This window comes from Pseudomonas sp. AG1028, assembly GCF_007993955.1.
Classification (GTDB): Bacteria; Pseudomonadota; Gammaproteobacteria; order Pseudomonadales; family Pseudomonadaceae; genus Aquipseudomonas; species Aquipseudomonas straminea.
This window is the reverse complement of record NZ_VIVP01000011.1, coordinates 1-57671: the sequence shown is the minus strand read 5'-3', so window position 1 is coordinate 57671 and position 57671 is coordinate 1. Positions and strand designations below refer to the sequence as shown.

The 57671-nt window shown below is 64.1% G+C and carries 46 protein-coding genes, 2 tRNA genes and 4 pseudogenes (1 of these 52 running past the window's edge); 24 read left to right on the top strand and 28 right to left on the bottom strand.

All coding sequences use genetic code 11. The annotated features are described in order from the left end of the window. The 9 genes and pseudogenes from miaA to FB481_RS23720 form a co-directional block, all read left to right on the top strand. Positions 1-765, top strand: the 3' portion of a protein-coding gene (gene miaA, locus FB481_RS18550) for a tRNA (adenosine(37)-N6)-dimethylallyltransferase MiaA (protein ID WP_147177304.1). 192 nt of this gene lie to the left of the window's left edge; the window shows 765 of its 957 coding nt (coding positions 193-957); the start codon falls outside the window, past its left edge; it ends in the stop codon at positions 763-765. A gap of 112 nt (positions 766-877) precedes the next feature. Continuing rightward, a complete protein-coding gene (hfq, locus tag FB481_RS18545) occupies positions 878-1138 on the top strand; it encodes an RNA chaperone Hfq (protein ID WP_013793183.1) in 261 nt (86 codons plus the stop codon). Between the two features lie 14 nt (positions 1139-1152). Then, on the top strand, positions 1153-2454 hold the full coding sequence (gene hflX / locus FB481_RS18540; RefSeq protein WP_147177303.1) for a ribosome rescue GTPase HflX: 1302 nt from the start codon (positions 1153-1155) through the stop codon (positions 2452-2454). A gap of 98 nt (positions 2455-2552) precedes the next feature. Continuing rightward, on the top strand, positions 2553-3743 hold the full coding sequence (gene hflK / locus FB481_RS18535) for an FtsH protease activity modulator HflK (RefSeq protein ID WP_013793181.1): 1191 nt from the start codon (positions 2553-2555) through the stop codon (positions 3741-3743). Then, positions 3743-4612: a protease modulator HflC gene (gene hflC / locus FB481_RS18530; RefSeq protein WP_013793180.1), complete on the top strand. Its 870-nt coding sequence runs from the start codon at positions 3743-3745 to the stop codon at positions 4610-4612. Before hflK ends, hflC begins: the two co-directional genes overlap by 1 nt. 346 nt (positions 4613-4958) lie before the next feature. After that, positions 4959-6143 carry an ATP phosphoribosyltransferase regulatory subunit gene (locus FB481_RS18525; RefSeq protein WP_147177302.1) on the top strand — a complete coding sequence of 395 codons (1185 nt, stop codon included), beginning with the start codon at positions 4959-4961 and terminating at the stop codon, positions 6141-6143. Between the two features lie 79 nt (positions 6144-6222). After that, positions 6223-7515 carry an adenylosuccinate synthase gene (locus tag FB481_RS18520; RefSeq protein WP_093506448.1) on the top strand — a complete coding sequence of 431 codons (1293 nt, stop codon included), beginning with the start codon at positions 6223-6225 and terminating at the stop codon, positions 7513-7515. A 561-nt stretch (positions 7516-8076) separates the two neighbouring features. Next, positions 8077-8781, top strand: a pseudogene (locus tag FB481_RS23725) (HAMP domain-containing protein); the annotation flags it as partial. Then, complete coding sequence (locus FB481_RS23720; protein ID WP_372239579.1) at positions 8755-9639, top strand: methyl-accepting chemotaxis protein; 885 nt, start codon at positions 8755-8757, stop codon at positions 9637-9639. The pseudogene FB481_RS23725 and the gene FB481_RS23720, both read left to right, overlap by 27 nt. 94 nt (positions 9640-9733) lie before the next feature. On the opposite strand, the gene FB481_RS18510 is transcribed toward FB481_RS23720, so the two are convergent. After that, positions 9734-9820 (bottom strand) — tRNA-Leu (locus FB481_RS18510). Between the two features lie 83 nt (positions 9821-9903). Further along, a tRNA-Leu gene (locus FB481_RS18505) sits at positions 9904-9990 on the bottom strand. Between the two features lie 202 nt (positions 9991-10192). On the opposite strand from FB481_RS18505, the gene rnr reads away from it, so the two are divergent. The 7 genes from rnr (at position 10193) to dnaB (ending at position 17233) form a co-directional block, all read left to right on the top strand. After that, on the top strand, positions 10193-12688 hold the full coding sequence (gene rnr / locus FB481_RS18500; protein WP_093506452.1) for a ribonuclease R: 2496 nt from the start codon (positions 10193-10195) through the stop codon (positions 12686-12688). Further along, a complete protein-coding gene (gene rlmB, locus FB481_RS18495; RefSeq protein ID WP_093506454.1) occupies positions 12685-13434 on the top strand; it encodes a 23S rRNA (guanosine(2251)-2'-O)-methyltransferase RlmB in 750 nt (249 codons plus the stop codon). Before rnr ends, rlmB begins: the two co-directional genes overlap by 4 nt. 203 nt (positions 13435-13637) lie before the next feature. Continuing rightward, positions 13638-14060 (top strand): 30S ribosomal protein S6, encoded by a 423-nt coding sequence (rpsF, locus tag FB481_RS18490; RefSeq protein ID WP_013793174.1) that lies wholly within the window; start codon positions 13638-13640, stop codon positions 14058-14060. 28 nt (positions 14061-14088) lie between these two features. After that, complete coding sequence (gene rpsR / locus FB481_RS18485; RefSeq protein WP_013793173.1) at positions 14089-14319, top strand: 30S ribosomal protein S18; 231 nt, start codon at positions 14089-14091, stop codon at positions 14317-14319. A gap of 36 nt (positions 14320-14355) precedes the next feature. Continuing rightward, a complete protein-coding gene (locus FB481_RS18480) occupies positions 14356-15249 on the top strand; it encodes a hypothetical protein (protein ID WP_093506456.1) in 894 nt (297 codons plus the stop codon). Positions 15250-15270: 21 nt separating this feature from the next. Beyond that, entirely contained in the window at positions 15271-15717 is a 447-nt protein-coding gene (gene rplI, locus FB481_RS18475; RefSeq protein ID WP_013793171.1) for a 50S ribosomal protein L9, read from the top strand. Between the two features lie 121 nt (positions 15718-15838). Beyond that, a complete protein-coding gene (gene dnaB, locus FB481_RS18470; protein WP_075932396.1) occupies positions 15839-17233 on the top strand; it encodes a replicative DNA helicase in 1395 nt (464 codons plus the stop codon). 4 nt (positions 17234-17237) lie between these two features. Here dnaB and FB481_RS18465 read toward each other — a convergent pair whose 3' ends face one another. Next, complete coding sequence (locus FB481_RS18465) at positions 17238-19088, bottom strand: diguanylate cyclase domain-containing protein (protein ID WP_147177300.1); 1851 nt, start codon at positions 19086-19088, stop codon at positions 17238-17240. A gap of 199 nt (positions 19089-19287) precedes the next feature. Between FB481_RS18465 and FB481_RS18460 the strand changes: the two genes are divergently transcribed. Beyond that, positions 19288-21609: a YgiQ family radical SAM protein gene (locus FB481_RS18460; protein WP_147177299.1), complete on the top strand. Its 2322-nt coding sequence runs from the start codon at positions 19288-19290 to the stop codon at positions 21607-21609. A 108-nt stretch (positions 21610-21717) separates the two neighbouring features. Here FB481_RS18460 and FB481_RS18455 read toward each other — a convergent pair whose 3' ends face one another. The 4 genes from FB481_RS18455 to FB481_RS18440 form a co-directional block, all read right to left on the bottom strand. Then, positions 21718-22983, bottom strand: a complete 1266-nt coding sequence (locus FB481_RS18455; RefSeq protein WP_093506464.1) for an Hsp70 family protein — start codon at positions 22981-22983, stop codon at positions 21718-21720. 67 nt (positions 22984-23050) lie between these two features. Beyond that, the gene (locus tag FB481_RS18450; RefSeq protein WP_027903231.1) at positions 23051-24004 is read right to left on the bottom strand and encodes a YbhN family protein; all 954 of its coding nucleotides are present in this window, start codon (positions 24002-24004) and stop codon (positions 23051-23053) included. A 210-nt stretch (positions 24005-24214) separates the two neighbouring features. Further along, positions 24215-24655, bottom strand: a complete 441-nt coding sequence (locus FB481_RS18445) for a YqaA family protein (RefSeq protein WP_147177298.1) — start codon at positions 24653-24655, stop codon at positions 24215-24217. A gap of 12 nt (positions 24656-24667) precedes the next feature. Continuing rightward, positions 24668-25396: a VC0807 family protein gene (locus FB481_RS18440; RefSeq protein WP_147177417.1), complete on the bottom strand. Its 729-nt coding sequence runs from the start codon at positions 25394-25396 to the stop codon at positions 24668-24670. Positions 25397-25669: 273 nt separating this feature from the next. Between FB481_RS18440 and FB481_RS18435 the strand changes: the two genes are divergently transcribed. From FB481_RS18435 to FB481_RS18425, 3 genes are all read left to right on the top strand, one after another. Further along, positions 25670-26425 (top strand): ABC transporter substrate-binding protein, encoded by a 756-nt coding sequence (locus FB481_RS18435; protein ID WP_147177297.1) that lies wholly within the window; start codon positions 25670-25672, stop codon positions 26423-26425. Between the two features lie 149 nt (positions 26426-26574). Then, positions 26575-27438 (top strand): oxaloacetate decarboxylase, encoded by an 864-nt coding sequence (locus FB481_RS18430; RefSeq protein WP_093506505.1) that lies wholly within the window; start codon positions 26575-26577, stop codon positions 27436-27438. A 256-nt stretch (positions 27439-27694) separates the two neighbouring features. Continuing rightward, entirely contained in the window at positions 27695-27961 is a 267-nt protein-coding gene (locus FB481_RS18425; protein ID WP_093506470.1) for a DksA/TraR family C4-type zinc finger protein, read from the top strand. Here FB481_RS18425 and FB481_RS18420 read toward each other — a convergent pair. Together FB481_RS18420 and FB481_RS18415 are read right to left on the bottom strand one after the other, a co-directional pair. Further along, positions 27962-28499: pseudogene (locus tag FB481_RS18420) on the bottom strand (GNAT family N-acetyltransferase). Further along, positions 28496-29014: a GNAT family N-acetyltransferase gene (locus FB481_RS18415; RefSeq protein ID WP_093506472.1), complete on the bottom strand. Its 519-nt coding sequence runs from the start codon at positions 29012-29014 to the stop codon at positions 28496-28498. The pseudogene FB481_RS18420 and the gene FB481_RS18415 overlap by 4 nt, the downstream one beginning before the upstream one ends. Positions 29015-29208: 194 nt before the next feature. On the opposite strand from FB481_RS18415, the pseudogene FB481_RS23715 reads away from it, so the two are divergent. Continuing rightward, positions 29209-30090, top strand: a pseudogene (locus FB481_RS23715) (cache domain-containing protein); the annotation flags it as partial. A gap of 273 nt (positions 30091-30363) precedes the next feature. Further along, positions 30364-31203, top strand: coding sequence for a methyl-accepting chemotaxis protein (locus FB481_RS23710; RefSeq protein WP_372239578.1), 840 nt, complete (start codon positions 30364-30366; stop codon positions 31201-31203). 24 nt (positions 31204-31227) lie between these two features. Here FB481_RS23710 and FB481_RS18405 read toward each other — a convergent pair whose 3' ends face one another. From FB481_RS18405 to yrfG, 10 genes are all read right to left on the bottom strand, one after another. Next, complete coding sequence (locus FB481_RS18405) at positions 31228-31989, bottom strand: SDR family NAD(P)-dependent oxidoreductase (RefSeq protein WP_147177295.1); 762 nt, start codon at positions 31987-31989, stop codon at positions 31228-31230. A gap of 430 nt (positions 31990-32419) precedes the next feature. Next, the gene (urtE, locus tag FB481_RS18400) at positions 32420-33118 is read right to left on the bottom strand and encodes an urea ABC transporter ATP-binding subunit UrtE (protein WP_027910162.1); all 699 of its coding nucleotides are present in this window, start codon (positions 33116-33118) and stop codon (positions 32420-32422) included. Positions 33119-33200: 82 nt separating this feature from the next. After that, positions 33201-34052 carry an urea ABC transporter ATP-binding protein UrtD gene (urtD, locus tag FB481_RS18395; protein WP_013793155.1) on the bottom strand — a complete coding sequence of 284 codons (852 nt, stop codon included), beginning with the start codon at positions 34050-34052 and terminating at the stop codon, positions 33201-33203. Next, positions 34049-35137, bottom strand: a complete 1089-nt coding sequence (gene urtC, locus FB481_RS18390; protein WP_147177294.1) for an urea ABC transporter permease subunit UrtC — start codon at positions 35135-35137, stop codon at positions 34049-34051. Before urtC ends, urtD begins: the two co-directional genes overlap by 4 nt. Positions 35138-35249: 112 nt before the next feature. Continuing rightward, entirely contained in the window at positions 35250-36821 is a 1572-nt protein-coding gene (gene urtB, locus FB481_RS18385) for an urea ABC transporter permease subunit UrtB (RefSeq protein WP_147177293.1), read from the bottom strand. Between the two features lie 68 nt (positions 36822-36889). Then, entirely contained in the window at positions 36890-38155 is a 1266-nt protein-coding gene (gene urtA / locus FB481_RS18380; RefSeq protein WP_147177292.1) for an urea ABC transporter substrate-binding protein, read from the bottom strand. A gap of 61 nt (positions 38156-38216) precedes the next feature. After that, positions 38217-38939 carry a GntR family transcriptional regulator gene (locus FB481_RS18375; RefSeq protein ID WP_147177291.1) on the bottom strand — a complete coding sequence of 241 codons (723 nt, stop codon included), beginning with the start codon at positions 38937-38939 and terminating at the stop codon, positions 38217-38219. 1 nt (position 38940) lies between these two features. After that, positions 38941-42570, bottom strand: coding sequence for an urea carboxylase (uca, locus tag FB481_RS18370; protein ID WP_147177290.1), 3630 nt, complete (start codon positions 42568-42570; stop codon positions 38941-38943). Between the two features lie 208 nt (positions 42571-42778). Next, the gene (atzF, locus tag FB481_RS18365; RefSeq protein ID WP_256662773.1) at positions 42779-44584 is read right to left on the bottom strand and encodes an allophanate hydrolase; all 1806 of its coding nucleotides are present in this window, start codon (positions 44582-44584) and stop codon (positions 42779-42781) included. A 286-nt stretch (positions 44585-44870) separates the two neighbouring features. After that, entirely contained in the window at positions 44871-45530 is a 660-nt protein-coding gene (gene yrfG / locus FB481_RS18360; protein WP_147177288.1) for a GMP/IMP nucleotidase, read from the bottom strand. Between the two features lie 134 nt (positions 45531-45664). On the opposite strand from yrfG, the gene nudE reads away from it, so the two are divergent. Both nudE and cysQ read left to right on the top strand, forming a co-directional pair. Further along, complete coding sequence (nudE, locus tag FB481_RS18355) at positions 45665-46231, top strand: ADP compounds hydrolase NudE (protein WP_093506491.1); 567 nt, start codon at positions 45665-45667, stop codon at positions 46229-46231. After that, a complete protein-coding gene (gene cysQ, locus FB481_RS18350; RefSeq protein WP_147177287.1) occupies positions 46228-47058 on the top strand; it encodes a 3'(2'),5'-bisphosphate nucleotidase CysQ in 831 nt (276 codons plus the stop codon). The genes nudE and cysQ overlap by 4 nt, the downstream gene beginning before the upstream one ends. A 131-nt stretch (positions 47059-47189) precedes the next feature. Here cysQ and FB481_RS18345 read toward each other — a convergent pair whose 3' ends face one another. The 9 genes and pseudogenes from FB481_RS18345 to FB481_RS23395 all read right to left on the bottom strand — a co-directional run. Then, positions 47190-49091 (bottom strand): beta-ketoacyl synthase, encoded by a 1902-nt coding sequence (locus FB481_RS18345; protein ID WP_147177286.1) that lies wholly within the window; start codon positions 49089-49091, stop codon positions 47190-47192. A gap of 323 nt (positions 49092-49414) precedes the next feature. Further along, the gene (gene dctM, locus FB481_RS18340; RefSeq protein ID WP_093506497.1) at positions 49415-50698 is read right to left on the bottom strand and encodes a C4-dicarboxylate TRAP transporter large permease protein DctM; all 1284 of its coding nucleotides are present in this window, start codon (positions 50696-50698) and stop codon (positions 49415-49417) included. Continuing rightward, positions 50695-51327, bottom strand: coding sequence for a TRAP transporter small permease (locus FB481_RS18335; RefSeq protein ID WP_093507173.1), 633 nt, complete (start codon positions 51325-51327; stop codon positions 50695-50697). Before FB481_RS18335 ends, dctM begins: the two co-directional genes overlap by 4 nt. A gap of 147 nt (positions 51328-51474) precedes the next feature. Then, positions 51475-52470: a C4-dicarboxylate TRAP substrate-binding protein DctP gene (gene dctP, locus FB481_RS18330; protein WP_027910127.1), complete on the bottom strand. Its 996-nt coding sequence runs from the start codon at positions 52468-52470 to the stop codon at positions 51475-51477. 329 nt (positions 52471-52799) lie between these two features. Further along, positions 52800-54185, bottom strand: a complete 1386-nt coding sequence (locus tag FB481_RS18325) for a sigma-54 dependent transcriptional regulator (protein WP_147177285.1) — start codon at positions 54183-54185, stop codon at positions 52800-52802. Next, positions 54182-55999, bottom strand: a complete 1818-nt coding sequence (locus tag FB481_RS18320) for an ATP-binding protein (protein ID WP_093507169.1) — start codon at positions 55997-55999, stop codon at positions 54182-54184. Before FB481_RS18320 ends, FB481_RS18325 begins: the two co-directional genes overlap by 4 nt. A 126-nt stretch (positions 56000-56125) precedes the next feature. Then, positions 56126-56995 carry a dTDP-4-dehydrorhamnose reductase gene (rfbD, locus tag FB481_RS18315; RefSeq protein WP_147177284.1) on the bottom strand — a complete coding sequence of 290 codons (870 nt, stop codon included), beginning with the start codon at positions 56993-56995 and terminating at the stop codon, positions 56126-56128. Continuing rightward, positions 56992-57537 carry a dTDP-4-dehydrorhamnose 3,5-epimerase gene (gene rfbC / locus FB481_RS18310; protein WP_093507165.1) on the bottom strand — a complete coding sequence of 182 codons (546 nt, stop codon included), beginning with the start codon at positions 57535-57537 and terminating at the stop codon, positions 56992-56994. The genes rfbD and rfbC overlap by 4 nt, the downstream gene beginning before the upstream one ends. Further along, positions 57537-57671 (bottom strand): annotated as a pseudogene (locus FB481_RS23395) (glucose-1-phosphate thymidylyltransferase); the annotation flags it as partial. The pseudogene FB481_RS23395 and the gene rfbC, both read right to left, overlap by 1 nt.

The following is a 57671-nucleotide window of genomic DNA, read 5'->3' as shown; positions in this document are numbered from 1 at the left end:
GTGGATATTCGCGATCCGTCCGAAGCCTATTCGGCGGCCGATTTCCGTCGGGATGCCCTGGCGGCTATGGCCGATATCACCGCGCGGGGGCGTATCCCGTTGTTGGTCGGCGGCACCATGCTCTATTACAAGGCGCTGCTCGATGGCCTGGCCGATATGCCGGGCGCCGACGCCGAGGTGCGCGCCGAGCTCGAAGCGCGGGCCGAGCAGGAGGGCCTGGCGGCGCTGCATGCTGAGCTGCAGGCAGTGGATCCGCAATCGGCGGCGCGCATTCATCCGAACGATCCGCAGCGTCTGGTCCGCGCCCTGGAGGTGTTCCGGGTCAGCGGCATGACCATGACCCAGCTGCGCGAACAACAGAGCGAAGCGGCAGCCGAGGGCGGCGGCTTACCCTATACTGTCGCGCAGTTGGCGATAGCGCCGGCGCAGCGGCAGATTCTCCACGAACGAATCGCCAAACGATTTGATCAGATGCTGGAACAGGGCTTCGTCGCCGAGGTCGAACGCCTGCATCGGCGAGGTGACTTGCACGGTGAAATGCCGTCTATTAGAGCGGTAGGTTACCGACAGGTGTGGGATCATCTGGAAGGGCGGCTCAGCGCAGCGCAGATGCGCGAGCGCGGCATCATCGCCACCCGCCAGTTGGCCAAGCGGCAATTTACCTGGTTACGCAGTTGGCAAAATGTGCACTGGCTCGACAGTCTCGATTGCGACAATCTGCCACGTGCCTTGAAATACATGGCAACGGTCTCCATATTGAGCTGAGACCTTGCCGCCGGCCGTCTATCCTTGGGGGAAGATGTGCCAAAGCCGTTTGTAGGCCAAGCAAACCGTTCAAACACTATTTCATTTATCGATTCATTTAGGAGTGCGGCACATGTCAAAAGGGCATTCGCTACAAGACCCTTACCTCAACACCCTGCGGAAGGAGCGCGTTCCGGTTTCCATCTACCTGGTCAACGGCATCAAGCTGCAGGGCCAGATCGAATCCTTCGACCAGTTCGTCATCCTGCTGAAGAACACCGTCAGCCAGATGGTCTACAAGCACGCGATCTCTACCGTGGTGCCGAGCCGTCCGGTTCGTCTGCCAAGCGCGTCGGAGTCCGATCAGGCCGAGTCCGAGCCAGGTAACGTCTAAGCCAGGGGGTCGCATTGTTCTTCGAGCGCCATGAAGGGGGTGAACGGGCCATCCTGGTTCATCTGGATAGTCAGAACACCGAGGCGAGCGAGGATCCCCAGGAGTTTCAGGAATTGGCACTGTCCGCCGGTGCCGATACCGTGGCGTTCTTCAGTGTGCCCAATAGCCGGCCCACCGCGAAGTTCCTCATCGGTAGCGGCAAGGTGGAAGAGCTGCGTGACCAGGTCAAGGCCCACGAGGCCGACCTGGTCATTTTCAATCATGTCCTCACGCCCAGTCAGGAACGTAACCTCGAGCGCATGTTCGAGTGTCGCGTGCTGGATCGCACCGGGCTGATTCTCGACATCTTCGCCCAGCGCGCACGTACCCATGAAGGCAAGCTGCAGGTCGAGCTGGCTCAGCTCGATCACATGAGCACGCGCCTGGTGCGTGGCTGGACTCACCTCGAGCGGCAGAAAGGTGGTATCGGTCTGCGCGGCCCGGGTGAAACCCAGCTGGAAACCGACCGCCGCCTGTTGCGTGTGCGCATCCGCCAGATCAAGCAGAAGCTGGAGAAGGTGCGCAGCCAGCGTGAGCAGGCACGCCGTGGCCGCAACCGGGCCGATATTCCCTCCGTGTCTCTGGTCGGCTACACCAACGCCGGCAAGTCCACGTTGTTCAACGCCTTGACCGAGTCCGAGGTCTACGCGGCCGATCAGCTTTTCGCTACCCTTGACCCGACCCTGCGCCGTCTGCAACTCGACGACCTGGGGCCTGTGGTGCTGGCCGATACTGTGGGCTTCATCCGTCACCTGCCGCACAAGCTGGTCGAGGCGTTTCGCGCGACTCTCGAAGAGTCGAGCAACTCCGATCTGCTGCTGCACGTGATCGACTCCCACGAGCCGGAGCGCGATGCGCAGATCGAGCAGGTGCTCGAAGTGCTTGGTGAAATCGGCGCCCAGGACCTGCCGGTGCTTGAGGTCTACAACAAGCTCGACCTGCTCGAAGGCGTCGAACCGCAGATTCAGCGCAATGCCGATGGGCGCCCCGAGCGTGTGTGGTTGTCGGCGCGTGATGGTCGCGGTTTGCCGTTGCTCAGGCAGGCGATCGCCGAGCTGCTTGGTGACGACCTGTTCGTCGCCACGCTGCGGCTGCCGCAGCGCCTGGCGCGCCTGCGGGCGCAATTCTTTGAACTGGGCGCGGTGCTGCAGGAGTCCTATGCCGAAGACGGCAGCAGCCTGTTGCAGGTGCGTATCCCGCGGGTCGAACTCAATCGTCTGGTCAGCCGCGAGGGGCTGCAGCCGGTGGAGTTCATCGAGCAACACACTTTGCAATAAAGCCCGCAGCGGTGATTTTGCCGCTGGAAGCAGGCATTCTGTAGCATTGGTGGGCGCGCCGTTGGGCGCGTCTTTGCTTTATCAGTATGGAGAGCGCTATGGCTTGGAATGAGCCGGGTGGCAACTCGAATAATCAGGACCCCTGGGGTGGCGGCGGCCGTGGCGGTAAAGGCGGTGGCGGCGGCGATCGCAAGGGACCACCGGATCTTGACGAAGCCTTCCGCAAGCTGCAGGACAACCTCAATGGGTTGTTCGGTGGCCGCAAGAAACGCGGCAGTGATGGTAGCGGCTCCGATAGCGGCAAGGGTGGCGGTTTCGGCCTGCTGTTCGTTGCGCTGGCCGTGGTCGGCGCCTTCTGGCTGTACAACGCCATCTACGTGGTCGACGAGCAGGAGCAGGCCGTTGTGCTGCGTTTCGGCAAGTACTACGAGACGGTCGGCCCGGGTCTGAACATCTACTTCCCACCGATCGATCGCAAGTTTCAGGAAAACGTCACCCGCGAGCGTGCTTACAGCAAGCAGGGGCAGATGCTGACCGAAGACGAGAACATCATCGAAGTGCCGCTGACCGTTCAATACAAGATCAGCAGCCTCAAGGATTACGTGCTCAACGTCGACATGCCGGAAACCAGCCTGCAGCACGCCACCGACAGCGCCGTGCGCCACGTGGTGGGCTCCACCGAGATGGATCAGGTGCTGACCGAAGGCCGTGAGCAGATGGCTGGCGATGTTCGCGAGCGCCTGCAGCGTTTCCTTGATACCTACCGCACCGGTATCACCGTTACCCAGGTGAACCTGCAGAGCGCCGCGGCGCCGCGTGAAGTGCAGGAAGCCTTCGATGACGTGATTCGTGCTCGCGAAGACGAGCAGCGCGAGAAGAACCTGGCGGAAACCTACGCCAACGGCGTGGTGCCGGAAGCCCGTGGTCAGGCCCAGCGTCTGATCGAGGACGCCAGCGGTTACCGTGACGAAGTGATTTCCCGCGCCCAGGGTGAGGCGGATCGCTTCACCGCACTGGTTGCCGAGTACCGCAAGGCACCGGAAATCACTCGCGAGCGTCTGTATCTGGACACCATGCAGCAGATGATGACCAACACCAGCAAAGTGCTGGTAACCGGCGACAAGGGGCAGAACAACCTGCTCTATCTGCCGCTGGACAAGATGATCGACAGCCGTGGCGGCAGCAGCAATCCGTCGTCCGGCGCGGCCGGTGCCGGCGCTGCCGATCTCGGCGCGCGTGTGGGTAACAACGTTGGGCAGCCAGACGTGCGTACAAGGGAGAGCCGCTGATGAGCAATAAATCACTGGTGACCCTGATCGCGGGCGTGGTGCTGGCCCTGGTGGCCTGGAGCAGCTTCTACATCGTGGCGCAGACCGAGCGGGCGGTATTGCTGCAATTCGGTCGCATCGTCGAGGCAGACGTGCAGCCGGGACTTCACATGAAGATTCCGTACGTCAACCAGGTGCGCAAGTTCGATGCCCGCCTGCTGACCCTGGATACCGTCAACTCGCGCTTCCTGACGCTCGAGAAGAAAGCGTTGATGGTTGATGCCTACGCCAAATGGCGCGTGCAGGACGCCGAGCGTTACTACACCGCGACTTCGGGCGTGAAGCAGATCGCCGACGAGCGTCTGTCGCGTCGTCTCGAGGCCTCGCTGCGTGACCAGTTCGGTAAGCGCACCCTGCACGAGTCGGTGTCCGGCGAGCGTGATGCGCTGATGGCTGACGTGACTGCCTCGCTCAACCGCGCGGCGCAGCGTGAGTTGGGTATCGAGGTGGTGGACGTTCGCGTCAAGGCCATCGACCTGCCCAAGGAAGTCAACCGCAGCGTCTTCGACCGCATGAGTTCGGAGCGTGAGCGCGAGGCTCGTGAGCACCGCGCCAAGGGTAAGGAGTTGGCAGAAGGTATTCGCGCCGACGCCGATCGTCAGCAGCGCGTGATTCTCGCCGAGGCGTATCGCCAGGCCGAGGAACTGCGTGGTGAGGGTGATGCCCAGGCCGCGGCCATCTACTCCAAGGCCTATGGCCAGGATCAGGAGTTCTACGCCTTCTATCGCAGCCTGAACGCCTATCGCGAGAGCTTCTCCGACAAGCGTGACGTGCTGGTGCTGGATCCGAGCAGCGACTTCTTCCGCTACCTGGAAAAGTCCAAGCCGTAACGAGGCTCCGAGCCGCAAGCCAAACACCGCAAGCCGAAGCCCCGTGCTCGCTTGTCGTGTGAAGCTTGCGGCTTGAGGCTTTCGACGTGGTATGATGCAGCAGCCGGGAAAATCCCGGCTTTTTTACGCCTGTGGGAATCATGCGGCACGAACTGAGCGTTACGTTCTGTCTTTCAAGGTCCCTGACCTTGTCCCTTTCCGCGCCGCTGGCGTGGGGGCTTCGTGCAATCAAATCTCTGATCGTCTCGATGCCCGTTCCTGGAGTCGGCCGGCCTGTTGCCGTGCTCGGCTTCCCATCCGCTTCACTGAAGGCTTGTGCCGCCCGAATCAAGAGGGAAATGGCGAAATGGCAACGGTAGACCGCTGGCTGCTGCCAGATGGGATCGAAGAAGTATTGCCCCCGGAAGCGGCGCGCATCGAAATCGCGCGTCGTCAGGTACTGGATCTGTTCCAGCGCTGGGGCTATGAATTCGTGGTCACTCCCCACATCGAGTACCTGGAGTCGCTGCTCACCGGCGCGGGCCAGGATCTGGATCTGCGTACCTTCAAGGTGACCGATCCTCTGTCTGGCCGGCAGATGGGTTTCCGTGCCGACATCACCCCGCAGGTCGCGCGCATCGATGCGCATACCCTGCGCCGTGAAGGGCCGAGCCGCCTGTGCTACGCCGGCAGCGTACTGCATGCGCAGCCGCGGGCGCTGACCACCTCGCGCAGCCCGATTCAGCTGGGCGCCGAACTTTACGGCGACGCCAGTCCGGCCAGCGATGTAGAAGTGATCAGCCTGCTGGTCGACACCTTGGAGCTGGCCGAAGTGCCGGACGTGCACATGGACCTGGGGCACGTCGGTATCTACCGCGGCCTGGTGCGTGCTGCTGAACTCTCTGGTGAGGCCGAGCAGCAGCTGTTCGATGCCCTGCAGCGCAAGGCCATGGACGAGATCGATGCGCTTACCGAGGCGCTGCCGGACTCGCTGCGTCGCATGCTGCGGGCCCTGGCCGAGCTGTGCGGAAGTCGCGAAGTGCTGGATCTGGCCCAGGCCTGTCTGGTCGATGCGCCGGATGACGTGCATGCCGCTCTCGACGAGCTGGTGGCCATCGCCGATGCGCTGGAGCTGCGCTATCCGGAGCTGCCGTTGTATTTCGATCTCGGTGAGCTGCGTGGTTATCACTACCACACTGGCGTGGTGTTCGCCGCGTTCGTACCGTCCGTGGGGCAGGCCATCGCCCAGGGCGGTCGTTACGACGACATCGGAGCCGACTTCGGTCGTGCCCGTCCGGCTACCGGCTTCTCCACCGACCTGAAGACGCTGGTGACGCTCGGCCGTATGCCGCTGGGCGAAGAGCCTGCAGGCATCTGGGCGCCGGACAGTCATGATGTTTATCTGTGGCAGGCGGTCCGCCGCTTGCGCGCCGATGGTGAGCGCGTGGTACAGGCGCTGCCGGGGCAGGAATTGAGCGAGGCGGTGCAGGCGCACTGTGATCGCCAACTGGTATTGCATGAGGGTCGCTGGCAGGTGCTGGCGCTGGACTGAGCGGCCTGCTGGCTCGTCTATTCTGATTTATTTTCGCCGGCCGCGACCGGCTCAAGCTTGCGCGAAGAGGACAAGTATCATGGGTAAGAATGTCGTCGTCCTGGGCACCCAGTGGGGTGATGAGGGCAAGGGCAAGATCGTCGATCTGCTGACCGAACACGCCGCCGCCGTCGTGCGTTACCAGGGCGGTCACAATGCCGGCCACACGCTGGTGATCGACGGTGAGAAAACCGTACTGCACCTGATTCCGTCGGGCGTGCTGCGTGAAGGTGTGCAGTGCCTGATCGGCAATGGCGTGGTGGTCGCTCCCGACGCCCTTCTGCGTGAAATCACTAAGCTGGAAGAGAAGGGCGTACCGGTGCGTGAGCGCCTGCGCATCAGCCCGTCCTGCCCGCTGATTCTGTCCTACCACGTGGCCCTGGACCAGGCGCGCGAGAAGGCCCGTGGTGAGCTGAAGATCGGTACCACCGGTCGCGGTATCGGCCCGGCCTACGAAGACAAGGTCGCCCGTCGCGGCCTGCGCATCGGTGACCTGTTCCACCGCGAGCGTTTCGCCGCCAAGCTCGGCGAGCTGCTGGATTACCACAACTTCCAGTTGGTGAATTACTACAAAGAGCCGGCCATCGACTTCCAGGAAACCCTGGATCAGTGCATGGAATACGCCGAGCAGCTCAAGCCGATGATGCTCGACGTCACTGCCGAGCTGCACAACCTGCGTCGCGCCGGCAAGGACATCATGTTCGAAGGCGCCCAGGGCTCGCTGCTGGACATCGACCACGGCACCTACCCGTACGTCACCAGCTCCAACACCACTGCCGGCGGTATCGCCACCGGTTCTGGCGTTGGCCCGATGTACATCGACTACATCCTCGGCATCACCAAGGCCTACACCACCCGTGTCGGTTCCGGCCCGTTCCCGACCGAGCTGTTCGATGATGTCGGCGCCTTCCTGGCCAAGCGTGGCCACGAGTTCGGTGCTACCACCGGCCGTGCCCGTCGTTGCGGCTGGTTCGACGCGGTGATCCTGCGTCGCGCCATCGACGTCAACAGCATTTCGGGCCTGTGCCTGACCAAGCTGGACGTGCTCGACGGCCTGGAAACCATCCGTATCTGCGTGGGCTATAAGAACGAGAACGGCGCTGTCATCGACGCCCCGACCGATGCCGACAGCTACATTGGCCTGGAGCCGGTGTACGAGGAGATGCCGGGCTGGAGCGAGTCGACCCTGGGTGCCAAGACCCTGGAAGAACTGCCGGCCAACGCCCGTGCCTACATCTCGCGCCTGGAAGAGCTGGTCGGTGCGCCGATCGACATCATCTCCACCGGCCCGGATCGCAACGAGACCATCGTGCTGCGCCATCCTTTCGCCTGAGTGGTAACGGCTGCTGTGGCAGCCGCAGGTCGGTAAACGAAACGGGTCGCCCTTGGGCGGCCCGTTTTCGTTTGACGAGGCGCGAGGCCTGGGTGCAATCTGGCGATGTGCCGCTATTCGGCACGCGCCTTGCTTTGACTTGCTCCTACCCTGAAGTTGCCGCTCCTCTGGCGGTCGGAGGATTTGCCCGTGATCGCTGTCTTTTCGCTGCTGCGTAGTCGCCTATTGCTGCCCGTGTTCATCGCGCTGGGCGTGGCGCTGTTCGTTCAGGTGGTGCTGGTGCTGGCACTGACGCGCAGCACCGTGGATGGTCTGGTGACCGATCTTGAGCGTCAGCTGGGCAGCGATTCCCAGCGTCTGGCGACCGAGCTGGAGCAGGCCAACAAGGACGTGTCGGCTAGCCTGGGCGGGCTTTCGGTGCGTACCCGTGAGAGTCTGTCGGCCGGGCTGTCGAGTCGCCTCAGTGATGAACGTGTGCAGATTCGTGCCAGTCTCGAGCGCAGTCTGCGCGATTCCGCCAATGATCTGGCGCAGCTGCTCGCTGCCGTGGCGCCGCGTGCCATGTGGGATTCCGATATCCCTGCGCTGTCGGAATTCGCCCGCCGTGCGCAGCGAAACCCCAACGTGCTGTTCGTAATCTACGACGATGCCGAGGGTAACCATCTGACCCGTTACCTCAACCGTCAGAACGAGCAGATTCAGCACATGCTCGATACCGGGGCGGGTGAGCGTGCGCTGGACAAGGTAATCAATGCGGCCAAGACCGACCCGGGCGTGTATTTCGTCGAAGCCAGCATCAGCCCCAATGATGTGGAAATCGGCAAGGTGCTGATGGGAGTTTCCACGTCCGCCATCGAGGCCGAGCTGCAGGCAGTCGACAAGCGTTTCGAGGCCTTGCTGGCCAGCGGCGGTCAACTGGTGGCTGATAGTCTGGCCGGCGCCTCCACGGATAGCGCCAAGGCGCTTTCGGAGCGGCTGGCCTCGGCGCAGCAGGCGGCCCAGGGCATGGCGACCAATACCGGTGCAGCGGTCGACGCGGCCGCCTCCAACCTGCGCTGGCGCATCGGCATGGGCCTGGCGGTGGTTGGCTTCGGCGTATTGCTGGCGCTGGCGATCGTGCTGGGGCGTCGCGTGGTGGTGCGCCTGCGCACCTTGATCGCGGCGCTCGACGACTTGGCCGCTGGCGAGGGCGATCTGACCCGGCGAATCGAAATCGACAGTCGTGACGAGGTGGGTGAAATGGCCTCTGCCGTTAACCGTTTCGTCGCCAAACTGCAGCCCATCGTGCGTGAGGCCGGTGACGTGGCGGTGCGCACCGGACAGGAAATTACCGCGCTGAGCGCTCGCAGCGTTGCCGCGGAGCAGGCTGCCGAACGCCAGCGTGACGAAGTGGCAGCCAGCCTGCAGGCGCTGGCAGTAATGGCTGACGAGGCTCAGGCCGAAAGTCGGGCCATGCAGGAGGCTTTGCAGCGGGTCGAGGCGATTCGCCAGTCGACCCAGGAAAACACCGCCATCGCCAACCGGGTCGGCGGCTCCATCGAAGAGCTGGTGCAGCGGGTCGACGCCGGTTCGGCGGTCATCGAGCGTCTGGCCAAGCAGAGTGAGCAGATCGAGGTGGTGCTCACGGTGATTCGCTCGATCGCCGAGCAGACCAACCTGCTGGCCCTCAACGCGGCCATCGAGGCGGCGCGGGCCGGCGAGAGCGGCCGTGGCTTTGCCGTGGTGGCCGATGAGGTGCGTGCTCTGGCCAGCAAGACCCAGCAATCGACCGGCGATATCCAGTCGCATATCGTCGCCCTGCAGCAGGGCGCCCGTGAAGCGGTCGGGGCAATCGGTCAGGCTGGGCAGCAGGCGGACCAAGGCTTGGCGGCGCTTCGTGAAAGCGCGCGTATCCAGCAGGCGGTACAGCGCTCGGTTGAGGACGTACACGGCGCCATCAATGCCGCCACTCAGGCTGCAGCGCATCAGGCCGAAGGGGCCGATGCGGTGCGCGGTCGTGTCGAGGTAATCCACGCCGAGGCCCAGCGTGCGGCCGAGGCGGTGGCGGCGACGGCCAATAGCGGTCGTGTACTCGATGGCCTGGCGGGGCAGCTCAAGGACAGCCTGGGTCAGTTCAAGGTGTGAGGAGGGCAGCGCGGGCCTGGTGATTGCCAGGCCTTGCGGGTCACTTTTGCTCAGGCAATAAAAAACCGAGCCATTGGCTCGGTTTTTTGAATTTTGGTGCCCAGGAGAAGACTCGAACTTCCACGATCTTGCGATCACTGATACCTGAAACCAGCGCGTCTACCAATTCCGCCACCTGGGCACTGCAGTAATGTTCACCGTTGCCGGTACGGATCATTACATCCGTTATTTGCAAAGCAGGTTATCAAGCTGCTTCACGAAATTTGGTGCCCAGGAGAAGACTCGAACTTCCACGATCTTGCGATCACTGATACCTGAAACCAGCGCGTCTACCAATTCCGCCACCTGGGCACTGAAACTGATGATTGCTCATCTGCTTCGTGTTACAACGTCTGCTCGACGCTGTGGGCGCGAACTATACGGTCGCGCTTTTACCTTGTAAACCCCTGACGTCGAAAAATTATTTGTGCTGAGAGCTGACCCGGAGGGCGCTTTCGCGCTTCAATAGATACATGGCAAAAAACGACTCTATAGATAAGGTGAACAGTTTCTAATGGCCGATTGGCAATCCCTCGATCCCGAGGCCGCCCGAGAAGCGGAAAAGTATGACAACCCCATTCCCAGCCGCGAGCTGATTCTTCAGCAACTGGCTGATCGCGGCTCGCCCGCCAGTCGTGAGGAGCTGCTCGAAGAGTTCGGGCTGACCACCGACGAGCAGATAGAAGCCCTGCGCCGCCGACTGCGCGCCATGGAGCGCGACGGTCAACTGATCTACACCCGCCGCGGCACCTATGCGCCGGTGGACAAGCTGGACCTGATCCTTGGTCGCGTCAGTGGCCACCGCGACGGCTTCGGCTTTCTGGTGCCCGATGACGGCAGCGATGACCTGTTCCTGAGCCCCGCGCAGATGCGTCTGGTATTCGATGGCGACCGCGCACTGGCGCGGGTTTCGGGCCTCGACCGTCGAGGTCGCCGCGAAGGCGCTATCGTCGAAGTGATTTCCCGTGGCCATCAGACCATTGTCGGTCGTTATTACGAAGAGAGCGGTATCGGCTTCGTGATTCCTGACAATCCGAAGATCCAGCAGGAAGTGCTGGTCACTGCCGGCCGTAACGGCGGCGCCAAGCAGGGCCAGTTCGTCGAAGTGACGATCACCCACTGGCCGACCCCGCGCTTCCAGCCCCAGGGCGACGTGACCGAAGTGGTCGGTAACTACATGGCACCGGGCATGGAAATCGACGTGGCCCTGCGCAGCTACGACATTCCTCATGTCTGGCCAGAGGCGGTGCTCAAGGAAGCCCGCAAGCTCAAGCCCGAGGTCGAGGAGAAGGACAAGGAAAACCGCGTCGACATGCGGCATATCCCGTTCGTCACCATCGACGGCGAGGATGCCCGCGATTTCGACGATGCGGTGTACTGCGAGAAGAGCGGCAGCAACTGGCGCCTGTTCTCCGGCGGCTGGAAGCTTTACGTGGCCATCGCCGACGTTTCCCATTACGTGAAGGTCGGCTCGGCGCTGGACGCCGAGGCCCAGGTACGCGGCAACTCGGTGTACTTCCCGGAGCGGGTCATTCCGATGCTGCCGGAAGAGCTGTCCAACGGCCTGTGCTCGCTGAACCCCAAGGTCGATCGCCTGGCCATGGTCTGCGAGATCTCGATCTCCAAGACCGGCAAGATGACCGACTACAAGTTCTATGAGGCGGTGATCCACTCCCATGCGCGCCTGACCTACAACAAGGTCAGTGCCATGCTCGAGCAGCCCAAGAGCAGCGAAGGCAAGGCCCTGCGCAGCGAGTACAAGGACGTGCTGCCGCACCTCAAGCAACTGTATTCGCTCTATCAGGTGCTGCTCACCGCTCGCCACGAGCGCGGCGCCATCGACTTCGAAACCCAGGAGACCCGCATCATCTTCGGCTCGGGCCGCAAGATCGCGGAGATCCGCCCGACCCAGCGCAACGATGCCCACAAGCTGATCGAGGAATGCATGCTGGCCGCCAACGTGGCCACCGCCGCGTTCATGCAGAAGCACGGCATTCCGGCGCTGTACCGCGTGCACGATGGTCCGCCACCGGAGCGCCTGGAAAAGCTCAAGGCGTTTCTCGGCGAGCTGGGGCTTTCCCTGCACCGTGGCAAGTCCAAGGACGGTCCGTCGCCCAAGGACTACCAGGCACTGCTGGAAAGCATCCGCGGTCGCGAGGATTACCACCTGATCCAGACGGTGATGCTGCGCTCGCTCAGCCAGGCGGTATACAGCGCTGACAATCAGGGGCACTTCGGCCTCAATTACGACGCCTACGCGCACTTCACCTCGCCGATTCGCCGCTACCCGGATCTGCTGATCCATCGCGCGATCCGCAGCGTGATCCGCTCCAAGCAGGACACCCCGCACGTCGAGCGTGCCGGTGCCGTTAGCATGCCCAAGGCGCGCATCTATCCGTACGACGAACCAATGCTCGAGCAGCTCGGTGAGCAGTGCTCGATGTCCGAGCGACGTGCCGATGAAGCCACTCGTGACGTGGTCAACTGGCTCAAGTGCGAGTTCATGAAGGATCGCGTCGGTGAAACCTTCCCGGGCGTGATCACTGCCGTGACCGGTTTCGGCCTGTTCGTCGAACTCAAGGACATCTACGTCGAAGGCCTGGTGCATGTCACCGCGCTGCCTGGCGATTACTACCACTTCGATCCCGTGCATCACCGTCTGGCGGGTGAGCGCAGTGGCCGCAGCTTCCGCCTTGGCGATAGCGTGTCGGTGAAGGTCATGCGTGTCGATCTGGATGAGCGCAAGATCGATTTCGAGATGGCTGAAGGTACAGAGCAGGCGCCGGCGGCGCGCGGCAAGCGGCGTGAGTCTGGCGGCGATAGCCGCAGTGGCCGCGGCGCGCGCAACACGCCTGCTGGTAATACCGACGTGCAGAAAAGCCGTGATGTGAAGAAGGCGCTGCTCGCCGAGTCCAAGACTTCCGGCAAGAAAGGTGGCAAGCCGACGGACAAGGGCGGCAAGCCGAGTCGCCATCGCAAGGGGCCGTCGAAAGGCAAGGCCAAGTCATGAGTCAGCTGGAAAAGATCTACGGCGTGCATGCCGTCGAGGCGCTGCTGCGTCATCACCCCAAGCGCGTGAAGCAGATCTGGCTGGCCGATGGGCGCAGTGACCCGCGCGTGCAACCGCTGCTCGAGCTGGCCGGTCAGGCGCGCGTCGCCGTCGGCCAGTGCGAGCGCCGCGAGATGGACGCCTGGGTCGAAGGCGTGCACCAGGGTGTGGTCGCCGAGGTCAGCCCAAGCCAGGTGTGGGGCGAGGCGATGCTCGAGGAGTTGCTCGACCGTTGCGAAGGCCCACCGCTGCTGCTGGTACTCGATGGCGTGACCGATCCGCACAACCTCGGCGCCTGCCTGCGCACCGCCGATGCGGCGGGTGCGCTGGCGGTGATCGTGCCCAAGGACAAGTCGGCGACGCTGACGCCGGTGGTGCGCAAGGTCGCCTGTGGGGCCGCCGAGGTGATCCCGCTGGTCGCCGTGACCAACCTGGCGCGCAGCCTGGAAAAACTCCAGCAGCGCGGTCTGTGGGTCGTCGGTACGGCCGGTGAAGCCGAGCAGGAGTTGTTCCAGCAGGACCTAACCGGCCCGACAGTGCTGATCATGGGCGCTGAAGGCAAAGGCATGCGCCGCCTGACCCGCGAGCACTGCGATTACCTGGTCAAGCTGCCCATGGCTGGCAGCGTCAGCAGTCTCAACGTGTCGGTCGCCACCGGCATCTGCCTGTTCGAGGCGCTGCGTCAGCGTCGCGCGCTCAAAGCCTGAACCAATCGCCGGTACAACGCCGGCGATTGGTTGTTCAAAAAATCGCCAAATCGCCTTGCGTGCGCCTGGGGGCTTCTCTAGAATGTCGCCCCTTGCCGTCATGGCAGGTGTTTGCGCGCCTCTCCGTTTCAGCAAGTCAACAGTGTCATTCACTCCTTGCCTGACCGCATTTCGCGGCAGGCTACAACCCGTAAGGAGCATTCATGCGTCATTACGAAATCATCTTTCTGGTTCACCCGGACCAGAGCGAGCAAGTCGGCGGCATGGTCGAGCGTTACACCAAACTGATCGAAGAAGACGGCGGTAAGATCCACCGTCTGGAAGATTGGGGCCGTCGTCAACTGGCCTACGCCATCAACAACGTTCACAAGGCTCACTACGTGATGCTGAACGTTGAGTGCAGCGGCAAGGCCCTGGCCGAGCTGGAAGACAACTTCCGCTACAACGATGCCGTGATCCGTAACCTGGTCATCCGTCGCGACGAAGCCGTTACCGGTCAGTCCGAGATGCTCAAGGCCGAAGAAAACCGCAGTGAGCGCCGTGAGCGTCGTGAACGTCCTGAAAACGCCGAGTCCAACGACGGCGATGACAGCGACAACAACGACAGCGACAACGCTGACGAGTAATCACCGGATCTATTGAGGAGCCAATCCCATGGCACGTTTCTTCCGTCGTCGTAAATTCTGCCGTTTCACCGCTGAAGGCGTGAAAGAGATCGATTTCAAAGATCTCAACACCCTGAAAGCCTACATCTCGGAAACCGGCAAAATCGTTCCTAGCCGTATCACCGGTACCAAGGCTCGTTATCAGCGTCAGCTGGCTACCGCTATCAAGCGCGCCCGCTTCCTGGCCCTGCTGCCCTACACCGACAGCCACGGCCGTTAAGATCTGACGTTCGACAAGTAGTAAGGGATTTATCGCATGCGCGCCTTGGCAGAATTCATCATGCGCGGCCGTATGCAGGCCACCCTCGTGGTGGTCGGATCTGCAGCTTTGCCGCTGCTGTTCTGGTTGAGTGCTGCCGCGGGAAGCCTGGTGCTTCTGCGGCGCGGCTTGAGTGATGCCGTCGGCATCCTCGCCTGGGCGTTACTGCCGGCCATTGGCTGGTGGTACTTCGGCGAACCGCGCACCTTGCTGGTGCTGCTGGGCGCGCTGGGGCTGGCGTGCGTATTGCGCGCCAATCCGTCCTGGAGGCGGGTGCTGTTGTTCAGCATCGCGCTGGGCCTGGTGTATGGACTGGTATTGGGGGCGACGTTCCGCGAGCCCATCGAAGCCATGGCGCAGGAGCTGACCAAGCTGTTGCCGCAGATGCTCGATGGGGTTCACCAACAGATGTCGGTGGATGATCAGGCGCGTCTCCAGAGTCTCATTGCACCCATCCTGACCGGATTGCTGGCAGCGTTGCTGCAGGTGGTCAGCTTGCTGAGCCTGATGCTTGGGCGTTTCTGGCAGGCGGCGTTGTACAACCCTGGAGGTTTCGGCTCCGAGTTTCGTGAGCTGAGATTTCCGCCGATGCTGGCGATGTTGCTGCTGGTCGGCATGCTGCTCGGGCCCAATCTGGGTGTCGAGATGGCCATGCTCACGCCGTTGTGCAGTGTTCCGCTGGTGTTTGCTGCCATCGCTCTGTTGCACGGGCTGGTGGCCAAGGGCCGACTGTCGAAGTTCTGGCTGGTCGGGCTGTACATTACGCTGCTGCTGTTCATGCAGCTGATCTATCCCTTGCTGGTGGTGTTAGCCATCGTCGACAGTCTGTTTGATTTTCGTGGTCGTCTGGCGGACAAGCCCGGTTCGGGTCCCGCCAACGGTGAAGGTTAAAAGTTAAGAGGTAACACCCAAATGGAAGTCATCCTGCTGGAAAAAATCGCCAACCTGGGCAACCTGGGCGATAAAGTGAACGTTAAAGCCGGTTACGGCCGTAACTTCCTGCTGCCGCAAGGCAAAGCTACCGCTGCCACCGAAGCCAACGTCGCTGCTTTCGAAGCACGTCGCGCCGAGCTGGAAAAAGCCGCTGCCGAGAAGAAAGCTTCCGCCGAAGCTCGCGCCGCTCAGCTGGCTGAGCTGGAAGTCACCATCACCGCCACCGCTGGCGATGAAGGCAAGCTGTTCGGTTCCATCGGCACCCACGACATCGCTGACGCCCTGACCGCCTCCGGCGTTGAAGTGGCCAAAGCCGAAGTTCGTCTGCCGAACGGCACCATTCGCCAGGTTGGCGAGTACGACGTGGCCGTGCACCTGCACAGCGACGTCGAAGCAACCGTCAAGGTTGTCGTAGTCGCTGCCTAATTCTCAGCGAACTGCTTAGCGGGTTTGCACTCAGGTGCCTTCCCGCTAACATCGGGCACGGTATTGCGAGAGCGGTACCGTGCCCTTTGTTTTTCACCGCAAGCATTCTTCCCAGGCGCCCATGAACGACATCAGCATCCCCGAACAATACGACCTGCAAACCGCAGCCCTGAAGGTGCCTCCGCACTCGATCGAGGCCGAGCAGGCGGTGCTCGGTGGTTTGATGCTCGACAACAACGCCTGGGAGCGCGTGCTGGATCAGGTGTCCGATGGCGACTTCTACCGTCATGACCATCGCCTGGTCTTTCGCGCCATCTTCAAGCTCGCCGAGCGCAACCAGCCGTTCGACGTGGTTACCCTGTCCGAGCAGCTCGACAAGGAAGGGCAGTTGTCGCAGGTCGGCGGCCTGGCGTATCTGGGCGAGCTGGCCAAGAACACGCCGTCGGTGGCCAACATCAAGGCCTACGCGGGGATCATTCGCGAGCGCGCCACCCTGCGCAAACTGATCGGCATCAGCAACGAGATTGCCGACAGTGCCTACGCACCCGAAGGCCGTACCGGCGAGGAAATTCTCGACGAGGCCGAGCGGCTGATCTTCCAGATCGCCGAAGCGCGGCCGAAGACCGGTGGCCCGGTGGGCATCAACGACATCCTGGTCAAGGCCATCGACCGTATCGACGAGCTGTTCAACAACGGTGACGCGATCACCGGCCTGTCCACTGGCTTCACCGACCTGGACAACCTGACCAGCGGCCTGCAGCCGGCCGACATGATCATCGTCGCCGGTCGTCCGTCGATGGGTAAGACCACCTTCGCCATGAACCTGGTGGAAAACGCGCTGATGCGCAGCGACAAGTCGATCCTGGTGTATTCCCTGGAGATGCCTTCCGAATCCATCGTGATTCGTATGCTGGCGTCCCTCGGTCGCATCGACCAGACCAAAGTGCGTGCCGGCCGCCTGGACGATGACGACTGGCCGCGGTTGACCTCGGCGGTAAACCTGCTCAATGACCGCAAACTGTTCATCGATGACACCGCCGGTATCTCGCCCAGCGAGATGCGCGCGCGCACCCGGCGTCTGGCCCGCGAGCACGGCGAGATCGGCCTGATCATGGTCGACTATCTGCAGCTGATGCAGATTCCCGGCTCCAGCGGTGATAGCCGGGTCAACGAGATTTCCGAGATCTCGCGCTCGCTCAAGGCGCTGGCCAAGGAATTCAACTGCCCGGTCATTGCCCTCTCGCAGCTCAATCGGGGTCTGGAGCAGCGGCCCAACAAGCGCCCGATCAACTCCGACTTGCGTGAATCCGGGGCGATCGAGCAGGACGCCGACATCATCCTTTTCGTCTACCGGGACGAGGTCTACCACCCGGAGACCGAGTACAAGGGCGTCGCCGAAATCATCATCGGCAAGCAGCGTAACGGCCCCCTGGGGACCGCGCGCCTGGCCTTCCTCGGCAAGTACTCGCGTTTCGAGAACCTGGCGCCCGGCAGCTACCAGTTCGACGACGAGTGACGGCTCAGCCGGCCGGCTGGAACACCGCGTAACCCGAGCGGCCGGCTGCCTTGGCCTGATAGAGCGCCTGGTCGGCTGCCTTGTAGAGGCCGGCGAACTGCTCGGCATGCTGGGGATAGAACGCCGCGCCGATGCTGATGCTGACGGTCAGGGCGTGGCCGGCGTAGTCCACTGGCCGGGCCAGTTCGGCGAGCAGGCGTTCGGCGACATCCCTGGCGTAGTGCTGGGCATCGGCGCCGCCGATCAATACCGCGAACTCATCCCCGCCCAGGCGCGCCACCGTATCGCTGCCGCGCACATGCTCGCGCAGCCTTCGGCCGATGTGCTGCAACAGCACGTCGCCGGCATCGTGGCCGTGCTGGTCGTTGATCGGTTTGAAGTGATCCAGGTCGATCAGCAGCAGGGCAAGGTTTTCATCGCTCTGCCGCGCACCGCGCAAGGCGCTCTCGCACTGCTCCACCAGGTGGCGGCGGTTGGGCAGGTCGGTCAAGGCATCGTGAAAGGCGGCATGTCGCAATTCTTGCTTCTGCTGGGAGAGTTGCAGGTTGGCGCTTTTCAGTTCGGCGGTGCGCCGGTCCACGGCCAGTTGCAGATCATCGGCGCTGGCCTGTACCTGAGCCAGGCGCGCGCCTTTTTCCTCGTCGGCGCGCTGCAGCGCTTCAGCCCGCTGGTTCTTAAGCAACTGGATGCGGTAGGCGAGGGCGAACGAGAACAGGATCGACTCCAGCGCCACCGCGACCGGAAACACATAACTGTTCCAGGCCGCTGGCTGAATGATGCCGGTAGCGCGCAGCAGCAGCAGGTTGACGCTCGCCAGGATCATGCCGTACCCGCAGAAGTACAGGCAGGCCGGAAAGTAGCCCTGGCGCCAGCGCTTCAGCGAAGCCCAGATGGCGGTGGGGATGGTGGTGATCGCCAGCAGCACGAAAATCCAGGCGCCGACCGCGCGCAGACCAAAGGCGTCGGCGGCGACGGCGGTCAGGTACAGGGCGCAGCTGATGGTCAGCAAATGATGGGCCCAGGGCAGGAAACGGCGGGTCTGCAGCAGTTTCTGAGTGAAGCGGCAGGCACCGAAGCCCCACAGTGCCGGCACGCTGATGCGATCGAGCCAGAAGGGCACCGCCGAGCCGGGCCACAGGTACTGGAAGCCATGGCCGGTCATGCCGAGAATCATCAACAGCGCGCCTGCGGTGGTCACCACGTACCAGAAGTAGGCGCTGTCACGCAGTGCCAGGAAGATGAACAGGTTGTAGAGCAGCAGCGCGGTGATCACGCCGTAGATCACGCCGAGCCAGAGATTTTCCCCGGCGGCCTGCGTTTTCAGGTCGTCCAGTTGCCAGACCTTGAGCGGAAAGGAGTTGCCAGCCGGGTCATAGCTGCGCAGGTAGAAGGTGAGTGGCTGCTCGCCCAGTTCGGGCAGGCGCAACAGCATGCGCCGGTGGGGATGGTCGCGACCCTCGGCGAAACTCACCTTCTCCCCGGACTGGCGCTTTTTCCAGCCTCCGTGGCCGTCTGGAAAGTACAGCTGCAGGTCGAGCAGGGTAACCGAGGCGACTTCCAGCCACCACTGGCTGGGCGCCATGGTCTCTGCGCGCAGAGTCACCTTGACCCACCAGGGGTTGGGGTTCTGGCCAACGCTGGCCTTGCCGCTGGCGGGCGTGAAGCGCTGCTGCACGGTCGGGTCGGCCATGTCGTCGATGCTCAGCGCCGCGCCGGGATCTTCGAGCAATTCCACCTGGCCGTTGAGACTCTGGCCGCTGCTGCTGGCCGTCAGGCTGATGACCTCGGCCTGCGCCGAAAGGCTCAGGATCGCCAGGATCAGGATCTGCGACAGGAATGTGGCTAGGCGCTGCAAGCGGGGGGCTCCTGGAGGCGAGCGGGTCTTGTTGTGTAAGCCTAAGCGTACACCGAACGCTGTGCTTTTGAATGACCAAAGCGAAGCGCGATACCTGCTATCGGATGTCCGGTACAACCTAGCGCAGCAGTCGGGTTTGGTTAAAATTTGTGCTATATTCCGCGCCCCGTGAAATTCCTGATCAAAAACGGTTACCGCCATGCAAGCCGCCAAGCCGCTGTTCGACTATCCCAAATACTGGGCCGAGTGTTTCGGCCCGGCGCCGTTCCTGCCAATGAGCAGGGAGGAAATGGATCAGCTCGGCTGGGATTCGTGCGACATCATCATCGTTACCGGTGACGCCTACGTCGATCATCCGTCGTTCGGCATGGCGATCATTGGTCGTCTGCTGGAGGCCCAGGGCTTTCGCGTGGGCATCATCGCCCAGCCGAACTGGCAGTCCAAAGACGACTTCATGAAGCTCGGCGAGCCGAACCTGTTCTTCGGTGTGGCGGCCGGCAACATGGACTCGATGATCAACCGCTACACCGCAGACAAGAAGATCCGCTCCGACGACGCCTACACGCCCGGCGGCCTGGCAGGCAAGCGCCCGGATCGCGCCAGCCTGGTGTACAGCCAACGCTGCAAGGAAGCCTACAGCCATGTGCCGGTGGTGCTCGGCGGCATCGAGGCTTCATTGCGCCGCATCGCTCACTACGACTACTGGCAGGACAAGGTGCGCCGCTCCATCCTGATGGATGCCACTGCCGACATCCTGCTTTACGGCAACGCCGAGCGTGCGGTGGTCGAAGTGGCCCAGCGCCTGTCCCGTGGCGAGTCCATTGATACCATCACCGACATTCGCGGTACCGCCTTTATCCGCCGTGATACGCCCGCGGGCTGGTTCGAGCTGGATTCGACGCGTATCGACCGTCCGGGTCGCGTCGACAAGATCATCAACCCCTACGTGAACACCCAGGACACCGAAGCCTGCGCCATCGAGCAGGAAAAAGGCCCAGTCGAGGATCCCAACGAAGCCAAGGTGGTGCAGCTGCTTTCGCACCCGCGCCTGGAGCGTGAAAAGACGGTGATCCGCCTGCCGTCCTTCGAGAAGGTGCGCAACGACTCGGTGCTTTACGCCCACGCCAACCGCGTGCTGCACCTGGAAACCAACCCGGGCAACGCCCGCGCGCTGGTGCAGAAGCATGGCGAAGTGGACGTGTGGTTCAACCCGCCACCCATTCCCATGACCACCGAGGAAATGGACTACGTGTTCGGCATGCCCTATGCGCGCGTGCCACATCCGGCGTATGGCAAGGAGAGGATTCCGGCCTACGACATGATCCGTTTCTCGGTGAACATCATGCGTGGCTGCTTCGGCGGCTGCACCTTCTGCTCGATCACCGAGCACGAAGGCCGCATCATCCAGAACCGCTCCCACGAGTCGATCATCCGCGAGATCGAGGAGATGCGTGACAAGGTGCCGGGCTTCACCGGCGTGGTCTCCGACCTCGGCGGGCCGACCGCCAACATGTACCGCATCGCCTGCAAAGACCCGGAGATCGAAAAGCACTGCCGCAAGCCGTCGTGCGTGTTCCCCGGTATTTGCGAGAACCTCAATACCGACCATTCGTCGCTGATCGAACTGTACCGCAAGGCTCGCGCGCTGCCGGGCGTGAAGAAGATTCTGATCGCCTCGGGGCTGCGTTATGACCTGGCCGTCGAGTCGCCGGAGTACGTCAAGGAGTTGGTCACCCACCACGTTGGTGGTTACCTGAAGATCGCCCCGGAGCACACCGAGCGCGGCCCGCTGGACAAGATGATGAAGCCGGGCATCGGCAGCTACGACACCTTCAAGCGCATGTTCGAGAAGTTCTCGAAGGAGGCGGGCAAGGAACAGTACCTGATCCCGTACTTCATCGCCGCGCACCCCGGTACCACCGACGAGGACATGATGAACCTCGCGCTGTGGCTCAAACGCAACGGTTTCCGTGCCGACCAGGTACAGGCCTTCTACCCGTCGCCGATGGCTACCGCCACGGCCATGTACCACTCGGGCAAGAATCCGCTGCGCAAGGTCACCTACAAGAGCGATGGCGTGGAGATCGTCAAGAGCGAGCAGCAGCGCCGTCTGCACAAGGCCTTCCTGCGTTACCACGACCCGAAGGGCTGGCCGCTGCTGCGTGAGGCGCTGGAGCGTATGGGCCGCGCCGACCTGATCGGCAACGGCAAGCACCAGCTGATTCCGACCTACCAGCCCAAGACCGACGAGTATCAGAGCGCGCGCCGCAAGAACTCGACGCCGGCAGGTAGCAAGAAGGTCGGTCAGGCAGCCAAGCCTGCTGGCGGGCGTATCCTCACCCAGCACACCGGCCTGCCGCCGCGCGGCAGCGACGGCAGCGACGGCAGCGACGGCAGCAAGCCCTGGGACAAGCGCGAGCAGGCCAAAGCAGCGGCCGAAGCCCGGCTGCAGGAGCAGCGCAAGGGCGGCGGGAAAGGGGCTGGCGGCAAGAAGAAGCCGCGTCCGGTAGCGCCGCGCTAAGGCAGGTAGTCAGCTATCCGGTGGGAGCGGGCGGAGGCGTCTAGCCCATGCCCGCGAGTCGCGCGCATGGCGCGCTCCCACAAACTTATCGCCGCCCCTTCCCAGCTGTCAGCCGTAACGCTTCTTCGCTTCGATGGCCAGGCCGCTGCCGATGCTGCCGAAGGTGTTGCCTTCTACATGCCGGGCGTTGGGCAGCAGCGCCGCCACGCTCTGGCGCAGGGCCGGCACGCCGCTGGAGCCGCCGGTGAAGAACACCGTATCGACTTGCTCCAGGGCCACGCCAGCATCGCTGAGCAGCGTGGCCACGCTGCTGCGAATGCGTTCGAGCAGCGCCGCGATGCTGTCCTCGAACAGCCCGCGGGTCAGCTCGGCGCGCAGGCCATCTTCGATGCGTTGCAGGTCGATGGGGTGCTGCTGGTGCTCGGTCAGGGCGATCTTGCTGTCTTCGATCTGCATCGCCAGCCAGTGGCCGGCGCGCTGCTCGATCAGCTTGAACAGGCGGTCGATGCCGGTCGGGTCGACGATGTCGTAGCGCATGTTCTGCAACGCCCGCTGCGAGGCGGCCGAGTAGACCATGTTGATGGTGTGCCAAGTCGCCAGGTTGAGGTGAAAGCTGGTGGGCATCAGCGCGTCGCTCTTCATCCGGCTGCCATAGCCGAACAGCGGCATCACGCCGGCCAGCGACAACTGCTTGTCGAAGTCGGTACCGCCGATATGCACGCCGCCCGTGGCCAGGATATCGCCCTGGCGTTCGGCCAGCTGGCGGCGCTCCGGTGCCAGGCGCACCAGGGAGAAGTCCGAGGTGCCGCCGCCGATATCGACGATCAGCACCAGCTCTTCGCGCTCAATGCTGGACTCGTAGTCGAAGGCCGCGGCGATTGGTTCGTACTGGAAGGACACGTCCTTGAAACCGAGCTTCTGCGCCACGGCGATCAGGGTGTTTTCGGCTTCCTGATCGGCGGCCGGATCGTCATCCACGAAGAACACCGGGCGGCCCAGCACCACGGCTTCGAAGGGGCGTTCGGCCACCGCTTCGGCGCGTTTCTTCAGCTCGCCGATAAAGAAGCCCAGCAGGTCCTTGAACGGCAGGGCGCTGCCCATCACCGCGGTTTCGCTTTTTAGCAGCTTGCTACCCAGCAGGCTCTTGAGCGAGCGCATCAGACGGCCTTCGTAGCCTTCCAGGTACTCGTGCAGGGCCAGGCGACCATAGACCGGCCTGCGCTCCTCGAGATTGAAGAACACCACGGAGGGCAGGGTGATTTTGCCGTCTTCCAACGGGATCAGCGTTTCGCCGCCCGGGCGCAACCAGCCTACGGTGGAGTTGGAGGTGCCGAAGTCGATACCGCAGGCGCGGGCAGGGGTGGAAAGAGGCATGTCGCGCGGCTCCTGAAAAAACGGCCGCGCATTCTAGGCGAAATGATCGGGCAGTGCTGCCGCTTCGTCAGGGCAGTGGAGGATTTTGCACTTCGCCGCGGCGTTCGCGCCATTGGCCCCACTCGAAGCCGAGCACCACGAGCAGCGAGAGGGCGAACGGCAGCAGCAGGTAAAAGCCACGGAATACGATGAGTGCGGCCAGTACGTCCGGCGCCGGAATCTCCGGCAGGGCCGCCAGGAAGCTCACTTCTAGCACGCCCAGGCCGCCCGGCGCATGGGACAGCAGGGCCAGGGAGAAGGACGCCAGGAATACGCCGAGCACCACCATGTAGCCCGGGTTGTAGGCTTCGGGCAGGGCGAAGTAGATGATCGCCGCGGCGCAGGCCAGCTCCAATGGGCCGGCCAGCAATTGGCGACCGACGATGCGTAGGCGTGGGTATTCGACATGCAGTTTGCCGAACTTCCAGGGTTTGAACTGCAGCCAGGAACCCAGCACGTAGAGGGCGACCAGCAGCAACAGCAGACCGCCAATGGCCACCGAAACCAGTGGGGTGACGTTCAGTACGCGGTGGATCAGATCCGGCTGCAGCACCAGTACGCAGCCGCTGGCCAGCAGCGTGCCGAGGGCGAAGGTGAAGGAGCAGAAGACGATCAGGATGCCGATTTCATGGGGCGTCAGGCCCTTGGTGCGGTAGGCGCGATAGCGCACCACGGCGCCAGAGAACACCGAAGCACCGATATTGTGGGCCAGGGCGTAGGTGGTGAAGGAGCACAGGGTGATGAAGCGCCAGGAGATCTTCTTGCCCAGGTGAGCGACGGCGATGCGGTCGTACCAGGCCAGTGCCGAGTAGGCGCCAAGGGTGGCGATGGCGGCGAGAATCCAGTTCAGGTGCGGGATGGCCTTGAGGCTGCCGGCGATCTCGTCGAGGGAGATATTGCGCACTTCGCGGTAGAGCAGGAAGCAGGACGCGACCACGGCGCACAACCCGATCAGCGTCCAGATCAGGTCACTGCGTTTCATCGTGGGCTTGGTACCTTGCAACGGCGATCCCCTGTTTCACGTCTTTGCGGACAGTCGACTCTGCATTCGATGGGCTGTCGTACCCATCGTTCATGCCCTTTCCCGGGGTATGTCCCGGCGGGATGTGGGTGTACAGGGTGCGCAGTATCCCGGAGGCGGGCCGCTTGCTCAACTGGCACCGGTTTGCAGGCCGTTACCGAGTGTGTCTTTTTACAGGCTCAAACCCAGTGTGGCTGCGGCCAGCACGGCATAACGCAGGGTTTTCGCGAAGGCGACGATCAGCGTGAAACGCCACAGCGGCTCACGCATGATGCCGGCGACCAGGGTCAGCGGATCGCCGATCACTGGCAGCCAGCTCAGCAGCAGCGACCAACGACCATAACGGCCGTACCAATGCTGCGCTTGTTGCAGGCGCCGTTCGTTGACCGGGAACCAGCGGCGGTCGCGGAAACGCTCCAGATAAAGCCCCAACCACCAGTTGACCAGCGAGCCCAGCACGTTGCCTACGCTGGCGAACAGTACCAGAGCCCAGGCCGGCTGCGCGCTGCCGAGCAGCAGGCCGACGAGCAGCGCCTCGGATTGCAGGGGCAGCAGCGTCGCTGCGCCGAATGCGGCGGCGAGCAGCCCGAAATAGGCGTAGAAATCCGGCAAAGCGCTGAGCTGTCAGGGCTGCTTGTCAGTTTCGCTATTGGCCATGATCTCTTCCAGCTTGAGGCCGGTGAGGTCATGGATGGTGCGCCACAGGTAATAGAAGATGGCCATCAGCATGATCATCGACGGGATGGCGATCATCGGGTAGCTGAGCAGGGTCATGCGACCCAGTTCGTCGTTGAACGCCTCGCTGCCAGCCGGGCTGGTAACGATCCACTTGGCCAGCACGTAGTTCATTACCGAGGAGAAGAAAAAAGTGCCGCTGAGCAGGTAGGTGGCGCGCATCAGTCGGGTTTCGAAGCGCGGTGTGTGCCCGCCCTGCTCCAGGCGCTCATGGATCTTGTCGACGTTGAGTACCGTTTTGTTGAACAGCAGCGTGCGGATTAGCGGGTAGCGAGTGCGCGTGGAGACCAGTACGGCAATGCCGATCAGCCCGGGAATCGCCGCTTCCTTGATCGCCAGCCACTGGTTGTCCAGGTGCAGCAGGCCGATGCCACCGGTGAGGATCACACTGACCAGACCGAGCAGGGCGACGAAGTTGAATTTACGGTACTTGATCAGCTCGAACGCGCCCCAACCGAGCGGGAATGCCAGAGCCAGCACCAGTGCGCCATCCGGGCCCAGGCGGGCTTCGCCGCTGAGCTTCATGAGAATCAGCGAGGGGATCACGATGCTGATCAGCAGGTCGATGAACGGGCGGGGTTTGTGCGACGGGGCGGGCGTTTGCGTGGTGTCGGTCATGTCGGTGCGCGTTGATGGGCGAGCGCCGATGATCGCCTGCCTGAAGCGCTGGCGCCAGCCCGATTGTCGTTGCAATGGCCACAAAGTCCTTCGGCCATTTGTATTGGGCGCAATCGGATAAGCTGTCGGCCTCTAATGCCTGCGTTCGCCTGCTTGCTGAAATTGGCCGGTTACTGGGGTAAAATTGCCGGCTTTAGCTGCAAGGCGTGCATCGACAGTGCAATTCGCCGCTTGGCAGCCGACTGCGTTTTCGCGTTCAGGGGGTACGGCCTGATGGGCCCGCTGCGTTGCTACGGTGTGTTGATCGTCGCGTTGCTGCTGTGCACTCGCGCCCACGCCGAGCTGCGCATTCTCACTGAGCCGGGGCCACCCACGGCGTTCATGCAGGATGGGCAGCTACGCGGTTTTGGCGTCGATGTGGTGCGTGAGCTGATCGAGCGAACCGGCGCCCACGCGCAGATCGAGATGATGCCCTGGACCCGCGCCTACACGATTGCCCAGCGTGAGCCGGATATTGCGCTGTTCGCCATGGTGCGTACGCCTGAGCGTGAAAAGCGTTTTCAATGGGTGGGGCCTATATTGCATGGCAAAGTACGCTTCTATTCGCTGAAGTCGCGGGGCATGCAGGTGAACAGCCTCGGTGATGTGGCGGCCAGCGGGCCGTTGGCGGTACCCAAACAGTGGTACAGCTACGAGGCGCTGCAGGCCAAGGGGCTGCCGAATCTGTATGGCGTGCCGACGCCACAGACCATGGTCACGCTATTCGCACATGGCCGCGGCAACCTGATCCTGCTGGAAGACCTCCTGCTACGCGACATGCTCGCCCCGGCAGGCCTTGAACCGGCGGATGTGCAGCCGCAGATGGTGTTCATGGAGTCTTCGTATTACATCGCCTTCTCGCTGGACACCGATCCGGCAGTGGTTGCTGACTGGCAGGCAAAATTGGCGGAAATGCGCCGTGATGGGGGATTCTCGGCGATTTTCCGCCAGTGGCTCCCCCATGTAGAGCTTCCCGCCGCACTGCGCTGAGTTGGCGGGAAAATTGCTGCGAGGCGAGCAGCAGCCGACAACAGCCGGCCATCGCTCGCGGCACAGCACAAGAATTCGCTTCAGACGGCAGGGGACAAGGCCGTCGGGCACCCGATTCATTCGACGTTTGGACAATGCCTATGACCAATATGCAACGTGCTTCCCATCATGAACTGCGGCGCGCCTTCCGCACCCTGCTGGCTTCGGGCGCCTGTTACCACACCGCCTCGGTTTTCGACCCGATGTCCGCGCGCATCGCCGGCGACCTCGGTTTCGAAGTCGGCATTCTCGGTGGCTCGGTGGCCTCCCTGCAGGTACTCGCCGCGCCGGATTTCGCGCTGATCACCCTGAGCGAGTTCGTCGAGCAGGCCACCCGCATCCACCGGGTTTCCCGCCTGCCGGTGATCGCCGATGCCGACCACGGCTACGGCAACGCCCTGAACGTGATGCGCACCGTGGTCGAGCTGGAACGCGCCGGCATCTCCGCGCTGACCATCGAAGACACCCTGCTGCCCGCCCAATTCAACCGCAAGTCGACCGATCTGATCAGCGTCGCCGAAGGCGTCGGCAAAGTGCGTGCGGCCCTTGAAGCGCGTGTAGACCCGGACCTGGCGATCATCGCCCGTACCAACGCCGGCGTGCTCAGCGTCGATGAAGTGGTCAAACGTACCGTGGCCTATCAAAAGGCCGGTGCCGATGCCATCTGCATGGTCGGTGTCGAGGATTTCGAGCATCTGGAAAAGATCGCCGAGCACCTCAGCGTGCCGCTGATGCTGGTGACCTACGGCAACCCCAAGCTGCGCGATAACGAGCGTCTCGCCAAGCTGGGCGTGCGCATCGTGGTCAACGGCCATGCGGCTTACTTCGCGGCCATCAAGGCCACTTACGACTGCCTGCGCGAGCAGCGCAACGCCGTCGCCAGTGACCTGAGCGCCTCGGAGCTCGCGCACAAGTACACCCAGCCAGAGGACTACGTGGCCTGGGCCGACGAGTTCATGAACGTCAAGGAATAACCCCGCTTCACCTGCCACGCCGGACAGCGGCCGCGCAACGCGAGCCGATTCGTCCGCCGTCGGCCGCCCTTGCCAAGCCCTGCCTCACGCTCCTATCTTCGAGCCAGCACCACCATCAGCTTGTTGAAATACTGCTGCGTTGAACGGCTCGTACACGAGTCCAAGCAATAGGCCCTTGCACCACGTGAACCAGGCGCTTCGTCTGTTTTCGTGGCATTGCCTGGGATTTCATCAGCCCGCTCATTGGGAGAACGCTATGGCCACCGGTTGGGCGCAAGACGGCGCCGTGCAGGAGCAGATCGACAGCACCATCGAAGACGCCGTGCAGCGCGCGCGCAGTCAACTGCCCAAAGGCGAGAGCCTGACCCATTGCGAAGAATGCGATGCGCCGATTCCCGAAGCGCGACGCCAGGCCGTTCCCGGCGTGCGCCTGTGCGTGAACTGCCAGGCCCATGCTGACCAGGAACAGGCAAAGGCCGGAGGTTTCAACCGTCGCGGCAGCAAGGACAGCCAACTGCGGTAGTCAGCTGGGCCGAAAGAGAGTCTTGTAGTAGATGGCGTTGGCTCGGTACTGGCCGTCCGGCCCGCAGGCGTAATCGGGCAGGCCGCCGATCGTGGTGTAGCCCAGCGCGCGATAAAGGTGTTCGGCTTCGCTAGCGGCCTCGGTGTCCAGATACAGTAGACCTCGCTTCAGTTGCCTGGCACGGGTCTCAAGTTGCTGCATCAGCAGCCGGGCAATACCACGGCGACGCGCGTTGCTCAGCACCAGCAATTTCTGCACTTCGCCGCGATTCAACCCATTGGGTTTCTGGCACAGGTTGAGCTGCACCGAACCCAGCACTTTTTCATGCTCTTCAGCGATCCAGATCGCCAGCGCGCCGCTGCAAAGCGCACGGCGCACGGCGCACATCGTCGAAGTAGGCGTCCGCCTGCCGGGTGTCGATATCGGCCAGGAAACCGACGGAGGCACCGTTGGCCACCGCATCGATCAACAAGGCGATTAGCCCTTGCCGACAGGCGTCGAAACCGGCTTCGTCGAGCTGGCGGATCTGCAGGATCATGGCGTGCTGCGCTGCGGCGTGAGGATCAGCTGCATGAAGGTCAGGTCCAGCCAGCGGCCGAACTTGCAGCCGACCTGTGGCATCTGCCCGGTGACGCTGAAACCCAGCCGCTCGTGCAGGCGCACCGAGGCGACGTTGCCACTTTCGATGGCGGCGACCATCACGTGCTTGCCGACCTCTCGTGCCCGCTCGATCAGCGTCTGCATCAGCAGCGGGCCAAGACCCCGGCCGCGGGTGTCGTGGCGCACGTACACGGAATGCTCGACGGTATTGCAAAAGCCTTCGAAGGGCCGCCAGTCGCCGAACGAGGCATAGCCCAGCACCTGTTGCGCCTCATCGACCGCCACTAGGATCGGATAGCCCTGGGCGCCGCGCGCCTCGAACCAGGCCTGGCGATTGGCGAGGTCCACGGGGCGCTCGTTCCAGATGGCCGTGGTGTTGAGCACGGCATCGTTGTAGATGGCGAGCAGGGCGGGCAGGTCGTCTGCAGCGGCGTTACGTATGGCAATGGACATGGGCAAACTCGGGTGCAGATGGAGGTATAAGTCGCGGCGGTCAGTATCGGTCTGGGCGCTCGTCGGAGGCAATCGTGGATTGCCCGAGCTTGAGCGGTTTATCGCAGAGAAACGCTTGCTGTAATGGCAGATAGCCCTAGTATCAATAGTCGTGCAGTTCGGTTGAGAAGCCCTGATAACAGCGGAGAAACGACATGGCATTGTTTCCGGTGACTGTGGCCAAGCGGATGACCGTAGGCGTACTGCTGTTGCTAAGCCTGACCGCCCTGGCGGTCTATTCGGTCATGGCGCTGCGTGGCAAACCACAACTGATGGCGGTCGGGGTGACATCCGCCGAGCAGGCTGCCGCTGCGCTGGCGCGCCAGCTGGCCCTGCAACTCAGCGAAATCCAGGGCACCACGGCGGGCCTGGCGCACTTGGCCGAGGCCTTGCCGCGGGACGCCGAGTTGGTGCGCAACGTGCTGCCGGGGGTGATCGACAGCCAGGGTAATGCCGCCATCGCCGGTGGCGGCCTGTGGCCCGAGCCGGGTGCCTTCGAGAGCGGCGTGGCGCTGCGCAGCTTCTTCTGGGCGCGTAGTGCGAGCGGCGGTCTCGAGTACAGTGGCGATTACAACGCCGCCTCCGCGCCGCCCTATCAGCAGGAATCCTGGTACAGCGCGGCGCGCTCGTCCGCACCTGGTCGTTGCGTGTGGTCCGACGGTTATCTCGATCCGGTGACCAGCGTGGCGATGACCACCTGCAGCGTGCCCTATCAACTGAGCGGGAAGTTTGCCGGCGTGGCGACGGTGGATCTGCGCCTCGACGGCCTGGCCACGTTCCTGAGCGAGCGCGGCAACGTCACCGGCGGCTATGCCTTCGTGGTCGATCGGGCCGGTAACCTGTTGTTCTTCCCGGATGCCAAGGCCACCGGTGGGCTGCCTACCATGGCCGGGCTGGTGGAGCGTGATCCTGCGGTCGCACCGTTGCAGGCTGCCTTGCAGGCCGCGCGCGCCGGCACACCGACCAGCATGCTCGACTACGACGTGCGCCTGCAGGGCCGCGCCTATGTCAGCTTCGCGCCCCTGGGGGATACCGGTTGGCAGCTCGGGCTCGTCACGCCCGAGGGCCAGGTCGCCGGGCTGAGTCATCGCCTGACCGGAGAACTTCTGCTCTTCCTGCTGCCCTTGCTGGCCGTGTTGCTCGGCCTGGCGTGGTTCGCCGGGCGTCGTTTGCTGGCGCAGATCGAAGAAACCACCGCGCAGATCGAGCAGCTCGGTGAGGGTGGTGGAAGCGAGTTGCCCGTCGGTCGAAGTGACGAAATTGGTGCGTTGCGCTCGGCGGTGAATCGCTATGCCGGCTCGCTGCGCAACATGCTGCTCGATATATCGGAACAATCTCGCGTGCTTGAGCGCCAGGCTGCCGAGCTGGCAAGCCTGTCGCAGGCCATCGCCGAGCGGGCCGAAACCCAGCGTGAAGACAATGCCTTGTTGGCCACCGCCATCACCGAGATGTCGGCCAGTGCCCAGGAAGTGGCCGGCAATACCACCGATTGTTCGGATACCGCGGAGCGTTCGTTGCTATCGGCGCGCGCAGGCCAGGTGAACGTGCGTAGCAACAGCGCATCGATCCAGGCGCTGGCCGAGGAGATCGGTCAGGCCGAGGCGGCAATCGGTCGCCTGGGTAGCGATATCGAGCGGGTCGGCAGCGTGCTCGAGGTGATCACCTCGATCTCCCAGCAGACCAACCTGCTGGCGCTCAACGCCGCAATCGAGGCGGCGCGCGCCGGGGAGCAGGGCCGCGGTTTCGCCGTGGTGGCGGATGAGGTGCGTACGCTTGCCGGCCGTACCCAGGCGTCGGCCAACGAGATTCAGGTGATGATCGGCCAACTGCGCGATGCGTCGGGCCAGACCGTCGCCACCATGCAGGCTGGCGTGCGACGTACCCACGAAGCGGTCGAGCAGGCCAATGGCGTCGCGGTCACCCTGGAGGGCACGGTCAATGGCTTCGAGGATATCGTGCAGCGCGCCCAGCAGATCGCCGTCGCGGCCCAGGAGCAGAGCCACGTGACCCAGGAAATCAGCGAGCTGGCCGTGCGTATTCACGGCGCCAGCGAAGAGGGCGCGCGCGATTCCGGAACCTTGCGCGAGCTGGGCCGGGCCATTGAGGAGCTGTCCCAGCGGCTCGCGCGGATGAGTCAGGGGGCCAAGTGACGGGCAGGCGAGCCCGTCAATCGATTACTTGTCGCGGTCGACCGCGAACGGGCCCCAGGCCTGGCGGCTGGGCATGATTTCCAGGCGGTTGATGTTGATATGGGCAGGCAGGGTGGCGACGTAGAAGATCTGCTCGGCGATATCTTCCGCGCTCAGTGGCGTGGTGGTGCTGTACAGCGCATCTGAGGCCGCCTGGTTACCTTTGGTACGCACCAGGGTGAATTCGGTTTCCGCCATGCCCGGGGCGATGTCGGTGACGCGCACGCCAGTGGACACCAGGTCGCAGCGCAGGTTGAAGCTGAACTGTTTGACGAACGCCTTGCTGGCGCCGTACACGTGGCCGCCCGGGTACGGCCATTCGCCGGCTACCGAACCGATGTTGATGATGCTGGCGCCCTTGCCGGTTTCCAGCAGCTTGGGCAGCACCGCGTGGGTGACGTTGACCAGGCCGGTGATGTTGGTGTCGATCATGGTGTGCCAATCCTGCAAGGCCACCTTCTGCGCGGCTTCCGGCGCCAGGGCCAGGCCGGCGTTGTTGATCAGCGCGTGGATCTTGTCGAACGGCGCCGGCAGGCTGTCGACCAGGGTCTGCACGGCAGTGGCATCGCGCACGTCGAGGGTGGCGATATGCACCGGCACCTTGCTCTCCAGCTCGGCCTTGAGTTCCTCCAGGCGCTCCTGGCGGCGGCCCGAAAGCACCAGCGCCCAGCCGGCCTCGGCGAAGCGGCGAGCGGTGGCGCGGCCAAAGCCGGAAGTGGCACCGGTGATGAAAACTACCTGGGTCATGTTCTGCCTCTTGTCTGTCGTCAGTGAACACCGCCCGGCCAGTGGCTTGGGCGATTCGTGCTGATCGACTGCCGGAGTGGGCTCGTCGACGCGGATCCTCGCCACCCTTGGCGCCTGCGGGTTGGCCGGCAGGTGAAAGTGGGATGGGCGGACGGCAAGAATAACCGGCTTGGGCAGCTACCGCGTAGGTACAGTGGCGGCCTTTTACCGCTCAGAGCCTGTTCAAGATTTTTATGCGCCTGAAGCGGAGCCTACAAGGTAAGAAGCGGGCATCGGGCGTCGCCGCTTTTGTAGGAGGGGCTTTAGCCCCGAGCTTTTAGGGGGCTAAGAGCTCGGGGCTAAAGCCCCTCCCACGATTTCGCGGTCGGCTGTTCTCGCCAATTAGCTGCCAAAATCGGCGAACCTGGGCTGAGAGATTATGAATAGGTGCTCAGATCGCCACCAACCCACGCACGCCGTCCGCCTCCATGGTTTCGCCGCGGCCCTGCTGGACGATCTCGCCGCGGCTCATCACCAGGTACTGGTCGGCCAGTTCGGCGGCGAAGTCGTAGAACTGCTCGACCAGCAGGATGGCCATGTCGCCGCGGGCGGCGAGTTTTTTGATCACTGCGCCGATTTCCTTGATCACCGAGGGCTGGATGCCTTCGGTGGGTTCGTCGAGGATCAGCAGGCGTGGCTGGCTGGCCAGCGCGCGGCCGATGGCCAGCTGTTGCTGCTGGCCGCCGGAAAGGTCGCCGCCGCGGCGGTGCTTCATTTCCAGCAGCACCGGGAACAGCTCGTAGATGAAGGCCGGCACCTCCTTGGCCTGGCTGCCGGGAAAACGCGACAGGCCCATCAGCAGGTTTTCCTCCACCGTCAGGCGGCCGAATATCTCGCGGCCCTGGGGCACGTAGGCGATGCCGGCATGCACCCGCTGGTGCGGTTTGTAGCCGGTGATGGCCTTGCCTTCCCACTGCACGCTGCCTTCCTTGGCGGGCAGCAGGCCCATCAGGCATTTGAGCAGGGTGGTCTTGCCGACGCCGTTGCGGCCGAGCAGGCAGGTGACTTCGCCGACCTTCACGTCGAACGACAGGCCGCGCAGGATGTGGCTGCCGCCGTAGTACTGGTGAAGCTGTTGGACTTGCAGCATGGTGTACCTCTCGTGCCCGCGCTTTGCGTGGGAACCATCGATCTTTGAGAGCTCGGGGCTGAAGCCCCTCCTACGGTTGGCCTTAGCGCCCCAGATAAACCTCGATCACCTTCTCGTTGGCCTGCACGGCGTCGAGCGAGCCTTCGGCCAGCACGCGGCCCTGGTGCAGCACGGTGACGTGGTCGGCGATGGTGCCGACGAAGCCCATGTCGTGCTCGACCACCATCAGCGAGTGCTTGCGCGCCAGGGACTTGAACAGCTCGGCGGTGAATTCGGTTTCCGCGTCGGTCATGCCCGCCACCGGCTCGTCGAGCAACAACAGTTGCGGGTCCTGCACCAGCAGCATGCCGATTTCCAGGAACTGCTTCTGGCCGTGGGACAGCAGGCCAGCCGGGCGCTGGCGCGAGCCGTCCAGGCGAATGGTGGCCAGCACCTCGTCGATACGGTCGCGCTGCTCACCGCTGAGCCTGGCGCGCAGGCTGGCCCACACCGACTTGTCGGTCTTCTGCGCCAGTTCGAGGTTCTCGAACACGCTCAGCGCCTCGAACACCGTCGGCTTCTGGAACTTGCGCCCGATGCCGGCCTGGGCGATCTCGACCTCGCTCATCTGCGTCAGGTCGAAGGTTTCACCGAAGAACGCGGTGCCGCTGTTCGGCCGGGTCTTGCCGGTGATCACGTCCATCAGGGTGGTCTTGCCGGCGCCATTGGGGCCGATGATGCAGCGCAGCTCGCCGACGCCGATGTACAGCGTCAGGTCGGTCAGCGCCTTGAAGCCGTCGAAGGCGACGTTGATGTCTTCCAGAGTGAGAATGGTGCCGTGGCGTACGTTGAGGCCGCGCCCGGCACTCTGGCCCAGGCCGATGGCGTCACGGGCGCTGCCCGCTGCATCTGGAGTCGGTTCGATGAGCATTTCGGGAATCGGTGCACTTCTCATGACTTGTCCCCTCGTTTGAGCAGGCCGATGACGCCCTTGGGCAGGAACAGGGTGACCACGATGAACAGCGCGCCGAGGGCGAACAGCCAGTATTCGGGAAAGGCCACGGTGAACCAGCTCTTCATGCCATTGACCAGGCCGGCGCCGAGCAGCGGGCCGATCAGCGTGCCGCGCCCGCCGAGGGCCACCCACACGGCGGCTTCGATGGATTGCGTCGGGGCCATTTCGCTGGGGTTGATGATGCCCACCTGAGGCACGTACAGCGCCCCGGCCAGGCCGCACAGCACGGCGGAAAGTACCCAGATGAACAGCTTGTAGCCGCGTGGGTCGTAGCCGCAGAACATCAGGCGGCTCTCGGCATCGCGCAGGGCGGTGAGCACCCGGCCGAACTTGCTGCGCGCCAGGCGCCAGCCCAGGTACAGGCTGCCGACCAACAGCAGCACGGTGAGCGCGAACAGCGTGGCGCGGGTGCCGGCGGCGGTGATCTCGAAGCCGAGGATGCTGCGAAAGTTGGTGAAGCCGTTGTTGCCGCCGAAACCGGTCTCGTTGCGAAAGAACAGCAGCATGCCGGCGAAGGTCAGCGCCTGGGTCATGATCGAGAAGTACACGCCCTTGATCCGCGAGCGGAAGGCGAAGAAACCGAACACCAGCGCCAGCAAGCCGGGCGCCAGCACCACCAGGCACAGGGCCCATAGGAAGTTGTCGGTGCCGTACCAGTACCAAGGCAGCTCCGTCCAGGCGAGAAAGCCCATGAACGCCGGCAGGCCGTCGCCGGCGGCTTCGCGCATCAGGTACATGCCCATGGCGTAGCCGCCGAGGGCGAAGAACAGCCCATGGCCGAGGGATAGCAGGCCGGCGTAGCCCCAGACCAGATCCAGCGCCAGGGCGACGATGCAGTAGCAGAGGATCTTGCCGACCAGGGTCAGGCTGTAGGCGGAAACGTGCAGCGCATGCTCGGCCGGCAGCAGGTGCAGAACGGGCATGGCGACCAACATGGCGAGCATCAGCAGGCCGATGGCCAGTGACACCTGTGGGCCGAGCCTGTGGCTGGCGCGAGCCAATAGGGTTTGGTTGGCGGCGTTCATTGGTGAATCCCCTGTAGGCCGATCTGTGGGAGTGCGCCATGCGCGCCAACGACGGCGGTGATGCAATCGCGGGCATGGCCCGCTCCCACAGCATCGAGATTAAGCGTGCGGTTCAATCGATCACCCTCCCTTTCAAGGCGAACAGGCCCTGCGGACGCTTCTGAATGAACAGAATGATCAGCGCGAGGATGAGGATCTTGCCGAGTACGGCGCCGATCTGCGGCTCCAGGATCTTGTTGGCGATCCCCAGGCCGAAGGCCGCCATGACGCTGCCGGCCAGTTGGCCGACGCCGCCGAGTACCACCACCAGGAACGAGTCGATGATGTAGCTCTGGCCGAGGTCCGGGCCGACGTTGCCGATCTGGCTCAGCGCCACGCCGCCGAGGCCGGCGATACCCGAACCGAGGCCGAAGGCCAGCATGTCCACGCGGCCGGTGGGCACACCGCAGCAGGCGGCCATATTGCGGTTCTGGGTGACGGCGCGCACGTTGAGGCCCAGGCGGGTCTTGTTGAGCAGCAGCCAGGTGAGCACCACCACCGCCAGGGCGAAGCCGATGATCACGATGCGGTTGTACGGCAGCACCAGATTGGGCAACACCTGAATGCCGCCGGACAGCCAGTAGGGGTTGGCCACTTCGACGTTCTGCGCGCCGAACAGCACGCGCACCAGCTGGATCAGAATCAGGCTGATGCCCCAGGTAGCCAGCAGGGTTTCCAGCGGGCGGCCGTAGAGATGACGAATCACCGTGCGCTCCAGGGCCATGCCGATCACCGCGGTCACGCAGAAGGCCACCGGCAGGGCGACCAGCGGATACAGCGCCAGGGCGTCGGGGGCGAAGCGCTGGAAGAGAATCTGCACCATGTAGGTGGAGTAGGCGCCGAGCATCAGCATTTCGCCGTGGGCCATGTTGATCACCCCGAGCAGGCCGAAGGTGATGGCCAGGCCGAGGGCGGCGAGCAGCAGGATCGAGCCCAGGCTCATGCCGCTGAATGCCTGGCCGAGCAGTTCGCCGATCAGCAGCTTGCGCTTGACCTGGGCGAGGCTGGTTTCTGCGGCGGTGCGCACGCCAGCGTCGCTTTCCACGCCGGGCTCCAGCAGGTTTTCCAGGCGGGTACGGGCCAGTGGCTCGCCGGTTTCGCCGAGCAGGCGCACGGCAGCCAGGCGTACCGCCGGGTTGGCGTCGACCAGTTGCAGGTTGGCCAGGGCGAGGGTGAGGGCATCGCGCACGGCGTCGTCGTCTTCATTGGCTTGCGCCTGGGCGAGCAGCGGCAGTTGCGCCGGCTGGGCGCTCTTCTGCAATTGCTGGGCGGCGCTCAGGCGCACGCTTGCATCCTCGGCGAGCAACTGATGGCTAGCCTGGGCGTTGGCGATCAGCCCGCGCAGGCGGTTGTTCAGGCGCAGTTTGCGCGGGGTGCCTTGCGGCTCGGCATCGCCTTCGGCGGCGCGGTAGCCAGCGTCGGTTTCGATGAAGGCGCGTTTGTCGCCGTCAGCGGCCACACGGCCCTGTTGCAGCGCATCGAGCAGGGGCTGGCGTGCCGGGTCGGGCATGGCGGCCCAGCTCTCCAGCAACTTGGCCTGCTGCGTGGCGCTGGCGGCGACGAAATCGTCGGCTTCGCCGGCTTGTGCGGCCAATGGCAGCAGGAGCAGCAGGCTGAAGAGAATTCGGGCAAAGGCATAAGGCATGGGCGTGTCCTTGGTGTCCCGCGGCACAGGCGCCGGAGAACGACTCGGCGCCTGTGCCGCGGTGCGGATCAGTTCGACTTCACCGGGGTGTCGCCTTTCTTGTCGTTACCCTCGATGTACGGGCTCCACGGCTGGGCGCGGATCGGCCCTTCGGTTTCCCAGACCACCGAGAACTGGCCGTCTTCCTGAACCTCGCCGATCATCACCGGCTTGTGCAGGTGATGGTTCTTCTCGTCCATCTTCAGGGTGAAGCCGCTCGGCGCCGCGAATTCCTGGCCCGCCATGGCCACGCGCACCTTGTCGACGTCGGTGGTGCCAGCCTTCTCGACGGCCTGGGCCCACATGTGGATGCCCACGTAGGTGGCTTCCATCGGGTCGTTGGTCACCACGGTGCCGGCGTTCGGCAGCTTCTTGGCCTTGGCGTAGGCCTTCCAGTCGGCGACGAACTTCTCGTTGACCGGGTTCTCCACGGACTGGAAGTAGTTCCAGGCCGCCAGGTGGCCGACCAGCGGCTTGGTGTCGATGCCGCGCAGTTCTTCCTCGCCGACCGAGAACGCCACCACCGGCACGTCGGTGGCTTCGATGCCCTGGTTGGCCAGTTCCTTGTAGAACGGCACGTTGGAGTCGCCGTTGACGGTGGACACCACCGCGGTCTTGCCGCCGGCGGAGAACTTCTTGATGTTGGCGACGATGGTTTGATAGTCGCTATGGCCGAACGGCGTGTAGACCTCTTCGATGTCCTTGTCCTGTACGCCCTTGCTGTGCAGGAAGGCGCGCAGGATCTTGTTGGTGGTGCGTGGGTAGACGTAGTCGGTGCCGAGCAGGAAGAAGCGCTTGGCGCCGCCGCCGTCTTCGCTGAGCAGGTATTCCACTGCCGGGATCGCCTGCTGGTTCGGCGCGGCGCCGGTGTAGAACACGTTCGGCGACATTTCCTCGCCTTCGTACTGCACCGGGTAGAACAGCAGGCCGTTGAGTTCCTCGTAGACCGGCAGTACCGATTTACGCGACACGCTGGTCCAGCAGCCGAAGGTCACCGCGACCTTGTCCTGGGTCAGCAGCTGGCGGCCACGTTCGGCGAACAGCGGCCAGTTGGACGCCGGGTCGACCACCACCGGCTCGAGCTTCTTGCCGAGCACGCCGCCCTTGGCGTTGATCTCGTCGATGGTCATCAGCGCCATGTCTTTCAGTGACGTTTCCGAAATGGCCATGGTGCCGGACAGCGAGTGCAGGATGCCGACCTTGATGGTCTCGGCGGCCTGCACGGTCCAGGTCAGGCCCATGGCAGCGATGGACGCGGAAAGGGTGAAGGCCTTGATCAGGCTGCGACGTTGCATAGTTCGATCTCCATTCACAAACGAGTTATGTGTTGTTGGCAGTGGATCAAGGGACATCACGTCAACCCTGCGCCTGCACGGCGCGCTCGCGAGCGCTGTGCAGCATGTGCAGGGTGATCTTGCGCACTTCCGCCTTGCTGACCTCTATGTGGGCCTTGAGCAACAGCTGTGCCTCTTCGCAGCGGCGCGACAGGATCGCGCCGAGAATGCGTGCATGTTCGTCGTAGGTGGCTTCCACCCGTGGCGTCTGGGTGAAATCCAGACGGCGGATGATGCGGATCTTTTCGCTGACCTCGCCGTGCAGGCGGGCCATCTCGCGGTTGCCGGTGGCTTCCACCAGTTGGCAGTGAAAGCGCTCGTCGAGGCGTGACACTTCGCGGCCTTCTTCCAGACGCTGCTCGGGCGCCACCATCCAGATGCGTTTCAGTTCGCTCAGCAGGGCGGGGGTTTGCTCCGCCTCGCGGTCGCACAGGCGCTTGACCGCCGCCTGCTCGAGAACGATACGCACGTCGTAAAGCTCCTCGAAGTGGGCGAAGTCGAACGGCTTGACCTGCCAGCCGCTGCGGAAATACACCTCCAGGTAACCCTCGCGCTCCAGCCGGTACAGGGCCTGGCGCACCGGTGTACGGCTGGCCGCCATACGCTCGGCGACTTCGCCTTCGCTGAAGCGGTCGCCGGGCAGCAGGCGAAACTCGAAGATGTCGTCCTTGAGCTGTCCGTAGATGCGCTCGGCGAGATTCTCCGGGCGTTCCTTGCCGCGCCTGATCGGGTCGACGAGTTGCATCTCAGGCCGCCTCGCCCGGTTCGAGCACCAGCAGCGCGTCACCCGGGGTGACCGCCTTGCCCGGCTGGCAGCGTACGGCCTTGACCGTCCCGGCCAGCGGTGCGGTGACCGCCAACTCCATCTTCATCGCCTCGACCACCAGCAGCGTGGCGCCGGCCTCGACGTACTGGCCGGGCTCGACCAGCACCTTCCAGACGCTGCCGCACATATCGGCGCTGACCAGGTGGCCGTCGACGGCTTCGTCTTCCTCCTGGCTGGCAGCTGGCGCGGTGTGGCTGTCGGCATCGTCCTCGCGCCACAGCTGCACTTCGGCATCGAAGGCCTGCTTCTGCTGGCGCTGGAAGGCCTCGATGCTCGCTGCGTTGTCGGCCAGAAAACCCTGATACTCGGCGAAGTCGAAGGTGCTCTGCTCGATGCGGATTTCTGCGCGGCCCTCGCGGAACGCCTCGCGGAAGTCGTCCAGCTCGGCCTCGCTGACCGGGTAGAAACGCACCTGGTCGAAGAAGTGCAGCAGCCACGGCTGGCCGCCCTCGAACTGGGCGTTCTTCACGAACTTGTTCCAGATCGGCAGGGTGCGACCGACCAGTTGGTAACCGCCGGGCGAGTCCATGCCGTAGATGCACATGTACATGCCGCCGATGCCCACGGTGCCTTCGGCGGTGTAGGTACGCGCCGGGTTGTACTTGGAACTGAGCAGCCGGTGGCGCGGGTCGAGGGGCACGGCGCAGGGCGCGTCGAGGTAGACGTCGCCGAGGCCGAGAATCAGGTAGCTGGCGTCGAACAGGATGTCGCGTACTTCTTCGCGGGTGGTCAGGCCATTGGCGCGCTGGATGAAGTCGACGTTGTTCGGCAGCCACGGCGCCTGGCTGCGCACCGTTTCGCTGTAGCGGGTAACGGCGGCCAGGGTGGCGCTGTCCTCGAAGGCCATCGGCAGGTGGACGATACGGGTCGGCACCTTGAGATCCGCCACATCGCCCAGATTGGCTTCCAGCCCCAACAAGTGGTCGAGCAGCGCCTGCTGGTGCAGCACGCGGCTGTCATAACGCAGTTGCAGGGAGCGCACGCCGGGCGCCAGTTCTTCCAGGCCGGCGAGCGGCTGGGCCTTGAGCGCTTCCATCAACAGGTGCACGCGCAGGCGCAGCGCCAGGTCGAGCACGTTGTCGCCGTATTCGAGCAGGATGTAGGCATCGCCCGCCTGCCGATAGACCGTGCGCGGGCGGTTGCCATCGGCGGGCAGCTCGGCCAGTACGGTTGCTGAAACCGTGTCGCCCGGTTGCAGGCTCGGCGCCGGCAGTTGCGCGGCGCTGACCGCGCTCAGGCTCTGCAGGCTGGCCAGTTGCGCCTGCTCCAGCGCCTGGGCCTGCTCGAAGCTGATCGGGTGAAAACGCAGGGTATCGCCCGGCTTGACCTGGCCGACCTTCCACAGCTCGGCCTTGGCGATGGTCACCGGGCAGACGAAACCGCCGAGGCTGGGGCCGTCCTTGGTGAGGATCACCGGGAAGTCACCAGTGAAGTTGATGGCGCCGATGGCGTACTCGCAATCATGCACGTTGGACGGGTGCAGGCCGGCCTCGCCGCCGTTGGCGCGGGTCCAGCTCGGCTTCGGCCCGGACAGGCGCACGCCCAGGCGATTGGAGTTGTAGTGCACCTGCCAGTCGGCGGCGAAGAACTGTTCGATGGCCTCCGGCGTGAAGAAGTCCGGCGCGCCGTGGGGCCCGTAGAGCACGCCGATGTTCCAGATGGTGCCGTAGGCGGGAATCAGGCTGTCGGCCAGCGCCTGGGGTTCGCTGACCGGCGCTGGCGTGGTGCAGGCCGGCAGCCCCGGTTGGGAGATGGCCAGCATGTCGGCGGCGCGCAGGGTGCGCCCGGCGTGGCCGCCGAATTGGCCGAGGGCGAAGGTCGAACGGCTGCCCAGGTACACCGGAACGTCGAAGCCGCCGCGCACCGCCAGGTAGGTGCGGCAGCCGCTCTGTGCGCGGCCGAGTTTGAGCACCTGGCCGGCCTTGATGGCGATCGGCGCCCAGTAGGGCACGGCTTCGCCATCCAGTTCGGCCGGGCAGTCGGCACCGGCGAGGGCGATCAGCGCGTCGCTGTGAAAGCGCAGGCTTGGGCCCTGCAGGGTGAATTCCAGGCCGGCAGCACTCTCGTGATTGCCGACGATGCGGTTGGCCAGGCGGAAGGCGTAATCGTCCATCGGCCCGGACGGTGGCACGCCGATGTCCCAGTAGCCGAGGCGGCCCGGGAAATCCTGCACGCTGCTGTAGGTGCCGGGCTCCAGTACTTCGACCACCTGGGCCGCGTAGCTGAAGGTGTCGAGCAGACGCGTCCAGATCTGCGCGCTGTGAAAGCGCGGCTCGGCCACCACCTGTCGCAGGTAATCGAGGTTGCTGGCGATGCCGTGCAGGCGGGTTTCGCCCAGGGCTTTCTGCAACTTGGCGATGGCCTCATCGCGGGTCGGTGCGTGGACGATCAGCTTGGCGATCATCGGGTCATAGAACGCCGAAACTTCGCTGCCGGTGCTGACCCAGCCGTCTACGCGCACATCGTCCGGGAAATGCACGTCGGTGAGCACGCCGGGGCTGGGCTGGAAGTTCTTCAGCGGGTCTTCGGCATAGATGCGCACTTCGATGGCGGCGCCTTGCGGGGCGCGGCTCAGGGCGGCCCAATCCAGCTCGTCGCCGGCGGCCACGCGCAGCATGCATTCGATCAGATCGAGGCCGGTGACCATCTCGGTGACCGGATGCTCGACCTGCAGGCGGGTGTTCACTTCGAGAAAGTAGAAATCGTCGCGGGCGGCGTCGTAGATGAACTCCACGGTGCCGGCGCTGCGGTAGCTCACCGACTCGCCGAGCTGGATGGCCGCCGCGTGCAGGCGCTCACGGGTAGCTTGTGGCAGGTTCGGCGCCGGGGTTTCCTCGACCACCTTCTGGTTGCGCCGCTGCAGCGAACAGTCGCGCTCGCCAAGGGCCGCCACGCGGCCTTTGCCGTCGCCGAAGATCTGCACTTCGACGTGTCGTGCCTGGTCGACGAAACGCTCGATGAAAACGCCGGCATCACTGAAGAACTGCTCGCCCATGCGCTTGACGCTGTCGTAGGCGCTGGCCAGGGCCACGGCATCGGCGCAGCGGGTCAGGCCGATGCCGCCGCCGCCGGCGGTGGTCTTGAGCATGATCGGGTAGCCGATGCTTTCCGCCGCACCTAGGGCTTCGTCCAGGCTCTGCAGCAGCGCGGTGCCGGGCGCCATCGGCACCTGGGCGTCGGCGGCCAGTTCGCGGGCGCGGTGCTTGAGGCCGAACTCGCGAATCTGGGCGGGCGTCGGGCCGACGAAGGCGATACCGGCGTTCTCGCAGGCCTCGGCGAACTCGGCGCTCTCGGAGAGGAAGCCGTAGCCGGGATAGATGGCCTGGGCGCCGGTTTCTTTTGCGGCGGCGAGGATCTTGTCGATGCGCAGGTAGCTGTCGGCAGCCTTGTCGCCGCCAAGGGCCACGGCCACGTCGGCATCACGTACGTGCTGGGCATTGCGGTCGGCATCGGAATACACCGCCACGCTCTTCACGCCCAGGCGCTTGAGGGTGCGGATGGCGCGGACGGCGATCTCGCCACGGTTGGCGATCAGAACTGTTTCAAACATAGTGGTTCTCCGTGGCGAGATCGCCGCGACGGGCTATGCCCGCCCGGCACTTTGACTTCGTCGCTGCGCTGCTGCGCAGCTGGTCCCCGCGGTGGGCGATCAGTACGGTATGGAACATGTTCGTGTCCTCGACGTAGGGTGGGAAACCGCGAAGCGTTTTCCACCAGCTGTTCGTGGGTGGATGGCTTCGGCCATCCACTCTGCGGGTTCAGTTCTTGGTGGCTTGCTGGCTGGCGATAAAGGCGCGCCAACCGCCGAAGCTGGTGATGTCGCGGGCATCACCGAGCGCCCAGGGCTCGCAGATGAACCCCTTCACGCTGCGCCCGTCGGCCAGGGTCAGGTTGCCGATGCCCAGCGGTGCGGGAATCTCGGCGACGAACTCGCCAAAGCGCGCCAGGGGGATGTCCCACAGCTCGACGATGATCGAGCTGCCGTCGGTGCTGCGCGCCAGGCCCGGTTTAGGCGGCACGGTGCCGGCAAGGGCGTAGAGGCGATAGTCCGGCGAGGTCAGGGTCTGCTCGACCAGCACTGCGTCGCGGGTGGTCAATTGGAAGTTCAGCGGCATGCCGGTCAGGTGTGCGCCGACCACCGCGACCCGTACGCTGCCGGCTGGCACAGCGGTGGCAACGGTTTGCGGCGGCAGAGCACGGCCGGTGGCGCCCAGTGGCAGTTCCAGGCTGGCCTGCCAACGTTTGCCGAAGGCCGCCAGGGCGCGGTCATGCCAGGCCGGGGCGAGCAGGGTGATGCCGGCGGGCAGGCCGTCGCCGCGCAGGCCGGCCGGCAGCGCCAGGGCGGACAGGTCGGCCAGGTTGGTGAAGTTGGTGTAGGTGCCGAACTGGCTGTTGAACAGCACCGGCTCCTGCTGCATTTCGGCGAGGCTGCGAATGGTCGGCGAGGTCGGCACCATCAGCGCATCGAAGCCGGCCAGCGCGTCGTTGATGGTGCGGCTCAGTTCAGCGCGCAGGTACTCGGCCTTGTAGGCGTCGCAGGCGCTGTACTGGTGGCCGTTCTCGACGATACCGCGCACCACCGGGTCGATATGCGCCGGGTCGACGCCTTCCACGGCAACCGTGCGCTCGGCGACCCAGGGGCCGTAATAGAGCTGCTCGGCCAACTGGCGGAACGGGCCGAAGTCGATGGTCTTGAGCGTCACGCCAAGGCTTTTCAGTTGCGCCAGCGCCTGCTCGAAAATCGTCTGGGTCTGGGTGTCGCCAAAGAATTCCAGGCTGTCCGGTACGGCGAAGGTCGGTGCGGCCTGCATACCGACTGGTGCGCTGTTGGGGTTCTGCCGTGAGTAGGCGTCGGCAGCGTCGTAGCCACCCGCGATCCCCGCCACGGTTTCGGCATCGCCCACCGTCAGGGCGAAGATCGAGATGCAGTCCACGGTGCGGCACGCTGGCACCAGGCCGGTGTTGGGCAGCCAACCCTTGGTCGGCTTGAGCCCGACGATGTTGTTGAAGCCCGCAGGTACGCGGCCCGAGCCGGCGGTATCGGTGCCCAGGGAGAACGGCACCAGGCCGCGGGCGACCACGCTGGCCGAACCGGAGCTGGAGCCGCCGCTGACGTAGTCGGCATTGAAGCTGTTGACCACGGCGCCATGGGGCGAGCGGGTGCCGACCAGGCCGGTGGCGAACTGGTCGAGGTTGGTTTTGCCGATCAGGATGGCGCCGGCAGCGCGCAGGCGGGCAACCACCGTGGCGTCGGCTTCGGCCTGGTAGGCAAATTCGGGGCAGGCGGCGGTGGTCGCCCAGCCGGCAGCGTCGATATTGTCCTTGATGGCGAAGGGCACGCCGTAGAGCGGCAGCTTGCTCTGCTGGCCTTCGGCCTGGTCGAGCAGCGCCTGCAGGTGGCTGAGCTGGGCATCGAGCTGCGCTGCGGTGGCGAGGCTGATCCAGGCGTTGTCGGCCGTATCGAGGGCCGCCAGCAGACCGTGCAGCAACTCGGCGGGTTGGGCGGCGTCACGGTAAGCCTGTTGCCAGTCGGCGAGGGTGAAGGCGAAGGAGGCGTGGGACATGCGCTGAGATTCCATCTTGTATCCAAGTTGAAATCACTAGAGCAATAGCGGTGCCAATTTTTAATTAATTGATTTATATGGAATTTATTTGATTATCATGGGTTTTTAGCTGGTTTTCGCACCGCGGCGGGGCGCAGGCGAAGCCTTTTGGTGCGGCGTTTGTTGGAGGCAGAAGCAAGTAAAGCGGACATCTAGCGGTCTCGTAGGAGGGGGCTTTAGCCCCGAGCTTTTTATCGAGGCAAACAAAAAGCTCGCGGCTGAAGCCGCTCCTACAAAAGCATTACGCTCACAGCCCCTGCAACAACTCCCGGTAATCGCCCACCGCGGCGAACTCCTCGGTGTCCTTCACGCCCTTGCGGCTATCGGGTTCGTACACCGCCAGCAGGTGTTTCACGCCGAAGCGCCCGGCGCTGCGCAGGATCGGGATGTTGTCGTCGATAAACAGGCTGCGCGCCGGCTCGAACGTCAGGTCCTGCTGCAGGGCCGCCCAGAACTGCTGGTCTTCCTTGGGAAAGCCATAGTCGTGGGAGCTGATCATGCGGTCGAAGTAGGGCGCCAGTTCGATGCGTTCCATCTTCAGGGACAGGGAGTCGCGGTGGGCGTTGGTGATCATCACCACCTGTTTGCCGGCCTGGCGGATGGCGGCGAGAAAGGTGTCGGCGTCCGGGCGCAGGGCGATCAGGTCGGCGACCTCGCGCTTGAGGTCCTTGATCGACAGCTTCAGCTCGCGGCTCCAGAAGTCCGTGCAGTACCAGTTCAGCTGGCCGGCGTGCTCGGTGAACAGCGGCTGCAATTCGGCATCGGCCAGGGCGCGGCTGATGCCGTGGTGCTCGGCGTAGCGCTGCGGCAGGTGCTCGAGCCAGAAGTGGTTGTCGAAGTGCAGGTCCAGCAGGGTGCCGTCCATGTCCAGCAGGACGGTGTCGATGTCGGACCAGGGCAGGTTCATGGCGAGGCAACTCTCCAGGTGGTAAATGGCGGTACGCTGCCTGCAGGTCGTCAAATGCTACGGCGAGGACGCAGACAATCAGGGCAGGCACGGTATGATAACCGTTCCGGTCAGCCCAACAGCAGGACTCACCCATGCGTCAGAAGCCCACCGTCATCGCCCGCGAGATCGTCGCCAGCAGCCGCCTGTTCCGTGTCGAGGAGATCCAGTTGCGCTTCAGCAACGGCGCCGAGCGCACCTATGAGCGGCTGGTCGGGCGCGGCACCGGCCATGGCGCGGTGATGATCGTGGCGATGGCCGATGACGAGCACGTGTTGTTGGTCGAGGAATACTGCGGCGGCACCGGCGAGTACGAGCTGTCGCTGCCCAAGGGCCTGATCGAGCCGGACGAAGACGTGCTCGATGCCGCCAATCGCGAATTGCAGGAAGAGGCCGGTTTCGGCGCCCGCCGCCTCGAGCACCTGACCGAGCTGAGCCTGTCGCCGGGCTACATGAGCCAGAAGATCCAGGTGGTGCTGGCCCGCGATCTTTATCCACAGAGCCTGCCCGGCGACGAGCCCGAGCCGCTGCGGGTCGACAAGGTCAGCCTGCGCGAACTGTCCGCGCTGATCCAGCACCCGCAGTTCAGCGAAGGCCGCGCCCTGGCAGCATTGTATCTGGTGCGTGATCTGCTGGAGCAACGCGGGGAACTGAGTCGATGAGTCATCCGTTGCTGCCCGGCGTGCTGGATCTGGTACAGCGCGCCGGCGAGGCTATCCTGCCGTTCTGGCGCCAGGGCGTGGACGTGATCGAGAAGGCCGATGCCTCGCCGGTTACCGCCGCCGACCTGGCCGCCCACGGCATCCTCGCCGAGGGCTTGCTGGCGCTGGAGCCGAGCATTCCCGTGCTGTCCGAGGAAGATGCCGATATCGCCCTGAGCGAGCGCGCCGGCTGGTCGCGCTGGTGGCTGGTCGACCCGCTGGATGGCACCAAGGAATTTATCGCCGACAGCGAGGAGTTCACCGTCAACGTGGCGTTGATCGAGCAAGGTGAAGTGGTGTTCGGCGTGGTCGGCATTCCGGCCACGGGCGTGATCTATCACGGCGGCCGCGCGTTCGGCGCCTGGTGCGTCGCGCCGGGTGAGCAGCCGCGCGCGATCAGCGTGCGCGAGACGCCGGCTGACGGCCTGACGGTGGTCGCCAGCCGCCGCCATGGCAGCGTCGATCAGGAACAGTTGCTGGCCGCGCTGGTGGCCCATTTCGGTGGGATCGAGCGAGTCAGCGTCGGCAGTTCGCTGAAGTTCTGCCAACTGGCAGAAGGCAGTGCCGACTTCTACCCGCGCCTGGCACCCACCTCGCAGTGGGACACCGCCGCGGCGCAGGGCGTGCTGGAAGGGGCGGGTGGCGCGGTGCTGACGCTGTGGGGCGAGCCGCTGCGCTACGAAGCCCGCGAGACGCTGCTCAATCCGTTCTTCCTGGCGTTGCCGGCGGATGCCGAGTGGCGCGCGTTGCTAGTCGAGGAAGCCAAGCGGCTAACGCCAATTCGTTAGCCCTTCCCCGTAACCAAGCATCTTAGAAGCCGCGACCTGGCGGCGAATCGTCCGGCCAGCGCGGAAATCACGGTAGGGTCGCAATCGTTCGTGCCGAGGGCGACGCTCCTACGGAGTTCGTGGTTTACGCCTCAGTCCAGCATGTCGCTGTAGCGATCATCCTTTTTATACACCAGCGGCTGGGCGAAGCCCGGCACCTTGATCTGCGCGTCATCGATGGCGATTTCGGTGTCGTCGATCAGGTCATTGCCGAAGTTGTAGATGATCTCCAGCTGGCCCTTGGTCGCCTGCTCGTCGTAGGCCCGGGCGTTGGCGCGGGTCTGCTCGCGACGCTGCTGGTAGGCGCTGAACGCCGCCTCGCCATGGCGCTTGCGCAGCATGCGCTCGACCACGTGGGGGGCGAGCACCACGGCGCTGGCGTTGTTGCCGCCAAAACCCTTGGAATTGATGAAGCACACGTCCATGCGCTGGTCGTGGCGATCCACTTTGCTGATGCTCAGGTGCTGCTGGTGGACGTCCGCAGCCACTTCATCGATGGTCTTGATACCGGGGATGATGCCGTATTTGAAGGTGCCCAGCGCGGAGATCACCTGGTCGCCACTGGCGGTGGCCAGGGAATGGCCGACGAATGCCTTGACCGCGGCCACCGGCCAACTGTCGATGGCGAAGGCGGCAGCAACGCGATCCAGCAGTTCGGATTCGGTGACCCGGTTGGCCGGGGTGCTGGAGCCGTGGGCATGCACGAAGCTGCGCTGGCGCACGGCGTCGATACCGACCAGCTGAGTGGCAGCGGCGACTGCCTTGGCGACGGTCAGGTAATTGCCCGGGCCTGGCGCGGAAATGGATTTCTTGAAGCCGTCGGCGTTGATGAACACGTCGGTGGCGGCGCCATGGATATCGGCGCCCAGCTGCAGGGCCAACTCATCGTCCATCAGCACTACGAACTGGCAGGCTTCGGACAAGGTGAAGCCGCAGTTCTCGCCGAACGGGCGGCTGGCGCGACGGAAGTCGACGTCGTCCTTGCCTTCGATCAGGCGTAGGCCGTCTTCGGTGGCCAGGGCGCCCATGGCGCCGTAGCCCTCGATACACTCGGCGTTGATCGGTGCTTCGCTGTTGCCGACGATCACCACGCGGGCCTTACCGGCATTGATTTGCTCGATGCCCTTCTGCAGGTTGTACAGGAAGGTCGCGCAAGCACCGGTGACGCTGCCGGTGGTGCCGACGCTGCCCAGCACGTAGGCGTTGATGAAGTCGGCCGGCATAGTGTTCAGGCCCAGGGCCAGCTGCTTGGAGCTGACGCGGTGGCCCTTGAGGCGCGACTGCATGAGGCCGCCGAAACCGTTTTCGTCGAGCTGGCTCATGATGCTGCCGGCGAACACGGCGATCTCGTCAGGCGCCACGTGGTCGACGATGGTCTGCCATGACACGCCGGTGGCACGCAGGGCGTCGGTCACGCCGACCACGGCCATCTGCAGGCCACGGGGGTGGAAGCGCGAGTTGTAAAGCTCGCCAGGCTCGAAGCCGGTGGGCAACTGGCCGGCGGATTTCACCGGCAGGGCGCGGTAGCTGTCGACCTTGAATTCGCAGCTTTCGTGCAGGGTGACGCGCACGTCGTTGCCGCCCAGTTCTTCGACCGACCAATTGGCCGGCAGCGGCTCGGGCAGCTGCTTGCGGCTGCTGACGAAGGTCAGGCTGCCGGCTTCGCCACCCACTGCGATGCTCTTGTGCCAGTGGGCGGCATCGGGATCCAGGTGCTGCTTTTCGATACGGCGCACCAGGGTCGAGGCAAGAATCTGAGTGCCGTAGTGGCGCTCGATGTCGGCGGTCGACAGGGCTTCGCCGTCCTGGCTCTGGTAACGGCCATCCACCACGCGCACCAGCTTGGTCATTACCGCGAGGCCAGTAAGGGTTTCCTGACGTGCCTGTTCGTCCAGCGATTCGATCACCGTACGGCGGAAACCGTGGTGGAAGGAGCTGCGGCCAGCGGCGTTATAGCCACCGAAACCGACGATCACAGGCAAACGAGACTTCACGCGGACACTCCTTAAACTATTCAGATCGGCACGCAAGACAGGCGCGTACCGGGTCAGCGGGTCGAGCGCGGCGCGCTTTCTTATCAAGAAGAAGGCGCCATGATGACTTTTCAGGTGCCTATGCTGACGCGATTCATGACCCGCAAGTCACGACTGGATACAAGGTTACCCGTTATCGCGGGCGGCAGCACGACCCACATGTACGCCGTCCTCAACGAAGAAGCCCGGCGCTAGGCCGGGCTTCCTTTTCTATCGCGTGGAACAGCCTGTACAACGGCTTACGAGCTAGAGCCCTGCTTCAATACCGCAGGGCGCAGCAACCATCAGTTCATACCCAGCCAGTTCGGCAGCGCCAGGGAAATGAACGGCACGTACGTCACCAGGATCAGGAATGCCAGCATCACCAGCAGCCACGGCGATACGGCGCGGACCGTGCGGGTCAGCGGCATGCCGGTAACTGCCGAGGTGACGAACAGGTTGAGCCCGGTCGGCGGTGTAATCAGGCCGATTTCCATGTTCACCACCATGATGATACCCAGGTGGATCGGATCGATGCCCAGCTGCATGGCGATCGGGAACAGGATCGGCGCCAGGATCAGGATGATCGCCGACGGCTCCATGAAGGTGCCGGCGATCAGCAGCACGATGTTCACCACGATCAGGAACTCGATCGGGCTGAAGCCCTGATCCACTACCCAGGCGGTGATCGACTGCGGGATCTGCTCGGTGGTCAGCACGTGGGCGAACAGCATGGCGTTGGCGATGATGAACATCAGCACCACGCTGAGCTTGCCGGCCTCGATGAACACTTTCGGGCATTCGCGAACGGTCATGTCCTTGTAGATGAAGATCGCCACGAAAGCCGCGTACACCGCGGCCACCGCGGCGGCTTCGGTCGGCGTGAACATGCCCGAGTAGATGCCGCCGAGGATGATCACGATCAGCGCCAGGCCCCAGCCGGCCTTGCGCCCAGCCGTGAGGATCTCGGCCATCGAGGCGCGCGGCAGCGACGGCATGTTCTTGACGCGGGCGATGATGTAGATAGTGACCATCAGGAACACGCCCAACAGCAGCCCCGGCACCACGCCGGCCATGAACAGCTTGCCCACCGAGGTTTCGGTCGCGGTGGCGTAGACCACCATGACGATCGACGGCGGAATCAGGATGCCCAGGGTGCCGGCGTTACAGACGATACCGGCAGCGAACTCCTTCTTGTAGCCCGAGCGCACCATGCCGGCGATGACGATGGAGCCGACCGCCGCCACGGTGGCCGGCGACGAGCCGCTCAGCGCGGCGAACAGCATGCACGCCAGGATCGCGGCGATGGCCAAGCCGCCCTTGATGTGGCCGACGCAGGCGTTGGCGAAATCGATCAACCGACGGGCCACGCCGCCGCTGGTCATGAATGCGCCGGACAAGAGGAAGAACGGGATGGCCAGCAGCGTGTAGTGCTCGCTGGTCTCGAACAGCTTGATCGCCAGCGAACGCACCGAGTCGTTGCTGAAGAACAGGATGGTCATGGCCCCGGACAAGCCCAGGGAAATCGCCACCGGAATGCCGATGAACATCAGCGCGAACAGGGCGATGAACAGAAATGCGATGGTCATCGTTTAGCCTCCGTTTCTTCGGCGAGTTTGATGGCGTCTTCCACTTCGCCGTGACCACCAAAACCAATCTGCTTGTCCTGGATCACCCGGACCAGCACCTGGGCGAAACGCAGGAACATCAGGGTGAAGCCGATGGGCACGATCATCACGATGTGCCATTGCTGCACGCCGAAACGGTCCAGATCCTCGGCGCCGGTGCCGAGGGTGAACAGCAGCGCGACCCACTGCTCGCTGGAGTAGGCCATCAGCGCGCAGTAACCGAGGCAGATGAGCAGCGCGACGATGGCCACGGCCTTCTGCAGGGCCGGCTGGAACATGCGCACCAGCAGGTCGACGCCGATGTGCGCACCGATGCGCACGCCCCAGGCCAGGCCGACGAAGATCAGCCAGCCGAACATGGCCTTGGTCAGGGCCACGCTCCAGGTCATTTCCTGGGCGACGAAGAGGATGCCGTCGCCAATGGCGAACAGGGCATCGCTGCCGAACGGCAGCACATCGCCCAGGGCGTAGAAAACACCGTAAAGGTTGTTGAATACCACGTACGAGAAGGTGACCAGGGTCATGCCTGCAAGCAGGAATGCCACCAGTACCTCTTCGAGCTTGTTCCAGACACCAAGGACAGCGTGCATGGGGTTATCTCCATCAAAGGAACGGTCGCAGGGCGACAAAAGGGACAGCGATGCCTAAGGCCCGGCAGCCCGGCGGCTGCGACCGTTAAGAAATCTCTATCGGTAAAGCGGGTGGCGACCCCGCATAGGAGTCGCCACCTGAGGGCCTTAGTTGGCCTGGTTGGCAGCCTCGGCAGCCTTGATCAGGTCGGCGCCAATCTCACCTTCGAACTTCTTCCACACCGGGCGCATGGCCTCGCGCCATTCTTCACGCTGCTCGGGTGTCAGGGTGACGATTTCGGTGGTGCCGGCATCGATGATGCGCTGCTTGTCCTTCTGGTTCAGCGCCTCGGCCTGCTTGTTCACCTCGATGGTGACTTCGGCGAGGATCGCGGTCAGCTCGCTGCGCACGTCTTCGGGCAGGCCTTCCCAGAACTTGGTGTTGGTGATCACCATGTAGTCCAGCACGCCGTGGTCGGTCTCGGTGATGAACTTCTGCACTTCGTGCATCTTCTGGCTGTAGATGTTCGAGTACGGGTTCTCGGCACCGTTGACCACACCTGTCTGCAGGCCTTGGTAGACCTCGGCGAAGCTCATCTTGCGCGGGGCGGCGCGTAGCGCCTTGAACTGCTCGTCCAGTACGGCGGAAGCCTGTACGCGGAATTTCAGGCCGCGGGCGTCTTTCGGCTCGACCAGTTTCTTGTTGGCCGACAGCTGCTTCATGCCGTTGTGCCAGTAACCCAGGCCGGTGATGCCCTTGCTTTCCATGCTGGTCAGCAGCGCCTTGCCTTCCGGGCTCTGCTGGAAGCGATCGACGGCATTGATGTCGTTGAATAGGAACGGCAGGTCGAAGATCTGGATCTGCTTGGTGTAGTGCTCGAACTTGGCCAGCGACGGCGCGATGATCTGCACGTCACCGAGCAGCAGCGCTTCCATTTCCTTGCCATCGCCGAACAGCGAGGAGTTCGGGTAGACCTGCACGGTCACCTTGCCATCCATGCGCTCGTCGACGAGCTTCTTGAACAGCAGGGCACCCTGGCCTTTCGGCGTGTGCTCGGCAACCACGTGGGCGAACTTGATGGTGATTGGCTCGGCGGCCTGGGCCATGCCGGCGATGCTCAGCGACAGGGCACAAGCCAGTGCCTTGGCAGTGAATTTGAACATGGGATGCTTCCTCTTGTTGTTGATAGCGTGCTGGGCGCGGGGCGCCGAAAACGAGCGAACAAGAGCAAGTCGAGGTTGCCGCGCTTGAGCGGCAGGATCGGTTGGCAGCGATTGGGCCTGGACTTGTACTTGTTTTTCGCTGATGAGCAGCAGAGCAAGCGTTGTGCCAGGCGGTGTGAAAGATCGGCATGGCAGCTTTGCGTCAGGCGCAAAGCCCCATGGCGCATGGGCCGCTGAATTTTGTAAAGAAACACCGCCAGCCCGTGGAGACTGGCGGTTTGCAGAGGAGCGGCGAAAACAGTTGTGAGACTCGGCAGGAATCCGCTTATTTATTCGATGTCGTCTGGCGAGCTTCCGCCAGCGTCGGCAAAGTTTAGGCCGTGCTTGCGCAACTTGTCGTGCAGGGTCTTGCGCGGTACGCCAAGCGCCTCGGCCAGGCTGCGCAGGGAATTATGGTTGCGGGTCAGCTCGGCTGCGATCAGTGCACGCTCGAAGGCTTCCACCTGTTCGCTGAGGCTGCCGGACAGCGGTGCACTGTGCAGTTGGCTGTCGACGCCCAGCTCCAGGCCCAGTTCCAACCCGAGTGCGAAGCGCTCGCCAGCGTTCTGCAGTTCGCGCACGTTGCCCGGCCACGGGTGGCGCAGCAGCATGGCGCGCTGGCCGGGTTGCAGTTCCCGTTGCGGCAGGCCGTGGCGGGCGCTGGCGGTATTGGCGAAATGCTGGAACAGCACCAGGATATCCTCGCCGCGTTCGCGCAGCGGCGGGATGCGCAGCGGCGCGACGTTGAGACGGTAATACAGGTCGGCGCGGAAGCGCCCCTGGTCGGCGGCGGTACGCAGGTCTTCCTTGGTGGCGGCGATCACCCGGATATCCAGTGGGATCAGCTGGTTGCCGCCAAGGCGTTCGACCACGCGCTCCTGCAGCAGGCGCAGCAGCTTGACCTGCACGTCCAGGCTCATGCTCTCGATTTCGTCGAGAAACAGCGTGCCGCCGTTGGCGAATTCGAACTTGCCGATACGACGCTTCTGGGCACCGGTGAAGGCACCGGGCTCGTGGCCGAACAGCTCGCTTTCCACCACGGACTCGGCCAGGGCGCCGGCGTTGATCGCCACGAAGGGACCGTCGCGGCGGCTGGACAGATCGTGCAGGGCGCGGGCCACGACTTCCTTGCCGGCGCCGGTCTCACCAAGGATCAATACGTCGGTGCTGATCCCGGCCAGGGAGCCGATCTGCTCGCGCAGGCGCTGAATGGCCGGCGAATTGCCGACCAGCCGGCCGGACAGTTGCTGGCGATCGGCCAGGGCCAGGCGCAGGCTGCGGTTATCGAGCACCAGGCGGCGCAGGGCCAGGGCACGGCGCACGCTTTCCAGCAGGTCTTCGCTGGCGAAGGGTTTCTCAAGGAAGTCGTAGGCACCGGCGCGCATGGCCTGCACGGCCAGGGGCACGTCGCCGTGACCGGTGATCAGCAGCACCGGCAGGTCCGGATCCTGTTCGTGCAGCTGCTTGAGCAATTCCAGGCCATCGACACCGGGCATGCGGATATCGCTGACCACCACGCCGGGCCAATCGCGCTCGATGCGTTCGGCCAGGCCCTTGGCATCGGCCAGGGTGGCGACCTTGAGGCCGGCCAGGTCCAGGGTCTGGCTGAGGGCCTGGCGCAGGTGCGGGTCGTCGTCGATCAGCAGAACCTGGGTGTTGGCGTCGATGGTGCTCATACGGTGATGTCCTCGGGCGGCTGGATGTTCACGCCGTTGTCGGCGGTGCGCAGGCGCAGGATCAGGTGCGCGCCGCCTTTGGGATGATTGGCGAACAGCAGTTCGCCGCCCAGGGCGCGCATCAGGGTGTCACAGATCGCCAGGCCCAGGCCGAGGCCCTGGGCGCTGGTCTTGGTGGTGAAGAACGGTTCGCGGGCGTGGGCCAGGGCGCTTTCCGAAAAGCCGGGGCCGTTGTCGCGCAGGTGTAGCTCGAGCAGATCGCCCTGCAGCTCGGTGCTGATCCAGATACGCCGTGGCTGCGGGCGCTCGGCTAGGGCATCCAGGGCATTGGCCAGCAGGTTGCTGAGCACCTGGCGCAGGCGCGTTTCGCCAGCCTGCACCCACAGCGTGGCGTCGGGCAGGTCACGGATCAGCTCGACGTCCATGGCCCGCCGGCGTTTGGCCAGCAGTGCCAGGGCATCGTCGATGGCCGGCTGCAGGGCCACGCTTTCCGGTGCGTGGCGGTCGCGGCGGGCGAAGGCGCGCAGATGGGCGATGATCGAGGCCATGCGCTCGGTGAGCTGGCTGATCAGCTTGAGGTTGCCGCGGGCGTCCTCGGTGCGTTCGTGGTCGAGCAGCACGCCGGCGTTTTCGGCGTAACTGCGGATGGCCGCCAGGGGCTGGTTGAGTTCGTGGCTGATGCTCGCACTCATGGTGCCCAGGGCGGTCAGCTTGCTGGCCTGGACCAGTTCGTCCTGGGCCTGCACCAATTCCTGCTGGGCCTGCTCGCGCTCCAGCACTTCCTGCTTGAGGCGGCTGTTGAGGCGTTCCAGGTCCTGGGTGCGTTCCTGCACGCGCTGCTCCAGCTCTTGGCGGGCGCGGGTGTTGAGGGCGATGCGATCCAGGTAGTGACGGCGGCGTTGCATCATCAGGCCGACCAGCAGGATCAGCACCAGCAGGGCACCGCCGCCGATGGCCATCACCGTGCGCACCGAGCGGTCGAGCACCAGCCGCGGGGCGAGAATGCTCACGCTCCAGCCGGTTTCATCGAGCACCCGGCTCTGGGTCAGCCAAACGTCGGCGTCCAGGTGCAGGGGCGGTGGGGACTGCGTCGGGTAGGGCTGGATGGCGGCGATGGAGGCGCGCTCGGCCTTGTCCAGTGGGCGACTGGCGTGAAAGCGCCAGTCCGGGCGCGAAGTCAGGATCACCACGCCGTTGCCGTCGGTCACCAGCAGCTGTTCCGGCGTGTTGCCCCACAGGCTTTCGGTGTGGTCCAGGTCGACCTTGATGACCATGACGCCGATCTTCTGGTTGCCGTCGTAAACCGCCGAGGCGAAGTAGTAGCCGCGCTTGCCGGAGGTGGTGCCAAGGCCGAAGAAGCGGCCCAGGCGGCCAGCCAGTGCTTCCTGGAAGTAGGGCCGAAAGGCGAAGTTGCCACGTACGAAGGTGTCCTGCTGGTCCCAGTTGGAGGCCGCCAGGGTTTCGCCCTTGGTGTTCATCAGGTAGATGACGTCGGCGCCGGTCTGCTGGCGCACGCGCTTGAGCAGCTGGTTGGCGGCAGCCTGCGCGGCTTCGTCACCCGGCGTGGCCAGCACGGTGCGCAGCCCCGGCAGGTCACCGAGAATCGGCGGCAGTACTTCGTAGCGGCGCAGGGTGCCCAGCAGGTTGGCCACGTACAGGTCGAGGGTCTGGCGGTTCTGCTCGGTCAGCTGGGTGCGGTAGTAGCGGTCGGCGACGTAGTGCAGCGGCCACAGCAGCGGCGCCAGCAGCAGGGCCAGGATTGCCAGGCTGCGCCAGCGGGGGCGTTTGGGAATGGTGCTGGGAATCGTGTTCATCGAGTGGGCGCCGGAAAGACCGTGCCATTATGACCGCATACGCCGGGCGCCAGGTAGCCCAGCCCGAACGCGGCGATGGAGGGTGCCCCGGGTATCGCTGCGCTCGACTCGGGCTACAGGCTGGCATCAATGCGGGGTGTTCAGGCACTCGAGCAGGCCATCGTGCCAGTCTGGCAGGCGTACGCCCCAGTCGCGCTCCAGGCGCGAGCAATCGAGCCGCGAGTTGAGTGGGCGCCTGGCAGGCGTCGGGTACTCGGTGGTGGCGATGGGCTTGAGCTGTGCAATGGTTTTGCCTTGCGCCTGCAGCTGCGCGGCGATGGCCTCGGCAAAGCCGAACCAGGACGTTTCACCGCGTGCGCTGAAGTGATAGATGCCCCAGGTCGCGGTCTGCTGCTTTTGCCAGCGCTCGATCAACTGCACCGTCGCGGCGGCGATGCTGCCGGCCCAGGTCGGTGCGCCGACCTGGTCGGCCACCACGCTGAGCTGCTCGCGCTCCTGCAGCAGGCGCTGCATGGTCAGCAGGAAGTTGCGCCCATGCAGCGAATACACCCAACTGGTGCGCAGGATCAGATGCTTGCCGCCCACCGTGGCAATGGCCTGTTCACCGGCCAGCTTGCTACGGCCATAGACGCTCAGCGGGTTGGGTGCATCTTCCTCGATGTAGGCGCTGGCTTTGCTGCCGTCGAACACGTAATCGGTGGAGTAGTGGATCAGTGGTGCGTCCAGCGCCGCAGCTTCCTCGGCGAGTACACCGGGCGCGACAGCATTGATGGCGAAGGCAGCCTCCGGCTCGCTCTCCGCAGCATCTACCGCGGTATGGGCAGCAGCATTGATGATCAGCTCTGGCTGCAGGCGGCGAACCGCTTCACGCAGGTTATCGATGTCGGCAAGGTCGAGCTGTTCGCGGCCCAGCACGATCAGCTCATGGCGGCTTTCGAGCAGCCATTGCAGTTCACGGCTGACCTGGCCATGCTGGCCGAGCAGGAGGATCTTCATGCAAACACGTCCGCTTCGTCGAAGCTCAGGCCCTGCTGATCTTTCGCTGACAACTTGGGCTCGCCCTGCAGCGGCCAGGCGATGGCCAGTTTCGGATCATCCCAGCGAATGCAGCGCTCATGGGCTGGCGCGTAGTAATCGGTGGTCTTGTAGAGGAACTCGGCGAACTCACTGAGCACCACGAAGCCGTGGGCAAAGCCTTCGGGCACCCACATCTGCCGTTTGTTGTCGGCGGACAGGTGGGTGCCAACCCACTGGCCAAAGGTCGGTGACTGGCGACGCAGATCCACGGCGACGTCATATACCTCACCGGCAGTGACGCGCACCAGCTTGCCCTGAGCTTGTTCGACCTGATAGTGCAGCCCGCGCAGCACGCCCTGTTGCGAGCGCGAGTGGTTGTCCTGCACGAAGTTCGGGTTCAGGCCGGTGGCTTCGCTAAAGGCGCGAGCGTTGAAACTCTCGTAGAAGAAGCCGCGCTCATCACCGAACACCTTGGGTTCGAGGATCAGAACATCTGGGATGGCGGTTTGAATGATGTGCATCAGTTGTCCTCGGCGAGGCTGAACAGGTACTGACCATAGCCGGTCTTGCCGAACGCCTTGGCCTGGCGCAGCAGGCAGTCACGGTCGATCCAGCCCTGCCCGTAGGCGATCTCTTCCAGGCAGGCGACTTTCAG

Bases quoted from the DNA above. Each gene is read 5' to 3' on its own strand.
- hfq (WP_013793183.1), top strand. From the start codon at position 878: ATGTCAAAAGGGCATTCGCTACAAGACCCTTACCTCAACACCCTGCGG.
- hflK (WP_013793181.1), top strand. From the start codon at position 2,553: ATGGCTTGGAATGAGCCGGGTGGCAACTCGAATAATCAGGACCCCTGG.
- hflC (WP_013793180.1), top strand. From the start codon at position 3,743: ATGAGCAATAAATCACTGGTGACCCTGATCGCGGGCGTGGTGCTGGCC.
- FB481_RS18525 (WP_147177302.1), top strand. From the start codon at position 4,959: ATGGCAACGGTAGACCGCTGGCTGCTGCCAGATGGGATCGAAGAAGTA.
- FB481_RS18520 (WP_093506448.1), top strand. From the start codon at position 6,223: ATGGGTAAGAATGTCGTCGTCCTGGGCACCCAGTGGGGTGATGAGGGC.
- FB481_RS23720 (WP_372239579.1), top strand. From the start codon at position 8,755: ATGGCCTCTGCCGTTAACCGTTTCGTCGCCAAACTGCAGCCCATCGTG.
- rnr (WP_093506452.1), top strand. From the start codon at position 10,193: ATGGCCGATTGGCAATCCCTCGATCCCGAGGCCGCCCGAGAAGCGGAA.
- rlmB (WP_093506454.1), top strand. From the start codon at position 12,685: ATGAGTCAGCTGGAAAAGATCTACGGCGTGCATGCCGTCGAGGCGCTG.
- rpsF (WP_013793174.1), top strand. From the start codon at position 13,638: ATGCGTCATTACGAAATCATCTTTCTGGTTCACCCGGACCAGAGCGAG.
- rpsR (WP_013793173.1), top strand. From the start codon at position 14,089: ATGGCACGTTTCTTCCGTCGTCGTAAATTCTGCCGTTTCACCGCTGAA.
- FB481_RS18480 (WP_093506456.1), top strand. From the start codon at position 14,356: ATGCGCGCCTTGGCAGAATTCATCATGCGCGGCCGTATGCAGGCCACC.
- rplI (WP_013793171.1), top strand. From the start codon at position 15,271: ATGGAAGTCATCCTGCTGGAAAAAATCGCCAACCTGGGCAACCTGGGC.
- dnaB (WP_075932396.1), top strand. From the start codon at position 15,839: ATGAACGACATCAGCATCCCCGAACAATACGACCTGCAAACCGCAGCC.
- FB481_RS18460 (WP_147177299.1), top strand. From the start codon at position 19,288: ATGCAAGCCGCCAAGCCGCTGTTCGACTATCCCAAATACTGGGCCGAG.
- FB481_RS18455 (WP_093506464.1), bottom strand. From the start codon at position 22,983: ATGCCTCTTTCCACCCCTGCCCGCGCCTGCGGTATCGACTTCGGCACC.
- FB481_RS18450 (WP_027903231.1), bottom strand. From the start codon at position 24,004: ATGAAACGCAGTGACCTGATCTGGACGCTGATCGGGTTGTGCGCCGTG.
- FB481_RS18440 (WP_147177417.1), bottom strand. From the start codon at position 25,396: ATGACCGACACCACGCAAACGCCCGCCCCGTCGCACAAACCCCGCCCG.
- FB481_RS18435 (WP_147177297.1), top strand. From the start codon at position 25,670: ATGGGCCCGCTGCGTTGCTACGGTGTGTTGATCGTCGCGTTGCTGCTG.
- FB481_RS18430 (WP_093506505.1), top strand. From the start codon at position 26,575: ATGCAACGTGCTTCCCATCATGAACTGCGGCGCGCCTTCCGCACCCTG.
- FB481_RS18425 (WP_093506470.1), top strand. From the start codon at position 27,695: ATGGCCACCGGTTGGGCGCAAGACGGCGCCGTGCAGGAGCAGATCGAC.
- FB481_RS18415 (WP_093506472.1), bottom strand. From the start codon at position 29,014: ATGTCCATTGCCATACGTAACGCCGCTGCAGACGACCTGCCCGCCCTG.
- FB481_RS23710 (WP_372239578.1), top strand. From the start codon at position 30,364: ATGCTGCTCGATATATCGGAACAATCTCGCGTGCTTGAGCGCCAGGCT.
- FB481_RS18405 (WP_147177295.1), bottom strand. From the start codon at position 31,989: ATGACCCAGGTAGTTTTCATCACCGGTGCCACTTCCGGCTTTGGCCGC.
- urtE (WP_027910162.1), bottom strand. From the start codon at position 33,118: ATGCTGCAAGTCCAACAGCTTCACCAGTACTACGGCGGCAGCCACATC.
- urtD (WP_013793155.1), bottom strand. From the start codon at position 34,052: ATGAGAAGTGCACCGATTCCCGAAATGCTCATCGAACCGACTCCAGAT.
- urtC (WP_147177294.1), bottom strand. From the start codon at position 35,137: ATGAACGCCGCCAACCAAACCCTATTGGCTCGCGCCAGCCACAGGCTC.
- urtB (WP_147177293.1), bottom strand. From the start codon at position 36,821: ATGCCTTATGCCTTTGCCCGAATTCTCTTCAGCCTGCTGCTCCTGCTG.
- urtA (WP_147177292.1), bottom strand. From the start codon at position 38,155: ATGCAACGTCGCAGCCTGATCAAGGCCTTCACCCTTTCCGCGTCCATC.
- FB481_RS18375 (WP_147177291.1), bottom strand. From the start codon at position 38,939: ATGCAACTCGTCGACCCGATCAGGCGCGGCAAGGAACGCCCGGAGAAT.
- uca (WP_147177290.1), bottom strand. From the start codon at position 42,570: ATGTTTGAAACAGTTCTGATCGCCAACCGTGGCGAGATCGCCGTCCGC.
- atzF (WP_256662773.1), bottom strand. From the start codon at position 44,584: ATGTCCCACGCCTCCTTCGCCTTCACCCTCGCCGACTGGCAACAGGCT.
- yrfG (WP_147177288.1), bottom strand. From the start codon at position 45,530: ATGAACCTGCCCTGGTCCGACATCGACACCGTCCTGCTGGACATGGAC.
- nudE (WP_093506491.1), top strand. From the start codon at position 45,665: ATGCGTCAGAAGCCCACCGTCATCGCCCGCGAGATCGTCGCCAGCAGC.
- cysQ (WP_147177287.1), top strand. From the start codon at position 46,228: ATGAGTCATCCGTTGCTGCCCGGCGTGCTGGATCTGGTACAGCGCGCC.
- dctM (WP_093506497.1), bottom strand. From the start codon at position 50,698: ATGACCATCGCATTTCTGTTCATCGCCCTGTTCGCGCTGATGTTCATC.
- FB481_RS18335 (WP_093507173.1), bottom strand. From the start codon at position 51,327: ATGCACGCTGTCCTTGGTGTCTGGAACAAGCTCGAAGAGGTACTGGTG.
- dctP (WP_027910127.1), bottom strand. From the start codon at position 52,470: ATGTTCAAATTCACTGCCAAGGCACTGGCTTGTGCCCTGTCGCTGAGC.
- FB481_RS18325 (WP_147177285.1), bottom strand. From the start codon at position 54,185: ATGAGCACCATCGACGCCAACACCCAGGTTCTGCTGATCGACGACGAC.
- FB481_RS18320 (WP_093507169.1), bottom strand. From the start codon at position 55,999: ATGAACACGATTCCCAGCACCATTCCCAAACGCCCCCGCTGGCGCAGC.
- rfbD (WP_147177284.1), bottom strand. From the start codon at position 56,995: ATGAAGATCCTCCTGCTCGGCCAGCATGGCCAGGTCAGCCGTGAACTG.
- rfbC (WP_093507165.1), bottom strand. From the start codon at position 57,537: ATGCACATCATTCAAACCGCCATCCCAGATGTTCTGATCCTCGAACCC.